The following is a 57,671-nucleotide window of genomic DNA, read 5'->3' on the forward strand; positions in this document are numbered from 1 at the left end:
AATCACTGAGAGGATCGGCCCGAAAATCTCTTCCTTGACGTGCCTGCCTTCGTGGCGCTGGAATTCGATGATTGTGGGCTCGATTGTCGTCCCGTTTAACGCTTTCCCGCCGATGATCACTTTGCCGTCGTGGTCGAGATAGCTGCTGACCTTCTCGAAATGGGTCGTCGAGACAAGCGGTCCGATGCGGGTGTCCGAGTCCAGCGGGTCTCCCACAATCCAGGTCTTGCTGACTTCGACCAACCTCTCGAGCAGACGATCCTTGACGTCCTCATGGACAAACAGGCGAGAGATCGCCGAGCAGTTCTGGCCCATGTTCCAGAACGCGCCGTTGGCGATATGGGCGGCCACAGCATCGAGATCGGTGGCGTCATCCATGACGATGCACGGGTTCTTGCCACCCAATTCAAGCACGACTTCCTTCAGGTTGCTCTCAGAGGAGTACTTCAGAAAACGTCGGCCAGTGTCGGTGGAGCCCGTAAAGGAAATCGCATCGATCCCCGGATGGCGGCCGATTGGTTCGCCGACGTCGGGCCCATCACCTGTCACAACGTTGAAAACACCGGGCGGGACCCCAGCATCGAGCGCAAGTTCGGCCACTCGCAACGTTGTGAGCGACGTCTCTTCGGCAGGCTTAACAACGATGGTACACCCCGCTGCGAGTGCTGGGCCGATCTTCCAAGCCAAGGTCAAAAGCGGGAAGTTCCAGGGGAGCACGATACCGACCACGCCGATCGGCTCGCGAACGATAAGGCCAAGAGATGCGTCGTTCGCTGGCGCCACCTCATCATAGATCTTGTCGATTGCCTCCGCGTGCCACCTGAGGCTGTTTACCGCCTCGGGCACGTCGATGCTGATGCAGTCGCCAATCGTCTTCCCGCTATCGAGGCTCTCCATAAGTGCCAGTTCGGACGTATTCTCCTCAATGAGGGACGCAAGTCTGAGGAGAACCTTTTTGCGATTTGCGGGTGCAAGCTTCGACCACCGACCATCGTCAAGCGCCTGCCGGGCAACGACAACGGCTTTGTCCACATCGGCCGCCGACCCTGCCGGAAGCTTAGCCAAGACCTGGCCCGTCGCAGGGTTTCGAGTTTCAAACGTTTTACCGGATAGAGCAGGCGTCTGCACCCCATCAACGATCATCTTGGTCGGCAATCCGAGTGATTTGGCCTGCGTCTTGTAGTCGACTTTATCCAGCACTTCTTTCTCCCTCGTGTCACAAAGACATCGACAACACTGATCTTTTGAGTTCGACCTGTATGCCGCCGGCTGCATGCCCATCCTATCTCCGGAAAGACGGGAGCAAACTTTGCTGACCCAGCTGTCGAAACTGGCTCTGATGCGCAGCTTTGAGGAACGCTAGAGGCGTACAAACACTAAAACAACCGGATAAAAAGTTATGCGCAGCAGGCCTAAATGTTATCGAACTTAACCGGCTTCGTGCCGAAGCAGTGACCCTATCTGAGTGTCGGCATGCAGGCGTGAAAGGGAAGCCGGCGCAAGTGATCTCAACTGACGAAAGTTGACTCTCGCCGGGGGCCTCCCAAACCATCCGCGTGCTTGGCCATTGACAAAAAAGGCGTGGATGGGTCGTGCAAAATATACAACGGATGTGTCGCGACCATTCTACGGTGGTCAGTCAAAGCGTCGTACGATCGGTCGGTAGCCCCGTTGAAGGCAGCCTCCAACGACGCCGTTTCATCGCGTTCACCGTGCACATCGGCAAATGTTTGGCCGGATGCCGACACCAGCAAGAGCGAAAAGCCATGAAATTCAGCCACAGATTATCAATTGTCGATTCACATACAGCTGGTGAGCCAAGCCGATTTGTAGTTTCGGGTTTCCCGAGGATACCGGGTTCGACGATGGCCGAACAAATGGGCAATCTGATTAACGACTTTGACTGGATCCGCCGGGTGACGATGAACGAGCCCCGGGGGCACCGCGACATGTTCGGCGGTGTGATCGTACCCCCCGTCAATCCGACTTCACATGTCGGTGTCGTCTACATGGACGGCGGCCAGTTTTACAACATGTGCGGACATGCATCGCTTGGTCTATGCGCGATGCTGGTGGAGACTGGGCAGGTTCCACGAACCGGCTTGAAGACGGAAGTCCGATTAGATACGCCTGCCGGGCTGGTGGTTGGAACGGTTTCGACCAACGACGCGGGGGATGTGGAAGCGGTTTCCCTCATCGACGTCGCATCTTTTGCTTTCGCGCTGAATCAGTACGTCGATATTCCGCAGTACGGCAGAGTCCGCGTCGACTTCGGCTATGGCGGCAATATTTTTGTGATCGCTGAGGCGGCAGATCTAGGCTTCCAGTCCATAGACCCGGAGCATACGACCGACTTGATCAAGGCAGGCGTGGCGTTGCGCCAGGCAGCAAGGCAGCAATACCGTTTCCAGCATCCCGAGCAGCCCCATATTAACGGGATAGACCTTGCTATGCTGACGGCTCCGGCATCGAGTAGCGCCACGGATTCCCGTAACATCGTGATACTGGGCCAAGCCCAAGCGGACAGATCACCCTGTGGCACTGGCACTTGCGCGCGCATGGCTGTGGAGCACGCAAAGGGCAGGCTTGGAGTTCAAGAGCGTTTTAGACACGAAAGCTCCATCCGGACCTTTTTCGATGCCCGCATTCTTGAGGAAACAACGGTAGGTCCGCTGCCTGCCGTGATACCCGAAATCAGTTGTCGACCTTTTCTAACCGGATTTAGCGAGTTCGTCGTGGATCCAGACGATCCATTGGGGAATGGGTTCACACTTGGATAACACTTGGCGCGGCAACCAGTTGATCCGCCGATGTAAGGAGTCAGCCCGTGCGAGTTCCTCACCTCCAGAATCGTAACATATTCATTGCAGGGGAGGACCATACGTTCGCTTGTGATTTAACGAAATCCTTCGCAACAGCCGGTGCCAAGATCATTCGACCGGTCGATACGATCGAAGACGCTCTCGACTTCATCACCTCCTCAAAGTTGATCGACGGGGCAGTGCTGAGCGTGAACGATCAAGGCAGGGCCACTTTCGTAGCGGCCGAACACCTACGACGGCGGCGAATACCATGCATATTTGTGCTGGGTTTCAAAAGCTCCCCAATTCCTGATGAACTCAAAGGTATCAGGTACTTTGAGAAGCCGGTTGATTCTCACCAACTGGTTGGACTCATGGCAGAGCTGATTGCGGCTCAGATAACCGCCGGGTACGTCACCGGACAATGGATCTCTGCAAAGAACGAGAAGTCTGGGAACGTTCATAACCCACGGTTATCGGGGGCCCAGCAATACTCATTTGAAGACTGGCTGCTGAGCGCGTTATCTCGTGGCTCGGACCTCTCTGGTTCTGGACAGGAGTTGGACACCGATGAGGCAAGTTCCGGCCCCTATCGCGGAATTTTGCAAGAGACGTGCAAAGGCGAGCCTCGCCAGCTGCCACTAACGTACCCTCGGAAGGAGCAAATCATGCCGGTTATTCACATTGAAACGTTCAAATCAGACGACGACAAAAAAGCATATTTGGCAACGGAGATCACCAAGCTGTTCTGTGACAAGATGAACTTGAAGCCGGAGCAGATCCACGTGGTCTTTGATGAGTACGAGCCGAACAACTGGGCAACCGGCGGCAAGCTTTGGTCAAGGAAGTGAAGGCGATTCTGCTGATGCTTCCCTCAGCTCGTGGTTCCAGCTGTGTCCCGACCTCCAAAAAATGCGTTCTGTCTACCCCGAGATCCCATCGATAACATCGCCGACCAGAGGGCGACGCCGGCGACATCCATCAGCTATCTCGAACTTAGACCTTCGGGACAACGGAGGGCGCACATTTGGCCTCAGAGGTTGCAAGAGTTCCCACATCCGCAGCATTTGAGCGCGCCTCGATTGCCGCTTTGATGTCCCGTCGCGCCGACCCCATTCTTGTCTATGCGCTGCTCCCGGTTCGCTATTGGTCAGTTCATCGCTTCGATGCACAGGGCGAACCCATGCCGCCGCCGATGCACAGCGTAGCGAGACCCTTCTTGGCGCCGCGCCGGCGCATTTCGAAGACCAGCGTGTTGAAGATGCGGGCACCCGAAGCACCGATCGGATGGCCGATGGCGATGTCGCCGCCATTGACGTTGACGATCGAGGTATCCCAGCCCATGTCCTTGTTGACGGCGCAGGCCTGGGCGGCAAAGGCCTCGTTGGCCTCGACAAGATCGAGATCGCCGATCGACCAGCCGGCCCTGGCCAGGGCCTTGCGCGAAGCGGGAATGGGTCCGGTGCCCATGATCTGGGGATCGACGCCGGCGGTGGCCCAGGACAACGATACGCGCCAACGGGGGTGATGCCGCGCCTGACGGCTTCCGCTTCGCTCATCAGCAATGCGCCGGCGGCGCCGTCGTTGATGCCGGAGGCGTTGGCGGCGGTCACCGTGCCGTCCTTGTCGAAAGCCGGCTTCAGCTTGGTCATGGCGTCGATCGTGGCGCCGTGGGGGATGTACTCGTCCTGGTCGACAATGGTGTCGCCCTTCTTGCCCTTGATGGTGACGGCGACGATCTCGTCCTTGAACTTGCCGGCCGCCTCGGCCTTGTTGTGCGAGGCGACCGCGAACTGGTCCTGATCGTCACGGGTGATCTGGAACTGGCGCGCTACGTTTTCCGCCGTGTTGCCTATGTGATAGCCATTGAAGGCATCCCACAGAAGTCGCCCATCTTGACGGCGGCGCGCAGGTGCTGGGCATGCGTCGAAAGCGACATCGATTCCTGCCCGCCGGCGACGATCACCTTGGCATCGCCGGTGGCGATCTGCTGCATGCCGAGCGCAATGGCGCGCAGGCCCGAGCCGCAAACCTGATTGAGGCCGCAGGCGGTGGTTTCCTTGGGCAAGCCGGCATTGATCAATGCCTGGCGGGCCGGGTTCTGACCCTGCGCCGCGGTCAGCACCTGACCAAGGATGACCTCGTCGACCTCGGCGGGTTCGACACCGCCACGCGACAGCAATTCCTTGATGACGACGGCACCGAGCTCATGCGCCGGCGTGGCGGCGAAGGTACCGTTGAAGGACCCGACGGCCGTGCGTACGGCACTGGCAACAACGATGGAATTGCTCATGATGGCTTCCTCTATTTTCGAACTGAGCCTTGGCTCCGGCTGGCGCCAAGCCTCAATTGACGATCGTTGCTTCGGTGGCATTGCGGAGTTCACTGTCGGTAACACCTTCTGCCAGTTCCACCACCTTGAGCCCGCCCTCAACGACGTCGAGCACGCCAAGGTTGGTGATGATCCGATCGACCACGCGCTTACCAGTCAGCGGCAGGGTGCAGCCTTCAGCACCTTGGACTCCCCGGGCTTGCCGGTGTGATCCATGACCACCACCACCCGCTTGAACCCAGCGACCAGGTCCATCGCCCCGCCCATGCCTTTGACCAGCTTGCCTGAGATCATCCAATTTGCCAGATCGCCGTTCTCGGCAACCTCCATCGCGCCGAGAATCGCCATGGCGGATCCTGCCGCCGCGGATCATTGCGAAGCTCTGCGCCGAGTCAAAGAAGGCCGAATGCGTAGTGCGGTCACCGTCTGCTTGCCGGCATTGATGAGATCTGCATCGACCTGATCCTCAGTCGGAAACGCCGATATGCCCAGCGGCATCTCGTCGAATGTTGCTTCTCCAAGCTCAAGCAGTTCCGCCGGGTCGCAACCCGCTTCGAGAAAACCGCCCGCAACTACCGCGCCGTTGTCACTCTCGCGGCTATCGTCCTGTGGTTGCGGTAGATGTCCACACGGCCTAGCGCACACAAAGCGGGATCACTGACCGGTCAAACTGGCGTTCGTTGAACATCGCAGCCCTCCGAAATTCGTCGAGAGGCTGCGTGCCACACAGCCCGGCCCCAAAATGTTGCAACAGGTCTTTCAACTAATTTTACAGTATCTTTGCGATCGCCAAGCGCTGACAGTGGTACTTCACCGCAAGGTCTGAGATCAGCGCGGACTACGCTCGAGCCGCCGCACAGCAAGCAATGTCGGAGTCAAAAGCCCATGGCAAGAAAAGCGCTCATCTTGGTTGAAGGTCATAGGGGTAATGGTCCGCTCCACGTCCAAGCGGCTCAGCGTCTTGGCCTTCATCCAATTACGCTAGCGGCTGATCCGGCTCAGTACGGATATCTTGCGGCGGACAGCATTGAGGCTATTCGTGTTGATACAAGCAATCTCGATGCGCTGATCCGCGAATGTTCCCGGCTGCGTGCTGCGTATGACATTACTGGCATTACTGGCTTTGCGGGCGACGACGAGTCAGTCCCTGCGACAGTCGGCAAGCTCTGCCAGCACTTCGATCTACCGGGACCCACCCCCGCATCGATTGAACGATGCTGCGACAAATTCGTTCAGCATCAGGTTCTCGCGGAGGCCGGCGTTCCGGTACCTGCTTATCGCGTGGCAGCAAATGCAACGGAGGTGGAAAGCTTTGCCACGGAGATCGGCCTGCCGGTAATTCTTAAGCCACCTGCAGGGAGCGGCAGCATCGGTGTCCGTTTGTGCCGCAATGTCGATGAGTTGGCCGATCATACGACCTATCTGTTAGGCGGGAAAATATGGCGTTCTTCCCCGAGAATACTGGTAGAAGAATTCGCACAAGGCCCGCATTATAGCATTGAAATAATGGGAACTGAGGTCATTGGGATTGGCGTCCTTGACTTCTGCAGCCCCCCCCATTTCGTCTATCGTGATCTCACCTATCCGGCCGTGATGACCGATGAAGATTATAATCGTATCACCGATGTTTCACTGAGCTGTTTGCGAGCTCTCGGCCTTGGCTGGGGGCCGACGAACATTGAACTCCGGTGGACGAAGCGTGGCCCAGTCGTCATTGAAGTCAATCCGCGTCTTGCGGGTTCGCCCGCTCCTGAACTGGTTCAGCTAGCTTATGGTGTCGATCTCGTCACCGAGCACATCAAGCTTGTGATCGGTGACGAATGGAATTTACGCAGAAGCAATTCGCAGACTGCGGTCGCGTGGTGGCTGGTTGCTGATCGTGATGGCACGCTCGAGTACTTCGGTGGCGAGAGTCTGGCGGCTACTGTACTAGGTGTCGCCGAGGTCAAATTCTACATTGAATCCAAGACGCCGATCATCAGGAAAGGCGATTACCGAGACTGCATCGGACACGTCATCGCCGCATCACCTTGCCCCGCTAAGACCGAGACCATACTTCAGCGTGCTTCAGATTTAATCGATTGGTCGATCACACCATTTCCGAACGTTTGCGAAAAGGGATAGTCCGCGGCTCTTCTCCGCACCTACGCAGGCGAGTAACGATGTTTCCGAACCGTCGTTCGGGAGGTGTGCCTCGTCCTCAGATTGAACGAAGCGGCTGCTGCATTTTGGTGTGTAGGTTTGCGGATGAGGCTACTGTTTTGAAGGATTGCGGCTGTTGAAGCGCAATCTTGAAGAACAGGAGATGAGATGGCCGAGTTAAACCTCTGCGCCGACCAGATCGACGCACCCGAACGAGACCGCGCCCCCAACGTGCTCCTACCTGCTGCAAATCGCCATGCTTGGCGGCTATCTCGCCCGCAAACATGATCCGCCTCCCGGTAACATGGTCGTCTGGCGCCGCATGACCGCATGACCCGCTTGCACGACATTGCCTGTGGGATCTCCGTAGATCGCCGACGATGTGAGTAACCGGAAGCTTCACCGGATGGATGCGTTGCGGATGCCGAGCGGGACGGAAAGGTCGCTTCTTCGGCGAGCTCGATTGCGGATTACCGACGCGACGCCGGCCGCGATCCAATCAACTGCGTGGACATTGCTCTTCATCCCTATTTGTTGATGATCTTGAAGGTGTGAAGGGCTTGGCCGCCTTCCAGTCACGTGGGCATCAAACCATGCAATGATGCTGTCACGGCCCTCTTTGACTTCGTGTGAATGACTGCGCGAAAGCACATGGCCGGAGTTGTCATCCGCAAGACGACTATTCGAGCGAGGCGGCCAGTCGCCCATCTCCGAATTGTTATGCTGAGCTCGTCCGCACGCGAATGATTCCAATGCCATCGTCAATCTCAACTCTCGTGCCAAGCGCCTCCGAGAGCTCCTGAACTCTCTCCAGAATGGCATACCCTTGCGCTGCCGGAGCCAAACGGGGAACTCCGCGGTTGGCAAATCTGGCACGGCGACGGAGTTCAATCGGATGGAGCCGTATCTCAGCCAACTGGTTTTCTTCAAATCGGCTTACGCTGATGACGCTCTCGTAGAATTCTGCGTCGCGAAGGGGTAGGAATCCTTCTGCCGACGGATATCCTATAGCCATTTCATGAGCACTTACCTCTGCATCGGTATGAAGCCGAGGATCTTTGCCGTGTGTTTCGAACATGTCGGCCCCGACGGGAGACCTCAGGTCCTGATTCAAGAAATTACCCAAGGCATAGAAGATGGGCCGGCCTTTGTAGATCTCAATGCCCCTGACATGGTGCGGTCCGTGATTAATATATACATCTGCTCCGGCGTCGATCAGTTTGCGCGCAAATGACTGTTCATAATCAGCCGGTTCGCGGCTAAACTCCCCCGGCTCGTGGCCATGGTTGGTGGCAATGCAGAAATCGCTGAACTGCTTTCCCTGACGCACGTTGCGCAAAATGTTGGCTAGATCTCGCGCATTTAGTTCGAAGCTGTAACCTGGCTTTTCCCCGGCTTTGAACACTATCTCCCCAAATGGCCATGGAATAACGACACGCGAAGCATCGTTGGGGGGGGAGAATACCAAGGAAGGGCCTCTCGCACCGCCTTTAAGTTTTTAAGCATTTCAGGCGAGACGACGATGCTTTTCGCCAAACGGAGGGGGTTAAGCCCAGGTCTGCCCGGGGCCTCGCCGGCAGGCTCGCACGCACGAGCCATCGGCTCGAAGGTGGCGGCAAAGGAAATCAACGCCACTCTGCCACGCGGAGTTTCCAGATACCGAGCGGCGCCGGCTTGAGCCAGATTTTCGCCGGCGCCGGCATGAACAATTTGGTTGTCATCTAGGGCGCGACTTGTCTCCCGCAGACCCTCAACCCCCCAGTCAATCGTATGATTATTCGCGCGGCTGACGATATTGAATCCCATCGCTTTCAGGTCAGGCCCCACTTCTGGAACACTGACCAAATAGGCTCCCCCATACTCTGCCTGAGGACATCCCTTGGATTGAACGTCCAAGATGTTGGTCTCCAGATTCCCGAAAACCACGTCGTTGCCGTCAAAGACCTTTAGGACTTCATCGAGGCCCGGATAATAGCCTTTCTTGACAGGTCGCCCGTAAAGAAGGTCGCCGACGGCCGCCATTGTAAATCCATCACCAACGTTCGTCGCAATGGATCCGACCTCGTCAAACCCATCGTCCTTAATAGGATCGTGGACACCATTTGCGCGCGGATCTTTTTCCATAAACTTCTCACTTTTACTATGCTCTAATATTGTTCCGTTTTGCGTCCAGCCTCTTTATTTCACGACAGAGGCATGTATCTAGATGACCGGAGCGCGTCGATCGCCGGCATTTACCTTCGAGTGCTTCCAGGCATCTGCAGCGGGGGCGCGCACATGACATGCCACGACGCGTCCGTCCGCCAGTGGAACCAAAGGCGGCACGTCGATGCGGCAACGCTCGACAGCGAGCGGGCAGCGCGGGTGGAACGCGCACCCAGTTGGCGGATTGATGGGGCTCGGCACTTCGCCCTCAACCGGAGCCCCAAGCCGAACGCGCGTGGGATCCGGCACCGGAGCTGCCGCAATCAGTGCCTCGGTATAGGGATGGACCGGTTTCCCGAAGAGCGCCTCGCTCGGGGCGAGCTCCACGATCCGGCCCAGGTACATCACGGCAACGCGATGCGCTATGTGCTCCACGACGCCAAGATCGTGCGAGATGAAGACGAAGGCGATGCCCATCTGCTGCTGGAGATCCAGAAGCAGATTCAGGATCTGCGCCTGTACGGAGACGTCAAGGGCGGACACCGCTTCGTCGGCGATGATGAGAGAGGGGTTGAGCGATAGGGCGCGTGCAATGCCTAGACGCTGGCGCTGACCGCCCGACAATTCGGACGGGAGCCTGTGCATCATCTCCGGCGACATTCCGACTTTTCGGAGAAGGTCCGCCGCGAGTGCCTGACGCTGCTTCCGGCTGAGACGCTCAAAGTTCTCGATAGGCTCTCTAATAATCTCTCCAGCGGTAAGGCGTGGATTGAGCGACGAGTAAGGATCCTGGAAGATCATCTGCATCTGACGGCGCCAAGCGTGAAGCGCGTCTTTCTTGAGACCGGCAATGTCGGTTCCGTCGATCAACACGCGGCCAGCTGTCGGTTGCATGAGCCGCATGAGGAGCCGCGCGACGGTGGACTTGCCACAACCGGATTCACCGACGATGCAGAGCGTCTCACCCGCCTCGACGGAAAAGGATACATCCTCCACCGCCCGGATCACCGGGACGTTTTTCTTCAAAATGCCTGAGCCGAGCGGATAATGCTTGGTCAGATGCTCGACTTTCAGCAAAGGATTGTTCATGCGCCCATCACCTCTTCAGCGCGCCAGCAAGCTGCCGCGTGATCCGGCCTGACATGACGCAGAGCTGGTGTCTTCTCGCGGCAGATCTCTATGGCGAACGGGCAGCGAGGCGCAAAGCTGCAGCCGACAATAGGCTCGCGCAGGTTTGGCACGATGCCGGGGATTTCCGGAAGGCGGCGCTGACGGCCTCGCCGCGGATCAGGCACCGATCGCATCAGGCCCTGGGTGTAGGGGTGCGCGGGACGCGCAAACAGATCTATCACGTTCGCTTGTTCAACGATCCGGCCGGCATACATGACAATGACGCGTTGGCATGTCTCGGCTACAACGCCAAGGTCATGCGTGATGAACATCACGGCCGTTCCCATGCGCTCTTTCAGATCGACGATGAGCCGCAGGATCTGCGCCTGGATTGTGACGTCAAGCGCGGTCGTCGGCTCGTCGGCGATCAATAATTCCGGCGAGCAGGCGAGAGCCATGGCGATTATGGCGCGCTGGCGCATGCCGCCCGACATTTCATGCGGATAGTTGTTGACGCGGCGCTCGGGGTCCGAGATGCGGACGAGACGCAGCATCTCCTCGGCTTTTGCCGTTGCAACGGACCGGGAGGCCTTGGTGTGGATCTGTACCGCCTCGGCGATTTGGTGGCCGACGGTATAGACCGGGTTCAGGCTCGTCATCGGCTCCTGGAAGATCATGGCGATCTGGTCGCCGCGGATCTTCCTCATCTCCCGATCGGACAGCTCAAGCAGGTCGCGTCCGTGGAAGCGGACCTCGCCACCGACAGTCCTGGCGGACAGCTTCGGCAGCAGGCGAAGGATCGAGAGAGCGGTGACGCTTTTCCCGCATCCGGACTCGCCGACGACCCCAAGCGTTTCGCCCTTCTTGACCTGGAAGCTGATGCCGCCCAGGGCGCGGGTGACGCTGTCTTCGTCGTAAAAGTGTGTCTCAAGGTCTCGAACGTCGAGAAGTACGTCGTCCTCTGCAGATCCTCGCATCAGCATGTCAGCGTCTCCGCTTCGCGCGGGGATCGAACATGTCGCGCAAACCGTCGCCGAGCAGGTTGACGGCAAGCACTGTGACGGCAAGGCAGATACCGGGGGCGAAGATCGTCAACGGTGCGATGGCGAGATACAGGCGCGAACTGGCAATGATGTTACCCCAGCTCGGAATGTCGGGCGGCACGCCCACGCCGAGGAAACTCAGCCCCGCCTCTGTCATGATCGCGCTAGCGCAGACAGTAGCGCCCTGGACCATCAGCGCCGGAATGGTACTCGGCAGGATATGTCGCCACAGCACCTTCGGCAGGCGCGCACCTCCGCAGAGCGCGGCCTCCACATAGGGACGCTCGCGAACGCCCAGAACCACCGAGCGAACCAGCCGCGCGACGCCTGGTGTCTCGGGGATCGCGATGGCGACGATGAGGATGGCGATGCCGGGGCCTGTCAGAGAAATGAGCGCAATTGCCAGTAGAATCGTCGGGATCGACATCAGGCCATCCATGACCCGCATGACGATATTGTCGAAGCTGCGGCTGTAACCTGCGATGACACCGATCAGGAGCCCGACCACGGCCGCGCTTGCAGCCGATAGCAGCCCGACTAGGAGGGAGATGCGGGCACCGAAAATGGTTCGCGCAAACACATTCCGGCCCAGATGGTCGCTCCCGAACCACATTTCGGCGGAAGGCGGCTGGAGGCGTTTGAATGGATCCATGTTCACCGGATCTCCGGCGTAAAGCGGGGCAGCGAGCGCCAGAATGATCAACACCGACAGCAGGCCGCCGCCTGCAAGAACGAGCGGATGCCGGCTCGCCAGACGGCGAAGGTCAGACAGTCGCAGCCGCCTCATCGGGGCGGCTTCAACTGGTGCGGAGAGGAGGGTCATATCAGTACCGGATTCGGGGATCGATCAGCGTATAGGCTAGATCGACCGCGAGATTGATAAGCACGTACAGACCCGAAGTCAGGATGAGTACGCTCTGGATTATGGGATAGTCGCGGTTGTTGATCGCATCGACGACCAGACGACCGATGCCGGGTATGTTGAACACCGTTTCCGTGAGGACAACCCCGCCGATGAGCCAGGCAAAGCTGAGGCCGATGACGGTTAGGATCGGGACGCCGGCATTCTTCAAGGCATGGTGGAAAAGCATGGCATAGGATGAAGCGCCCTTGGCGGCGGCGGTTCGCATATAGTCTTCCGAGAGGACCTCGAGCATGCTTGCACGAGTGATTCGAGCAATGAACGCAATGAAGCCGAGACCCAGAGCCACGGTGGGCAGGATCAGGTGCACAAACCAGGACTCGAGGCCCTGGTTAATCGGGACGTATCCTTGAACCGGCAGCCAGCGCGCCCTAATGGCGAAGAAGTAGATGAGGAAATAGCCGATGACGAAGATAGGGACTGAGTAACCAAATGCCGAAAACGCGGCGAGGAGGCGGTCGACGACCCCCCCAGTTCGCCACGCGGCAAGAATGCCGAAGGAGACCCCGACCCACACCGAAAGGATCATCGTCAGGATCGACAGGGAAAGGGTGGGCTCAAGCCGCTGCGAGATGAGCTCGAGAACCGGTCGCCCGGAAAAGATTGAGATGCCGAAATCGCCGCCGAGCATCTCCCGGACCCAACGAATGAACTGAATTGGCATAGGATCGTTCAGGCCCAGCTGTTCGCGGATACCGGCAATCATCTCCGCGGTGGCCGACTTGCCGGCGATGATCGCAGCCGGGTCGCCCGGCGCCAGCCTGAGAAGCAGGAAGACGAACATCCCAACCATCGCCATGACGGCGATGGCCGACACTATCCTGCGTAGGATGTAGGTCGTCATTACGATGCCTTCTGCATGTTCCACATCGGTCTGATATTCGGAATCCCAATGAGACCCGAGAGCGCCTTCCGGTGCAAAATTGGCGAGGCCTGCTGACCCAGCCTCACGTCGCCGACAAAGTCCCACCATACTCGTTGCATCCCACGTGCCAGCGCCTTGCGCTCGTCGAGCGTTTCGACATCTGCCCATTTGGCTCGAAGGGTCTCAAATTCGTCGTTCTTCGGCCAGCCGAACCATCCCTTATCGCCATTTGCGAGGAGGAAGGATGTGGTGAGCGGATTACCGAGGGAATAATCCGCCTCGTCCGTGACGAAGATGCTCCAGCCTCCGCCTTCAATAGGCCCCTTGTTCGCGCGGCGAGCGACAATACCCCCCAGTCACTCGGGGCAAGCTCCGCATTGACCCCAATCTTTCTCAATGTGTTTGCCAGGAGCTGAGAAATATTGTTGTATTCGGATACGTTCGTGGCTTGGAGAACGACGACCTTTTCGCCGGCGTATCCGGCTTCCTTCAGGAGTTCCTTGGCTTTTTCCGGGTCGCCACCCTTTTTGAACCACCCCGTATTTTCGTCATTTGACACCGGCGTCTCGTTGCCAAATATCGAGGTAACAGTGCGGCTGTATTTCGGGTCGGGGGAGACGACACGCAAAAACGCCTCTTGATCGATGAGGTGAAGCATCGCTTGGCGCGCCTTGACGTTGTTGAATGGCTTTTGTAGATGATTCATACGCAAGACGTAGTCACTGCCCGCCTTGTCTAGAATCGTGAGTTGTAGGTTCGGATCACTTTCAATTTCAGAAAGAAGATCCATCGGCGGCGATTGGAGGTAATCAATCTCACCCGCTTGCACGGCTGCAAACGCAGTCTGCTGATCGGCGATATTATTCCAAATGACGCGGTCAACATTGACGATCTTCCCACCCGCCAGTCCGTTAGACGGTTCCTTGCGAGGTAGGTATTTTTCGTTACGGTCGTAGGTGAAGCTCGCGCCCGGCTTAGCGAGAGCATGGTTAAACCTAAATGGCCCCGATCCGATATTCGCTGTTACCTGTTCAGTTGCGGGAAGGTTTGCGTCCTTTTCACGCATCATGAACATGCACGGCGTTGCGATGTCCGCGAGAATATTGATCAAAAGCCCTAACGGCTCCTTAAGCGAAATCGTGAACGTTTTGTCGTCCTTCTTCGAGATATCCGCGGTTCGCGCCATGATCAGCTGGCCGCCGGGAGTCACCTGGGCCCAGCGACGGATCGAGGCAACGCAGTCCGCTGCGGTAACGGGCGTGCCGTCGTGCCAGCCTAAGCCATCTCGCAGCTCGAAGGTATAGGTCATCTTGTCGTCGGAAACGCCCCATTTGCCGATCATTTGCGGCTGCGGCATAAACTTGGAGTCGAGAGCGAAGAGCGTGTCGTAAACCGCCGCCCCATGGTCGGCAGTTATGTTAGCCGTCGTAAGGGTTGGATCGAAGACGCTGAGATCACCGTTTTTCACCATCCGGACCGTCCGCGCATCGGTCGTCTGCGCCCGCAGGACCGACGGAATTGATAAAGCTGTTCCGGCGGCCACGCCGAACTTAATGAGGTCGCGTCGAGAGATTGTCATGTTCCAGTTCCCCTTTGAGGCATTGGCGTAGCAAATCCGCGCTTATTGGGTGTTGTCTCCACCACGGGCAAATGAAGACACCTGACCGGATGGCGACATTTGGAACCGTAGCCCGTTGAGCAAAGAAATTTCGCTCAAAACGGTTCGATTCTGAAATGCGAGCTGCAGAAGACGGCGTGGTTTGAAACGCATCGACCCGCTCCTCGTTAGCTTCGACCACATCGAGATCCAAAGGGCCTGGACGATCGGCACCTGGCAGGCTTCTCTGATTGGGGTTTGAGGTCAAGCTCCTCCTGCTTTCTTTCCCGGTCGTTGTCGCTCCGTGGGTCACTCGCTTCTCTTCGCGGTCGGCGCAGGGCCGCATGATGGGGTCAGTAGAGCGAGGCGTCTCAATCTGTTGAACGACCGTGGGAACCCGAAACCACTCCTTCTTCATTTGTCCGTTGTCCACTTCATCTGACACGGGACCGGCTCCTTGCCGTAGCGGAATTCTGTCGCATCAACCCACATGCGATCAGGATGACGGCGAGTTTGCAGCCAACCGCGACCCGGGCCCCCGCCATACCGCGCCGCTTGGCGACGTTCATGCCCCACGCGGCAGGCTCGACCACTTTTTACTGCGCACAAGCAGTGTGTGGGCCGCTTCGTAGAGGGAAGTACGGGCAAGCTCGTCGCCGCAGCAGCTGACTTTGCCCTGGATGTCGGTCTCACCGGTCTGGTAGCGCGCGGGGTCAGGCCCAGATGCGCGCCGACATTCCTCGAACGGCTGAAACCGCTCCGGCCGGTCGATCGTGGCCCGGAAGGCGACCGCGGTGATGGGTCCGACGCCGCGAACGCTCATCAGCCGCCGACCAAGTGGTGGCTACTCGATGGCTTCGCAACATAAACTATAGTGGCCGCTCTGCAATTTCAGTTGCGACTTTTTCATCTAAAGGAGTATCGTAGGTCATCAGAATATAGCCCAATATCGAATAGAAGCCGACGGTCGCGATGAGGTCGAATACGGCTTGTCTTCCCATAGTTGCGGAAAGTGCGGCTTCGAGATCTGACGGCAAATGTGCTCCATCGAAAAGTGCATCGACAGCTCTGGCGATGAGCCCATCCTCGCCATCGGGCGAGTCCCACATAGCTCGAATTCGGACATCCGAAATGCCAAGGGCACGAGCGCGGCTTACGTGGTGGATCCATTCATAGGCCGAGCCTATTCGTTTCGCAGCCCGAAGGATAACGAGTTCGGACCGCACAGGGCCAAGCGCACTGTCTTTAACGATATGTTGCCGTAGGGGAGCCCATGCTTTCAGCAATGCCGGGTGATGAGCCATCGTGCGATAGACGTTCAGTGCACCGGCAAAGCCACCTTTCATATTCTCGATTTCTGCCGGCCAGTGTTCGTCGGTTACAGGCGAACAAGGACATGTCGTCATCAGAGAGTCTTTCATTGCATGGGCCAAGCCCGCCCTAACTTGCTACGGCTGCATTTATAGCGGCCGCCAGGCGATCAACAATTAAATCAATTTGCTCGGGCTGAATTACGTAGGGGGGCGCAATCAGCACATGATCGCCATATATTCCGTCGATGGTGCCGCCCATCGGGTAGCACATTAGGCCCCGCTGCATCGCTTCCTTCTTAACCCTTGAATGAATTTTGCGCGCTGGATCGAAAGGCTGCCGGGTGTCCTTATCCGCCACAATTTCCACGCCACGGAATAGACCGCGGCCGCGAATGTCACCGACGTGGGGTGATTGACCGAGCGCCGCATCAAGTCCGGCCTGAAGGCGTTCGCCCATCGCGATAACGTTTACCATGATTTCCGGACGCTTCAAGATTTCAACCACCTTGCTGGCTGCCGCCGCAGCAATCGGATGACCAATATAGGTATGTCCATGTTGGAAAAGGCCAGAGCCTTCCGAAAACCCACGGTAGATTTTCTCAGACAGCATCACTGCGCCAATCGGCTGGAACCCCCCGCCCAAACCCTTCGCAATGGTCACTAGGTCGGGAACTACCTCTTCCTGTTCCAGAGCGAAAATTGTTCCGGTGCGACCCATTCCACACATTACTTCGTCGAGGATCAGCAAGATGCCGTACTTGTCGCAGAGCTGCCGGATCCGCTTGAAGTAGTCCGCCACAGGTCCCACGGCACCGAGCGTCGCACCTACCACCGGTTCGGCTACGAAAGCCATGACCTTGTCGATACCCAACTCAAAGATTTTCGCCTCAAGCTCGGCGGCGAGTCGATCGGCGTAGGCTTCCGGTGTTTCGTCCGCCTGCATGTCTCGATATCCATAGCAGGGGGAGACATGATGGGTTTCCGGTAGAATCGGCTCAAACAGCGCGCGGCGCCAGGCATTCCCACCAGTAGCCAGTGCACCAATTGTATTTCCGTGATAGCTCTGTCGGCGTGCAATGATATGTCGTCGCTGCGGTTGGCCAATTTCGACGAAGTACTGACGCGCCATTTTGAGAGCGGCCTCGACAGCTTCGGAACCGCCTGAAACGAGATAGACGTAGTCCAGCCCCTTCGGCGCTACCTCAACCAATTGTTCAGCAAGCTGTTCAGCCACATCAGTTGTGAAGAATGACGTATGAGCATAGCTGATGCGACCCATCTGCGCCTTCATCGCTTCAAGGACTTCTGGATGATTGTGACCAAGGCAACTTACTGCGGCGCCGCCCGACCCATCTATGTAGCTTCGCCCACTATTATCCGTAATGTAGATTCCCTCTCCTGCTACGGCTCGTGGAAGATTTGTACCGATCATTCGATGGAGGATTTTGGTCATTAAGATGTCTCAAAGTTTTGGGGTATGCGACGTCGGTTTTAGCTCGCTTCGGTCAGAGGGCGGGGTCCACAACTTCAGCTTGCGCTGGCACCACGACGCATGTGCCATCCCACGCATTATCGGCAGAACCGTAAGAATGACCGTCCGCATTATGCCCAACCGCTTGAACTACACCGAGGTGATCGCCTCCCACCGCACTCACCCCAAGACCGGGCCAGCGCATTCGGAGCGAGGCGATCGCCTCGGGCCCCACCTCGTCATGAGCGCATACACCGCTTTCCGACATATTCACCCTCGGCATACGGAGCGCTTCGCCCAAGCTGACTCCACGGTCGACTACATTTATGATCGCCTGAACGATTGCGCCGGGGATAAGCTCGCTGCCTGCGGCACCGACGGAGAGGATCACGCGGTCACCGCGGGTGACGATTGCCGGTGACATCTCTGTTACGTCACGAGCGCCAGGTGCCGGATCGCTGCTCATCCGATAGCTTTTTGCGGGAAGCAGGCCGAACGCCGCATCTGTCGCGCGGAGCCCAAAATGAGGACCTATTGACATGGTCAGCGCCACCGTCGCGCCCTGAGCATCGAGCGTCGAAAGATGTGTAGTATCTTTCTGCTCCGTCGCCCTGATAGTCGGCGCCACGGACTGCGCAACGGTGCGCGAATTGTCGAGCAGGCATGCCGTAATCTCCGCAGCGCGGGCGGCAATGAAGTCGGGGGCAATCAGTGTCTCGAACGCGTGCCCAGCCAGCTTGGGTTCGAGCGAGCCGAGGCGTTGGGGCCGGTCTGCAAAGCAGGTTTCGATGACAGCGATCAAACGGCAGGCTTCGGCGCCCGTCAGATTATCGGCAAAAGGAGGCAGGCGATCCAAGATGGACAGCATTTCAATAAGGGTGTGGCCCCAGCCCTGACGGCCAATTGTGGTGACCTGACAGTCACGGAAGCTGGCGTGGAGGATCTCGCCGTCCAGAGCTGCGTTAGCTGCAAGATCGTCAGCGCGCCAATATCCGCCACGGGCACGAACTCCTTCTGCCAAATTTCGAGCGGTCTCACCGCTGGTGATTGCTGCAGCACCGCATTCACCGAAAGCTCGCAGCAACGCTGAAAGATGGCCATGACGGAAACGGGCCGGTGGTCGAGCATCATCGAGATAAGGCCCGGCACCCCCCTTCGCCAGTGCGGCGGCATTCTGAGCCCAGGCAGCAGCAAGGTGATGTGGCGCGATAAAACCCTCTTCAGCCAGCCGCGCCGCCGGCGCAGCTACTACAGAAAGAGACAGCCGGCCATGCTCTGCGTGCAATTTTTCCAGCGCCTGTGGCAAGCACGGGATCGCGGCGAAAGCTAATGGTCCAGCGCCTAGCGTTTCGGGTAAGCAAGAAGGAATCGTGCTCGCCCCATCGATGGCGGCAAAACGTCCTTCACGTGTCCGCAGTACAATTTGGCACCTTCCTAATAAACTTGCATTCGCAGGGTCGGCAACACACATCGCCAATGCAGCCGCCACTGCCGCGTCCGCCGCCGTGCCACCCTGCCGCAGCATCTCGGCACCAGCTTCTGTCGCAGCGGGCGCGCCGGTCGCGACGACACCGCCCCGGGTAGTTTGATGAATGCTCAACATAAAAGTACCCCAACTTTTTCCTGAACTCCGCGGATCGAGGGCACGCTAGCCGTCGCCCGACGCAGAGTTGAATCTCAATACTCGGTTCCTAGACGGAATTCGGGAAGCATGACCTATGGCAACGCAACGTTTGCGTCAAAGTGCTGACAATGTTGAAATGGGTCCCACAAATGGCGGTCTCGGTTGACTTGTTGTTACTTTTGTAACGCTCCTAAGGACTGTGGTGGATAGGTCATAGCCTCTGTTCTCGCTGCACATAGCAAAGTCACTGCAATGCCTCTCCGCAGTGGACTGACAATAGGTAAGATAGAAGTCTGAGCCAGGCTCGTTGCCACTACGTGCAGACCACAATTTAATCAATAACACTTTATAGACAATTAGATGCGCCGTGAAAGTGTTGCTGTTGCAATAGGAGCGCGGTCACTTGTACGGGTCGTGCGATGAATGAAATGCAGGCGAGACTAAGAGCCACGGTGAGAAGGCTCAAGTGCCCCCAAGGTCGAGGCCCTCGCAATCGGTATATATCCTTGGGCCGGCAGCCAGCGGATGACGGCGATCATCACCGCCATGGCCGAGGCGGCGATGATCGCCGCGGGGTCGCCGGGCGCCGGCCTGAGAAGCAGGAAATCGAAGATCCCGACCATCTGCCCTGACAGCCACGGTCGACACCAATCTGCGAAGGATGTAACCGGCCATTTAGGCTCAGGCCTTCTGCATGTTCCACATCGGGATGATCGCCGGCATGCCGATGAGGCCGGTCAGAGTCTTCCGTCGCGCTATTGGCGCGATGTATTTTCCCAGCCTCACATCGCCGACGAAGTCCCACCAAATCCTTTGCATCCTGCGGGCTAGCGCCTTGCGCTCCTCCCGTGTTGCGACGTCAGCCCATTTGGCCCTTAGCGTCTCATATTCGTCGCTCTTCGGCCAGCCGTACCAAGCCTCGTCGCCATTGGCGGCTAGGAGCGGGTCTGTTAGAGGATTGCCGAGGGAGTAATCCATTTCCGTGGTAATGAACATGTTCCAGCCGCCGTCCTCAACGGGGCCTTTGTTTGCCCGGCGGGTGCTGACGCCGCCCCAATCGCTCGGCGCGAGCTCGGCGTTGACTCCGATCTTCTGCAGCGCGGCCGCCAATAGCTGCGAGGCATTGTCGCCCTCGTGCCAGTCCGTCGGGGCGAGAATGACGACCTTCTCGCCGGCGTATCCAGCCTCCTTGAAGAGCTGCTTGGCCTTTTTCGGATTGCCGCCCTTCCTATACCATCCCGTGTTTTCATCGTTGGAAGCTGGGCTGGTGTTTCCAAAGATCGAGGTGAGGTCACTGGAATATTTCGGATCAGGGGCCATGACGCGCATGAACGCCTCCTGGTCAATCAGGTGAAGCACAGCTTGACGCGCCTTGACGTTGTCAAACGGCGGCTGCAGGAAATTCATGCGCACGAGCGCGTCCTGACCCGCCTTGTCCAGAATCTGAAGTTCAAGGTTAGGATCGCTCCCGACCAATGAGTAAAAGTCTGCCGGGGGCGTCTCCAAGTAATCGATCTCACCCGCTTGTAAGGCCGCCATCGCCGTCTGCTGGTCGGCGATAACATCCCAGATGACGCGATCGACTTTGACGACCTTGCCGCCGGCCAATCCGTCAGACGGTTCCTTGCGCGGTGCATATTTTTCATTGCGATCATAGGTGTAGCTTGCGCCTGGCTTAGCAAGAGCTTCGTTGAACTTAAACGGCCCCGAACCGATAGTCGTAATCACCTGCTCGGTGGCAGGCCGGTTCGCGTCCTTCTCTCGCATGACGAACAGGCACGGCGGCGTCAGATCCGCAAGGAGATCGATCAGAACTCCCAAGGGCTCCTTGAGCGCAATCGAGAAAGTCCTGTCGTCCTTCTTCGAGATGTCGCTGGCGCACGCCATGATCAGCTGCCCGCCGGGGGCCACCTGGCCCCAGCGACGTAGCGAGGCGATACAGTCTGCTGCAGTGACGGGAGTGCCGTCGTGCCAGCCTAACCCGTCTCGCAGCTCGAACGTGTAAGTTTTCTCGTCGTCTGAGACGCCCCACTTTCCGACCATTTGCGGCTGAGGATTGAACTTCGAGTCGAACGAGAACAGCGTGTCGTAAATCGCCGCGGCGTGGTCGGCGGTGATGTTAGTCGCCGTATAGATCGGATCGAAGATGCGCAGATCCAGCCCCTTCACCATCCGCACCGGCCCTGCAGAGGCTGGCGCCGTTTGTGCCCGTAGGACCGAAGGGATCGATAGAGCCGTTCCGGCAGCCAAACCCGCCTTTAGGATTTCGCGTCGAGAGATTGTCATGTTTTAGTTCCCCTTTTAGTTGGCGCGATTAACCCGCGCTTGTTTTGGTCTTGTCGATACCGACTATCGAGGGTTCGCTTGCCGCCTTATGTGGCACTAGGGAATAATATCTCCGAGGAGAGAGAACTTGCGTCAAAATGCGGCGACTGTTGAAATGCGAGCCGCACAAAGCCGTGCGATTTGAAATGCGTCGCCCAGGTCCGCTGCAGCTGCGTGATCTCCCGCCTTCGCATGGCGGAATTTAAAGGAAGGACCGACATCGCAAGAGGTTCGGCCGTGTTTGACGAAGTGCTTGATCAAGCCGGAGTCCGACTGAACATATGCAGAGGGGCCGGCGGTCGCGTTGGACATCGCGCCCCTTGACGGGCGGGGTGGCGGGATGTGTCTGACCACAGGCCAATGCTCGGCATTAATGCGACAATGCGGTTTGTAGAGCCCGCAGACTTCAACCCGGCCAGTTCCGCCGACAAATAGACAATGAAAGCGTTCCTCACCGCAACTCCGCAGAAATGGCATGAAGCAAGTCCTACAAAGGTGCGTGAAACTGGACTCTCATCATCTAGTGGCAACCCGTCCAATGGCTAGCGCCGCGAAGTCATAAGTGGTGACTCAGCTGCGAACCCATGATACCCTAGAAGCCAGTTCTGACACCGACGTAAACTGGCACCATTTCGCAGAAAATAGACGGGGCGGTTGCCTCATCGAGGTAAGCGTACTGGCGCGAACTCGGCGGCGCAGAAAGTCGCCGCATCCTCGCGGATAGTGCACCTCTTTCGACTGCAGGTCTCCCAGCAGCCGGGAGACATCGGTGTGCATTGGGCATCACCAAATCAGGGCGACGTCCGCTGAAGCACGGCTGTTCGGATTGCGGGCGTTTGCGTAACGACAGCTCATCGTCGCGAAGCCGCTTGCCCACTTGCCGTGCACCGCCCATTCCGCTTAGGGATAGATGACGGCAGTCGACCATGCCGGCTCATCGTGTTTATGCCAGTAGAGATCCATGAGCCGGCGGGTAACGGAACCGACGTGTCCATTGGCGATTGCGGTATCGTCGATCCGGCTCACGGGCATAATGCCGCCGGCGGTTGAGGTGATAAACACCTCGTCAGCCGCTTTGATCTCAGCACGACTGATATCAGCAGCCGTGGCGTACAGCCCAATCTCAGCGCAAAGATCGAACACAGTCCGGCGAGTGATGCCCGGCAACACCCCAAAAGCGGGCGTCCTCAAGGATCCGTCCTTGACAACGAACACATTGAAGCCAGGCCCCTCCGCAATGTGGCCGTTCGTGTCAACGATCAGCGCGGTCTCCGCTCCTGCGTCATAGGCGTCGAATAGGCCCTTCACTAGGTCGAGCCAATGATAGTTCTTGATCGCGGGATCGATTGATTTTGGCGGGATGCGGACGGTGTCGCTGATTGCGACGTGCAAGCCTCTCTCCAGCTGTTCCTTGTTAGCAACCGACCCAAAGGGGACGGCAAACGCGATGAAGCGGTTCTCCGCCTGGCGGGGGTCGCGGCTGAAGGTAGGCGATGAACCGCGCGTGCAGATCATCTCCACGTAGGCCGATCTATGGCCTGACAAAGCGACGCAATTGTTGAGGATGGATGCTATTTTCTTGCGATCATAGGGCAGCTTCATTCGCAGCCGTTCGACGCCCCCGAAGAAACGATCAATATGCAAATCCAGCCGGAAGAACCTGCCATTCCAGACGTGCACAGTATCGTAGGTTGCATCGGAGTGCAGGAAACCCCAGTCGAGCACTGAGATTTTGGCCTCGGACATCGGCAGATATTGTCCATCCACGAACGCAACCCCGTGCGGGTAGCGCCGTCGGTCAACGTAATGTTCATCGATAGTTGGAAGGACAGGCAAGATCTGGGTCATTGAGGTCGCCATTCTTTTTTCCTTCACCGAGACAGTTACTTTGCCACGATCGGGCAACTACACCCGTCCTCAAGCAGGATCGACTACGCCCTCTACATCGCACAATTGATTAGACGAAAAAGCACAATCTCATGCGGGACGCGAAATGACGGTTTCAAAAAGCGGCCCGAGTGATGACTTCTGCGCAGCCCGCCCAAGTCTAGCGCACGTCCTGTGATCGATGAATCGATTGTGATGTGGGCTGCGTTTTTTGCTGATTTAGCATCCACCTCGATGGAGGTTGACGGTAGGGAGAGCATTTAGCGTGGATCTTCGGTCGCGGGTCTTGAAGGCTTCGGACGAGGGCATGTCGGCGCGGCAAGCGGCGGCGCGGTTCGGCGTGGGAGTGTCCAGCGCGATCCGCTGGATTGCGCGGGCGAAGATCGGCGAACTGGCGCCACGCCCGCAGGGCCGCCGCCGCGCCTCCAGCCTCCGATACGCATGAAGCCTTCATCGTCGGGCTGGTCGAGGAGCGCAAGGGCATCACGCTGAACGAGATGGTGGAGCGGCTCGTCGCCGAGCAGTCGGGTGCGGATCAGCCGCAGTTGAGCGCCTGGCTTCGCAGCCACGGGTTGACATTCAAAACAAATCCGCGCACGCACGGGAGCAGGATCGCCCCGACATTCTGAAGCGGCGCCGGGACTGTTTCGACGGCCAGCTCGACTCGATCCGGCGAAGCTCGTGTTCATCGATGAGACCGGCCTCTCCACAAAGATGGCCCGCACGCCTGGAGAGCTCCGCGCGGCGAGCGCTGCCGGGCCGGCGTGCCGCATGGCCACTGGAAGACCACTATCTTCACCGGAGCGCTACGGTTGACGGGCATGACTGCGCCCTTCGTCTACGACGGCGCCATGAACGGCAACCTGTTCCTGGCCTATGTCGAGCAGGTGCTGGTCCCGACATTGTCGGAGGGCGACGTGGTTGTTATGGAAAACCTGCCCGCCCATACCGCCGGCGTGCGCGACGCGATTGAGGCCGCAGGCGCGAGCCTGCTCTACCTGCCGCCTTACAGTCCCGACTTCAATCCCGATTGAGAACGCCTTCGCCAAACTCAAGGCGCTGCTGCGAGCAAAGGCCGAGAGAACCATCAAGGCTTTGTGAGACGCGGTCAGCGCGGTCGTCGACTCATCCCCCCGCCGAATGTGCCAACTACTTTAAGGCCGCAGGATATGAACCGGGTTAAACAGGACGGGTTCTAGCCCGTCTTATGCACGACGATGGGGCTTTGAGGCTGGCGGATGTAGCTTAAGCGATTGATTGGCGTAGGATTCGGTTGCTTAGGCCAACCCTTCCACCGCATTTCGCGAGCCACACCCGCCATGACCGAGGATACGTTGCTGCCGCTGTCTTTTCCAGCCGTCGGACGCAAGAAGGTCACAGCTGCGTTTGACGGCGGACGCATCACCTCGGATGGCGGCGTCATGCTTTTGGCCGCGGCCGAGCGACGCCTGCAACTGGCCGACAGGCTGGCGCTGCGATCCACGATCCGCGCGATCCAGCGCGCGTGACGCACGCTATGGCCGACATCCTGCGTGCCCGCATCTTTGCCATCGCCTGCGGCTACGAGGATGCCAACGATCTCGACCGGCTGCGCACCGATCCGGCCTTCAAGCTCGCCTGCGGGCGGCTGCCCGACAGCGGGATTGATCTGTGCTCGCGGCCGACCTGTTCGCGGCTGGAGAACCTGCCCGACCTCAGGACCGTCATCCGGCTCGGCTGGGTGATGGTCGATCTGTGGCTGTCGAGCTATGCCGCGCCGCCGAAAAGCGTCATGCTCGACATCGATGATACGCTGGATGTCGTTCACGGCCATCAGCAGCTCTCGCTCTTCAACGCCCACTACGACGAGCGTTGCTTCCTGCCGATCCACATCTACGACGCCGCGACAGGACGCCCGGTCGCGATGATCCTGCGTCCTGGCAAGACCCCGACGGGCAAGGAGATCCGCGGCCATCTGCGCCGTCTCGTGCGCCGCATCCGCGCGTGCTGGCCGACCACCCGCATCCTGATCCGTGGCGACAGCCATTACGGCCGGGCGCAAGTCATGGCCTGGTGCGAGAACAATGCGATCGACTACCTCTTCGGCCTACCCGGCAACAAGGTTCTGCAGCGGCTCGTCGACGAGAGCGCCGAAGACATCCGCACCCGCCGCGCGCTCGAGCGCAAGTCTGTGCTGCGCGGCTATGCCGAGACCCGCTACAAGGCGAAGTCCTGGAAGGCCGAACGCCGCACCTGCGCTCGCATCGAGGCAACCACCCTCGGCCTCGACATCCGCTTCGTCGTCACCAATCTCGACAAAGGCTCCGCCGAGCACATCTACGACGTGATCTACTGCGCCCGCGGCCAGGCCGAAAACCTGATCAAGATGCACAAGAGCCAACTCGCCTCCGACCGCACCTCCTGCCGCTCACCGATTGCCAATCAGGCCCGTCTTGTCCTGCACACCGCCGCATACTGGTTGATGCTCACCCTGCGCGAGGCGGTGCCCACGACCCATCATCTGCGCAACGCCGAGTTCGCTACGCTGCGGCTCAGGCTGCTCAAGCTCGGCGCCCGCGTCATCGAAACCGTCTCGCGCATCCGCCTGGCCTTCGCCGCCTGTCCCGAGGCAAGTCTGTTCCGGGCGATCGCCAGCAATCTGCTACCGGCAGGACCATGACCGCCGGGGCAGCGGGCCCCGCCGAACCACACAGCTTCCACCCTCCAGCGCGTTCACAAGTCCAGACACAGCCGCGGTGAAAAAGACGCCGAGCCGCCACCTGTCCGCCGCTCAGCGGCAAACAAACCCAGATCCGTCATGAATAAGACGGGCTAGAGCGGAATGAATTGAGGCTGAATCGGCGGGGATTCCCTTAGGCTTGCAAATCTGATTGAACTAAACCGCTGTCGCGGTAGCTGATGCGCGGGTCTGGCCTGAGGAGACCCCCGTCTGAGAAGATTTGGTGTTGAGCCAACCTTCCAGACAGGAGAACCCCAGATGGCCCAGATAAGCCCTCTGCGTCAGCGGATGATTGAAGATCTGACGATCAGCAATTTGTCACCGGAGACCCAGCGATCCTACGTGCATCACGTGGCGAAGTTCAGTCGATTTTTTGGACGATCACCCGATCAACTGGGATACGAAGAGGTGCGCGCCTATCAGGCCCACTTGGTGGGCCGAAGGGTCTCGTGGGGCGCGTTGAACCAGACCGTTTGCGCCTTGCGTTTCTTCTACGGCGTGACGCTGGGTCGATCTGATCTGCCTGAGCGGATCGCTTACGCCCGGACGCCGCGCAAGTTGCCGATCGTGCTGAGCGCCGATGAGGTGGTCGGCTTTCTGCAGGCCGTGAAGGGGACGAGGAACCGGGTCGCTCTGATGACCACCTATGCGGTGGGCTTACGCGCCGCGGAGGCGGCGCGTCTGCAGGTGACGGACATCGATAGCAGCGCGTCTATTGGCGGTTGACCAAGCCGGGGCGATGGCTATTTCCTCGGCGCGATGGCCGCGGCCCGATCCACCCACAGACCTTAGGGATCGCCTGTCGAGCAGCCTGCGAGTTCCTGGGCGTTGAGAAGCGGGTGACGGTGCACACCCTTCGCCACAGCTTCGCCACCCACCTTTTGGAAGCCGGCACGGACATAAGGATCATTCAGGTGCTGCTGGGCCATCGCAGCCTGGCGACGACGACACTATACGCCCAGGTCTCAACGGCTGTGATCGGCCGGACTGCCAGTCCTTTTGACCAACTCCGCATGGAGATCCCGCCGCCCGGCTGAGCCGCGCGCCATGCGCCCGGATCTGGAAGTGGCGGATGTATTCCACCGTAACGGGGCTGATTATCGCCACGACCATGCCGGCCATCTCGGGCGTGTCGAGCGCCGGGTCATGGCCGCGGTGGAGGCGTGCCGGACCGCGGCCCTGGGCGGTCACGCCGAACACTGCGCCGACTGCGGTCTCGTGCGGCAAGCCTATAACTCCTGCCGCAACCGTCACTGCCCCAAGTGCCAGGGTCTTGCCCGCGCCCAGTGGCTGGCCGAGCGGCAGGCTGAGCTGCTGCCGGTCCCATACTTCCACGTGGTCTTCACCGTCCCGGCCCAGATCGCTGAGATCGCCTTCCAGAACAAGGCGGCGGTCTATGCGATCCTGTTCAAGACCGCATCGCCACGACAAGTTCAAGCACAAGCTCATGACCTTAAGCGCCGACGAGTTCATCCGGCGCGTCCTGCTGCACGCTCTTCCAGACGGTTTCCATCGCATCCGCCATTACGGCCTCCTCGCCAACGGCCACCGCGTCGCCAAGCTCGCCCAGTGCCGTCTTCTTCTGGCGGCGCCCACGCCGCTGACGCCGGACCCGACCGCCGACTATCGCCAGCGTTACCGCTGTCTCACAGGGCGCTCCCTGAACATCTGTCCGGGCTGCGGCGGCGCCATGGCCTCGCTCGGCCCGATCCCGCGCAAGGCCCCGACCTGGCCAGACACCTCATGACAACGCTGCGCACCGACACGCTCGCACCGTCCATCCCGGCGTCTGCTACAGTCGCCGAAGGGCCTTTGCGCGCCGCTAGTCAAAGTCGCAGCCTGGCTGTCGCCAGCAACGCTGCACCTCAGCGTCAACGACCCAATGGCGCCATCTCTCGCGTCGCAGATGGTCCTGCATCGCGACGACGGGCGACCGCCCAAGAGCGATCGGCGAGCCCGCTCCGGCGCCTGGACACACTGTCGAGCAATCCCCATAGCCCCGCCCGCCATCCCGCGGTTCAGTTCAATCAGGCTTCAATGCAGTCGCGACCCGTGCGAGCCCGTACCATCGCGCCCGCGACCACACAGAACCTTCAACCTGCTGGCTGGGTCAGGAGGCCAGCATGGATGGGCAAGCCTTATTCGATGGATCTTCGCGAACGGGTTGTTGCGTCAGTTGAGCAGGGTGGACTGTCGCGGCGGCAGGCGGCAGTACGCTTTGAGGTTGGGATCAGCACCGTCATCAGATGGGTAAGCCGGTTGCGCGAGACGAGCAGTCTTGCGCCCGGCAAGATGGGTGGGCACAGACCGAAGAAGATTGCCGGAGAGCATCGGGAGTGGCTGCTGCTGCGCTGCCGGGCTGCGGATTTCACGCTACGCGGTCTTGTGGCCGAACTTGGCGATCGCGGCCCGAAGGTCGATTACCGTTCGGTGTGGGAGTTCGTCCACGCCGAGAAGCTCGGCCACAAAAAAAGATGCTGATCGCGGCCGAGCAGGATCGCCCGGATGTAGCACGCCGGCGGGCACAGTGGGCAAAGTATCAGGATCGCATCGATGCTTCTCGTCTGGTGTTCATCGACGAGACCTGGACCAAAACCAACATGGCCCCGCTCAGGGGATGGGCGCCGCGCGGCGAGAGGATCAAAGCCAAGGTGCCGCATGGTCATTGGGAAGACCATGACCTTCCTGGCAGCGCTGCGCCACGACCGTGTCGAAGCACCATGGCTGATCGACGGACCGATCAACGGCGAGCGCTTCCAGCTCTATGTCGATGAGGTTCTTGTCCCAATCCCCAAGCCCGGCGACATCGTCATCATGGACATGTGTGGACGCCCCCGTCAGCGCAAGAAGAATCTTATATGAAGAATGAGGAGCGTGGTCGGGTGCTGACATGTGTCCGGCCTCTGATGCGGCGTTCCACATGCCGCGGGCCCGTATGGGAGTTCGCGGAGCGGGTCCAATTCAATCTCGCGTGCTCAAGGCACGTATCCATGATCTGGTTTTCCCGATCCCGTCTCGTTGACCGTTGCGCCATACTCTCCGTTTGACCTTCTCACACTTTCGAGGCCTTCCCGGCCGAGCGGAACTAACCCGCCACGGCCGGAGCCCGATAGGCTCCGCCTTTCGCCATCAATGCCCAGACGATGCGTGCCGTCTTGTTGGCAAGCGCGACGATCACCAACATGGGCGGCTTACGGTCCAGCATGCGCATGAGCCATGGGTCCGCAGATTTCCCCTTCCGCATCGCCCAGCGCACGGCAGCGCTGGCCCCTATAATGAGCAGGCGGCGCAGAGTTCGTTCGCCCATGCGGGACGTCTCGCCAAGCTTCTGCTTCCCGCCCGTGGAACGCTGCAACGGAGTGAGCCCCAGCCAGGCCGCAAAATCACGCCCCCTTTTGAAGGTCTGAGCCGACGGAGCCAGAGCGGCGAGAGCAGTCGCGGTGATCGATCCTATCCCCGGGATAGTCATCAGTCGTTTCGATTCCGCGTCCTCCCTGGCGCGCCGGGCGATCTCGCGGTCGAGCACAGCCACCCTCTCATCTAGCGAGCGCAACTATTCCACGAACAGACATAGGATCGGACGGGCGGCCTCTGGGATGGCGGAGCCATGATCCTCGATCGCCGTTACAAGCTTGGCCACATGGAAAAGGCCCTGCGCGGCCACCAGCCCGAATTCGGCAAGATGGCCACGTATCGCATTGATGGTCTGGGTCCGCTGGCGCACCAGAAGATCGCGAGCGCGAAACACCATCGCCGCAGCCTGTTGTTCCTACTCTTGGCTGCCACAAAACGCATCGTCGGCCGTTGCGCAGCTTCGCAGATCGCCTCCGCATCGGCGGCATCGTTCTTCTGCCTCTTCACGAAAGGCTTGACGTAGCCCGGAGCGATCAGCCGGACGTTATGTCCCAGCTTCGTGATCTCCCGCGCCCAGTAATGGCTGCTGCCGCAGGCCTCCATGGCAACCGTTGCAAGCCGGCTGCGCATCAAAGAATTTAAGCATCTGATCGCGGCGAAGCTTCTTTCTAGACAGGATAGCTCCCGATGCATCTGCACCGTGCACCTGGAACACGTTCTTCGCTAGATCCAACCCGATCATGCTAACTTCCGACATGGACGCCTCCGTTCAAGTGATGATCAACGACACCACTTTGGCACAGCGATGCCGTCAGGGGGCGTCCACCCCATCAATCTCGGCTCGCACAAGGGCAAGGCCGTGCGCCGCGCCATCCGCTCGGCCGGCGCCAGGCTGTTCTTGCTGCCCAAATACTCGCCCGACCTGAACCCCATCGAGAAGCTCTTCGCCAAGCTCAAGCATTGGCTGCGCAAGGCTGCAAGCCGAACGGTTGAGACCGTCTGTGACGCCATCGGCCAAATTCTTGGCACCGTCACTTCAACCGAATGCAGAAATTACTTCACTGAGGCCGGCTATGCCCCAACCTAAATTCATCCCGCTCTAGACCGTTACCCGGGGCTCGAACTTGACGCGATCAAGCGAAATCATGCTCTTGAATTTTCGGACATTGGGGTTCGTATAGAGCTTTGTCTTGACGAAGACGTCAAAGGCCTCGACGTCCTCAACGGCCACGATCAGGACAAAGTCGGCGTCGCCCGTAACCATGTAGCACTGGGTAATCTCTTTGGCCGCGCGCATCGCGCGCTTGAAATCGTCGACGAGGTCAAGACGCTCCCTGTCCAGCTCAACCGTGACAACAACGGTGAGCGATTTGCCGACAGCTTTCGGATCCACCAGCGAGATGTCCGCAACGATCACGCCATCCGAACGCAGCTTGTTCACTCGACGCATGCATGATGCCGCCGAAGAACCAACTAATTCCGCCAATTCGGCAAAAGAGAGCCGGTTGTTCTTTTGTAGAGCCGTAAGGATCCTTCGATCTAGGTCATCCATGGAATAATGTCTGCTTTGATTGCAACTTCAATAATCGCGGGTGGTTGCGCTAAGATCATTGCAGTTTGCCATGAAAATTGAAATAATCAAATCAATCTCGACCCGCCGACCGAGAGAATTCGCAGCCGCCCCAGTTCAGGGCGCCCGTCTTATGGCGCCGCAAAGCCCTGGCATTTCAAACGACGCCGCTGGGAGGTGGAACTTCTCCGGGGTCGGCCACGAATTGTTAGCACACGCGTGAGGATATATGGCCGTCATAATCGACTTCTCCCGATTGGTAGCGGCGGTTGTCAGGCCGATCCAAGCGGCAACAGAGCGGACTTCTTGAAGTTGCCCGGATCTTGCGGTAATGGCGCCGGGATCCACATGCGTATGCTGCATTGCTTGGCTTTGACGTGCATCTGCGACAAGCTGGCGCCCAAGCTCGACGGCACGGATGCGAATGCTGCGCCAAGCTTCCAACACCGGTAGCACGACAGGAGCAAGTTCGCTCTGATCGATAAGGAGGCTCCGGCATGCGGCAACGAAAAGGCTGCTTATTCCTCGCATGCGATTTGATACAGATACTCGATAAAGCCAATTGTAGCTTCGTCGAATCCAGCTACCTTCGGATCTGTGCTTTCAACGATTATAAACTCATCCGGCGCGTGAAGATTCCCACCTCGACCTAGGCCGAAACCACAAGCTGGCACGTTCAGCGGCCGAGCGGTGAAAATCACCCCGGGCCAGGAGCCGGGAGCCCTCGGCACAAGCGTATGTTCGACGCCTACGCGTGTGAGTACCGCGCGCTGTGCCCTGATAATCGCAGTATCCTCATCTATTTCGGTGGGATCGTAGCCACCCGTAACGTTCACTTCGATATCACCGAAGCCGTGCGTTCGGAGGTGCGTGTTCAGCTTAGACAGTAGTTCACCCGTCGTTTGATCAGGAACAAGACGGAGATCAAACTTCGCTTCGGCTCGCGCGGGCAAGATCGACATCCCGCCGGGTCCAGTATATCCGGCGATCAGGCCTTGTAGATTGATCGTCGGCTGCGATGCGAGGCGTTCGAGACCGGCGCGATAGTCTTCATCATTGAACCAGTGCTTAATCCCGCGGCTCGTCATCGCGTCTTCTTCGCTCGTAATACGGGCGGTTTGCGAGATGAGGTCGCGCTGCCGATCGGTCAGTGGCTTCACATTTTCGAACCAACCGTCGATCGCGGGCGTGTGTCCATCGGCCTCCACAAGAGTCGTCAGCGCCTTGATCAAATGCCATGCTGGACTGTCAACTCGGGGAGCTTCCATTGAATGAATGTCAACGGTGGGCCCACGTCCCCAACGCTCGCCGCTTGCGATAAGCTGAAATTCTACTGTGCCTTTCGAGCCCAGTACCACTGAAACGCTTCCGCTGCTCGTCTGGGTAAGTTCGGGGACCACTACGCCGATGCATTTGCGTAGCGCGGCCAGCACTTCTGGCTCCTCCGTCACCTGACGAAAATTAGGTGATCCGATCTCCTCCTCTCCCTCAGCGACGAGGGCGATGTTGACGGGCAACTTGCGGCCCGATGTCAGAACAGCACGAATTGCGGCCAGGAAGGCGGCTTGGGGACCTTTTTGGTTTTCTGCGCCGCGCCCTATCAACACTTTGCCAATGCTCGGCTTGTGGACAATGCGGCCCTCGAGAGGTGGCGAGGACCATTTGGAAGTGTCGAAAGGCATCACATCGTACATGAAGTAGATGCCGAGCCATTTTGAAGCACCGGCGTCAAGAGTACCGAAGACACCCGGCAAGCCGTTGGTCGGCACTATCTTGACGCGTTGAAAGCCCGATTCTTTGAGAAGGGTCGCCATATGCTCGGCTCCCTCCGACACATTTAAGCGTTCTTGAGCTAGGGTTGGAAGGGCAATCCACTCCCGTAACATCTCAACCGACGCATCGTGCTGGACCGCGACGATTTCTCGGAAGACAGCCTGGACGTCTGTCGGCGCGAGCGTCGCCTTATCGGCGGTAACTTCGCGTTCGTTATGCATCGGGCTGGGTACGGGTAAATTTATTTCTTTCATCGTCGCATCTCACTCGCTGTCTCGGCGTAACCTATTAGCGCCGACCGCGCGAAGCGCTCAGCGCGTATTCGGCTCACGGGTTAATTCTAGAGGAGTTGTTGACGCAAAATTATTCAAAACCCTCGGGTACACGCAGATCGCGTTTCAAAAGGGTCAGTTCCTTGACAGAAACTCACACATTTACCTTCTGATGCCGGTAGAGCACTCGGCTTACGTTACTGCGCTCACATCGTGCACTCCAAGCAGAGAAGGCCTTATCATTTTCTATTCCTCACACCCGCCCGTCAGCCGGGCGCAGCGTCTCGAGCTGCTCACGCCAGTCCCGTCTGGCTGTCTTGAAGTCGCGGATGCCCTGGGTTATCAAGAGCCCCTTGACGCGGCTCGAATGCTGGCCGCGTTCGTTGACGAGCCAAGCCCGTTCCCGGCTGCGACGGCGATCGTTCTCCTGCTCGAGGCTCGGCACTCGCACAACTCGGCAGACCCTCGGGCTCGCCACGTTCCAGCTCCATGAGCGTGCGCAGCAGCCCCGCCGCGGCGGTTCGGCGGTCGACCAGGATGCTGGCGGCGTCCAGAACCTGATTGTCGAGGCCGCCGTCGCACAGGAAACGATGCAGCCAGAAACCGTCGTAGCCGCCCTCGTAGCACGACATTACCCGAACCGGACGCGTCAAGGCGGCCTGCGCCTGTTCGCGCCGGTGTTAAAGAGCCATAAGCGCTTCGGTGTCACCTCCTTGCAGGCGATGGAGGCTGATCTTGTCAACCGCCGGCGAGTGCAGGGCCACAAGCCTGGTCGACTTGCTCAGACCGTACGTTCTCGGAGTGAAGGTGGCTCACCCCCGCGATAAGCTGAGATCGGGGTTGCTTCGGATTGGCCGAAGCCGAGCCCCAAGCCTAGAGAGGGTGAACCATGGATCAGAATAACAGGCTTTTTGTCGGTTTGGACGTCTCGAAGTTGAAGATTTCTGTGGCCATCGCAGACGGTGAGCGGGGCTGTGAAGTAAGGTTTTATGGGGATATAGCCTCGGATCCGACCTCAGTGGCGAACATCATGGAAAAATTGGGGAAGCGAGGAGCTGTCCTCCACTTCTGCTATGAAGCCGGCCCGACAGGTTACGAGCTGCGAGTGGCGGAGCGCGACATAATCCACATGTCTCTTCCCTTCGGACCGAGGTCTCCTCGCCGCGCAGCAGTGGTTCCGGACCTCGCTGACCCGCTCTTCGTGTCAATCGGCATGCCAGGCCCTCCGACTTTCGACCCTCGTCCCTCGCGGCTTTGTCGTTGATGATGTTGCCCTTGAGGCCAAGGCGACTTTCATCATAGTTCGTTCTCTGGCGAGTGCCTGTCCGGGCTGCGGAACGAGATCGGAGCGGATCCACAGCCGGTATCAGCAGCGCTTGGCAGATCTGCCGTTGGCTGAAAAGCCTGTACGGCTGGTCGTTCTGGTGCGCCGGTTCACTGCGAAGCGGTTCTGTGCGGCCGGCGAATCTTCGCCGAGCGTTTTGACGAGGGGCGTCTTGGGGCCATGGGCGCGGCGAACCGCTTGCCTCGACGAGATATTGTCCATCATCATCTGCTTGTTCTGGGCGGGCGCCCGGCAGCGGGCTTCGCCCAGAGGCTGACGCTGCCAGTGAGCAACGACACCCTGCTGCGCGTTGTGCGGCGGCGCGGTAGCCCTTCGTTCCACCAGCCGTGATCGGGATCGACGACTGGGCGTGGCGACGCAACCAGCGCTATGGAACCCTCATCTGCGATCTGGAGCGGCGAAAGACCATCGCATTGCTGCCTGACGGGGAACCAGCGACGGCTCGGGCTTGGCTCTCAGACCAGCTTCAGATCGGCATCTTTATGCCGCGCTGACCCGATGTTTGAGGGGCTGCTGCGGCTGGGTTGCCTTCAAAAGGTGGGACGCAATCTCACCAAGCTGATCTACGGAAGCGATCCTGTTCATTGAAAGGTCCTGTTCCTCTGTGTTCAGGTGTGGCTAGCTCAACACATCTATGTTCGGAACCCTACACACTGAGGCGCCACTATTCCGTCGGCACGGCGGGAGACCTGCTTCTACAGTCCTGGCATGCGTATTGCCTCTGACAAGGCGAGGGTTCCGTTAGAACCCTACCCATTAGCAGTCTCGGCCGAGGAATCTAAATGAAACTGGTTCGAATGATCCAAAACCACGCGAGAGAAGCTATCTCGCTGAGCTCAGTGCCGCCAAGCTATCATGGAATTAAGCATGCGGGCGACATCGGCGCATCGGGCCTCCTTGCTGCGACTATAGTCCGCCAACTCGCACCCGCAGCTCCGAGGCTAGGGCGATGAATCTCATCGAAGGGAGGCGTGTCGTCGCAGAGAATGAGCTACAAGCCAACAGTATCACGCGTTATCATGTCACGAAATTCTATCGTGAGCAGATCATCAAGAGCGGTTATTATGACCAGCTAAAATACATTGTGGAACCGTCATCACAAGAGCTCGAAAATCGCGGCAGTCTGGATACGAGCGGCGAGCATGACAACACAGTAATGCCTGGGCTTCAGCATAAATACCCTCCGACTGGGTTGTTACTGGTAACAGACCGCTGCGTTTCATATTGCCGCTTTTGCTTCCGGAAACGGTTGGTCGGCAAGGACTCGGATGAGATTGTACATGATTTCGCTCAAGTTGCCGGATATATAGGCGATCACCCTGAGATGACTAACGTGCTGTTGTCGGGGGGCGACCCATTCGTGCTGAGCACAGCTAAGCTCGACAAAATTCTGGACTATTTGCTGCCGATCTCACACCTGGAAACGATCCGATTCGGCACAAAAACATTGGCTTATGAGCCCAAGCGGTTCGAGGATCCCGCTCTACCGGCTTTGTTCCAACGGATCCACAAAGCGGGGAAGACCGCCGTCATCGTCACACACTTCGACCACATCGGAGAAATCTCGGTTGATGCAGAGTGCAACATTCGATTGTTGCGTGCACAGGAAGTACAGTTCCTCAACCAGTCCGTTCTCCTTGCGAAGGTCAATGATGATCCCAAGATCTTGGCTGCGACCTTTGCCAAGTGTCATCAAATGGGCGTCCGCCCTTATTACCTCTTTCAGAGCAGGCCGGTGAGAGGGGCATCGCATTTCCAGCTTCCGCTGCGCCGCGGAATAGAGGTTGCGCGTGGCATCAACCAACGTCTCAGCGGCAATGAAAAAACATTCAAATACATCATGTCTCATTATACAGGAAAGATCGAGATCCTCGACCTTGGAGCCGACGACCGGCTGTATATGCGCTACCATCAAAACAAGACTTCCGAAAAGATCGGAAGGATCTTTTCCCGGCCGCACCTTGAGGGTGCATGCTGGTTGGACGATTTGCCCGAAGCATGAGACCGAAAGGCGTGGAATGCTGACCACCGTACACCAGGGGCTAGGCGTGTCTGTGGGGCAGCGCCATCAGGCGGTGGTGACGGCTTTCCCGATCCGCACCGAAGCCGGGCGGAAACATCCTTCATGCCTGCGCAAATGCAATCGCCGCGGCTACCGCGGCCTCGAAACTTTGCGTCTCAGAGTCCAGTGCATCGGGGCTGAACGGGCAGAAAGTATCGCTGGTCCGCTCCGCGGACAGTTGAACGCAGGCATATTCCCGTGCGCCCGCGGTCACTTCGATCAAAGCCGGCGAGCAGCGGGTGGGGCATCGCGCCTGCACGGTTCCATCCACTCCAGCGGCGTTCGACCACGTGTGGAGGAATTATGGCTTGCTCCGCCATACAAGAGTAATGAGATCGGCTACCGGCGCCGTGGGAGGCGGCCGCCCGGTCGCGCGATTGCATCACCAACAAACCCAGAGAGTGATGAATTATCTGCGCTCACCGGCAACCAAGGACTTGTTCTTGCACAAGGATCAGTCGCCGAACATCTGCGGGATGTTTCGCGATCCGGAGTTCGCCGCTACGCTTCGCCGGCAGGCCCTTATCGGCATCGCGGGCTTCTAACCCGGGAGAATTGCCAAGCCGATCTCAGCCGATATGTGTTGGGGGCGGTTCCATCACCGGCGAAGATCTGGCAAGCCGCGGTTCATTCATGCAGGTGGGGGCGATTTCGAGGGCTTAGCGCGGCAATTCATTTTCGGCTCTGGCGTAGCGTGACGAAGCTCGCAACCGATAGCACCGGACAGCCGGATGATATGCCTAGAACAAAACCCACTCGCTGCTTGGCCGGCCTTAATGCTGGGCGAGCACTCTCGACGAGCTGTTGTCTTCGGCCAACGGGGCGATGAACGTGACAGAGGGAAAAATGCAAGGGAGTAACTCATGCGGGTAGCCGTCGTTTGGGACCATGATCGTACGGGCGTGATCAACCGGTTCGGTCAGCCTTGTTGGGAGGAATATGGCCGCGAGGCGGTTGAAAGCGTCGCGGAGGCGCTGCGAGAGGGCGGCCACGAGACGCTGCTGTGCGAAGGTGATAAGGGACTGCTCGCTACACTCGAGCGGTTCATGCCACCCGATCCACAAGCCCAGCCCTCGGGAATGGTCTTCAACATGGCACTCGGAATTCAAGGCGAATGCCGTTACGCTCACGTTCCGGCCATGCTTGAGATGGCGGGCATCCCATATACCGGATCGAGCCCTCTCGGGCATGGGCTGGCGCTCGACAAGGCCATCACCAAGAGGCTCATGCGCGATGCCGGCGTGCCTACCCCGAATTTTCGCGTGATGCGTCGCGGCACCGCAGGCACTGACGACCTGAGATTCCCGGTGGTAGTGAAACCCCGTCATGAAACCACCAGCTTCGGGTTGCAGCTCGTCCATGAGCCTGCTCAGTTGGAGCAAGCCATAGATGCGGTCGTCACGCAGTATGCGCAGGATGCGCTCGTAGAAGAATACATCGAGGGGCGGGAAATCACCGTCGCGCTGCTCGGTAACGGAGAGCTTGAGGTCTTGCCTCTGGTGGAGTATGACTTCGGCGACCGTGAAATGCGCCTGGTGACTTGGGAAGTGAAGCATATCGCGGCCGAATCGCTGCGGAGGATTTGCCCGGCGCAGGTCGAGAGCACACTTGCGGCGGTACTGCGAGATATTTCTGTTGCGAGCTTCCGTGCCTGCCACTGCCGGGATTACGCTCGCGTCGATCTCCGGATCGATCGCTCCGGCCAACCGTTTGTTCTGGAGATTAACTCGATGGCCGGCGTCAGCATGTCCTGCGTTTATGTCCTGGCCGCGACGACCGCTGGATACAGTTTCTCGAACTTGATCAATCGAATTCTCAATGTAGCCCACACGCGGTATTTCGGAACCGGCATCCGCTAGGCCGAAGACGCATCGATCGCAACCGGACGTTGCGCTTTTCGTGGGCTGTACTGCACAAGAGCGACGGCTCACCAGTTCCGGCTGTTCACATGCCGGCGCTGCCTACTGGCTATGTGTGCTGCACGCCGCAATAACGAATTGCTCGAGCTCCGCAGCAGCCCAATTCGACCCGCTGCGACCGCGCCTCATCAAGATCGCCGCGTGTGGTCGCGATGAAAACCCAAATCTGCCTTTCCACCTGCCGACATACCGGCGGACCTGCGCATTGTCCTCAGTCGCATCCCGCAACTCGCGATATTGACAGACGGTGCGCAGACGCCCCAAAGCAACCCCACTGACCTCGACCGCAAACCCTCCCATTCCCTCACGACGATCTCAACATTCCCGAAACACGTTCATTGCAGAGAATTCAAGAAACTTTTATCCAAGGAACGCGCATTCTAGGGGATCATAGCCATCGTTGTTGTATGTGCCGCCCGATTGAAAGTGCAGGCTCAGAAGAGGAAACTTCTCATGCACATGCTTGAAACGCCACGCCTAATCCTAAGGCCACCGTCGGATAGCGACGAGCTTCTTGTACATGGACTTCATAGCGATCCGTTCGTGGTAAACGCCGTGATTGGATTCTATCCGACGATAGAGCAGTCGAAAGCTGAACTGCTTCAGTTCATCAATCATTGGCAGCGCAATGGTTTCGGCTTATGGATGGTGTTCGTCAAAGATGGAGGCCAAGCCAGAAATTCGCTGGCTATTGTGGATTGAGGTGCACCGGCCCGCGTCTACCCGAAGATCCAAATAACATAGAACTCGTCACCCGCCTCCACCTTGCGGCCTCTGAACAGGGGATCGCAGTCGAGGCCGGACGGGCCGTGATAAACTTTGCTTTCGGGCATTTAAAACTTGAGAGAGTCACAGCCTTTATTCTTCCAACGAACACGCGTTCGCGATTGAAAAACTTGAAGATCGGGTTTCGTTATGTCGGTAGAAGGGTTTACAACAACATAAATATGATGTATTTTCTTGTCACGCCAGACACATTTGTGGAAACTGACGATTTACTTGTTTAATATTATGTGCGCCTGAAAGTGTGTCAGGCGCTCAATTTTTGTTCCATTGATCTCGCAAAGAGGTGTCTTCAGTCGGCCGAGGCGGCGCGGTTCGCGTGGGAGTGTCCAGCGCAACCCGCCGGCGACTGACGCCCAGCCGGCGCATGACGTGATCATTGATACGATCGAGTGCCTGGCGAATGGCGGCATTGGCCTCGGCCAGCGAGAAGAAGATCAGGTGCGCAGCCAGCCCCAGAATGCATGACTGGGCGAAACGCACGCCGTTCTCGACTTTCGACTCGTCCTTCGGCCGTGCGGCCGTGCCGGAAGAACGCCGACGCCATAATGGGATGCCATCATGCCGTGGCTGCCGGCGGTCTTCCGGAGCGCGCTTCGGGAGACCGGCGGCGCGTAATCGTTGATGCTTCTCCTTGATGATCGGGAGAGTGATTTCCGTGATCAAGATCGGGGAGATGATGATGATGATACTGGATCTACATCGGCAGGGCCTGTCGGTGTCGGCGATCGCCAGGGAGAGCGGGATCGACCGCAAGATGATACGCGGCAATGGCCAGATGGCTCTTGCCTGTGCCCGCCGCCCAGCGCCTCGAAAGCCCCAGCATGGCAGCGCAAGACAGTCGGCAGAACCTAGCGACGAAGCTTGCACAGATATGGCGACTGACGCCAAGCAGCATGGAGAATACGCCTGGCGTCGGTGAAGGGGACGTGAGAAGGCGACGACCCGAATGGGCGCACCGGTCGAACAGATCTGGATCAGGAAAACCAGCTTGAGCCAAAGAGCCAACGTGCTCGCAGATGAGATTTGGACCTGATCCGCGGATTACCATACCGGCCAGTGGCTTCTGGAAACGCCGCAAGCAAAGGCCTGACAGAAGAATGCAATCGATCACACGTCGAGGGTTGGAAACGTCCTGCAGGTGAAGTTCCGTCAGACCAGGTCGACAGCCATCGCGGCGGCGAAGGCGTCGAACTGCTTGTCTTATGACTTTGCGTCGTTTCGAGGCCAAAGTGGGTTGCCGCCGGCGGGCCTTCACCACCCGCAGGCGGCGGGAGGGGTGGGATCGATGAACTGCCGGTCGTGATGGACCGAGTTAGAGTTTGATCGCCCCTCTCTTTTCCATGAGGCCTGAACGGATAGCCGGGCATAGCGGCCCGGATCACAAGCACGGGACACGGAAAAGATGACCGCAATCATACCACGCACACTCGGAATCGACATCTCGAAAGATCGTCTCGACGTCCATCTCCTACCGGAAGGGACGGAGCGGCAATATGCCAACGACGCCAGCGGTCTACGCGAACTGATCCGCTGGCTGGCGCCTCTTGCGCCCGCCCGCATCGTCTACGAGGCGACGGGTGCCTACCATCGGTTGCTCGAACGCATGCTCGGTGCAAAAGGGCTGCCGTTGGTAAAAATGAACCCGCAGCACACGCGTGCCTTCGCAAAGGCCGCCGGCCGCTTCTCCAAGACCGATCGCATCGACGCCGTCATGCTCGCCCGCTTCGGCGCGCTGATGACGCCACAGATCCGACCGATCCGCAGCGATATCATACGCTTTGCGAACTGGTCGCCACCCGACGAGCGCTGATCAAAGACTGCACCGCCACATTGAACCGCAAAAGTCTTTGACCATCCCGCTCTTGAAGCGCCAGGCCAAGCAACGGTTGAAACAGATCGCCGGCCAGATTGTGGCGATCGACGCCGAATGCCGTATCCGGATCGCCAGCGAAGCTGGCCTCAGCCGCCGCTTCGACATTCTCATCAGTATTCCAGGGCCCGGCGAGGCGACCGCCTTCGCCCTCGTTGCTGACATGCCGGAGTTAGGTGCACTCGAAAACAACCAAGCCGCAAGCTTGGTCGGTCTTGCCCCCGTCGACCGCCAGTCCGGCCTGTGGAAGGGCAAGAGCTTCATCCAGGGCGGCCGGCAAACGCTCAGGCAGGCACTCTATATGCCCGCACTTTTCGCCACTCGTTTCAATCAGCCTCTCAAGGCAAAATACGAAAATCTCCGAGCAGGCGGCAAACCTCCAAAAGTTGCCATAACTGCCATCATGAGAAAGCTCATCGTTCTCGCAAACGCTCTCATCAGAGACGACCGGAAATGGTCTCCATCTCTTCCTTGACCAAGACGGTACTCTAGCCATAACGGTCGAGCGCTTGGGGACCGCTTTTCGCAGGTCGGCAATATCGACGAGGTCGAGTTAGTTGTTGGCGCAGAAGTTCAGCACTTTCTGTCCTCCGACCTCAATCTGCGCTGACTGCGTCGAGGCGATCACCCTTCCGGATTTATACAGGCCCCCCGACTAAGTGTGGCGAGTTCGTTCGAGAGATGAAAAATGCAAGCGCCGTCAGCAGACTGTAGCACAGCCCTCCCCGCGCTGGGAACCGGGGTCGACCATGCCGGATCGGCATGCTTCTCCCAATACAGGTATGTCAGCTGGCGAGTCAAAGTGCCAACCTTGCCCTCGCTTACAACGGTCTCGTCAATCTTGGTCACCGGCATGATCCCGCCCGCTGTAGACGAGATGAAAACCTCATCGGCATTCTTCAGCTCATCGCGATCAATGTCGCAGACGCTAACTGATAGGCGTTGGTGTCGCGCGGCGCCAACCCAGGTCGAGTCGCTGGTAATTTCCATACGAAACTCGGCGCCTCGATTCCTGCAATGCGATTGCCGACGAAGTCCAACTGGCAGGTACAGTCGTCGCGTTGGCCCCTGCCTTGCCCGACTTCGTCGAGACGACCGCCCGGAAAATCGCGCAAGCATTCGGGCGACTTTGCCTACCTATTATTCGGAGACGTACGCCGATGGCGGCGCTTGGTCCGAGACGAAGAACGCTGTAACGGACCCGATGCCTCGGCGGTTGCCCAAGCGGCTTCCACCAGCATCGCGCGGGCGTGCCTGCGTCTGACCTTGCTGATCCGGCCATGTGTGCGGCATGGCATCGTTCAATACCGATTCGGGTCGCACTCTGGTCGCAACCCCTGTCCCAGCCCTCAGAAAGCCCGTCAGACTTTGTCCATATACTCCACTCCTTCAATTGGATGGAACTTATCAATGTGTTCTTTCACCTTCTGTTTGCGATGCATCTCAGCGCGCGCCCAGCGCTCACGTATGTCCTCGCATTTGAGCTGCATGTCCCGAAACAGCGCTTTTGCCACAGAGAACTGGCTATCGGTTGATCTTTTTCCAGGCCCTCCTCCAAACTGCAGAGCGTCCCTGCACTCTTCAAGACTCGCCGGCAACACATCGGCCAAGTGGCTGGCCAGCTCGCTTCGGCGCTCCGCGACGCAGCCATCCTGTGACAGTCGTTCCGCGATCTCGCCAATTAGAGTGTGGGCCTTCCTGAAAGGAACGCCTAGCGACGCCATTCGTTCGGCGGCGACGGCCGTCATTGATGACCCGTCTGCCAGATGTTCGCCCATGGACTTCGCGCTGAACGACATGTATTTCACGATAAGCGATGCGAGGACGATGGCCCTCTTCAGGGCCTCCTCTGAAAGCTTAAGGGGAGAGCAGCCGTAGTTGCTTGCTTCAATCGAGTTGCTGAAAGGCGCTTTGCCGGTAGCTGTTGCCGCAGAAACGTACGCGCCAATTACGGTGCTTGCCGATCCCTTGATGTGTTCAAGCAAAAACGGGTTCTTCTTTTGGGGGAGCATGGAAGAGCCGCCAGCAAGATTGTGAGGAATGTCGATGAGCGCGAACTCCCGCGTCGTCCAAACTTGCAGATCCTGGGCCACACGACTGAGCAAGATTGAAACGCTAGCGAAAACTGAAAGCCCTTGCAGGTGATGATCGCGGCTCGCGACCGCATCAAGTGAGTTGAAAGACGGCAGTTCGAAACCCAGAAGACTTGCGGTTTTCAAGGGATCTATCTGCAAACTTGTGCCCCCCCCCGCCCCCGCCCCATGGGGCAATTTCTGATGTCTTCCAGCAGGCAATGGAGGCGCTGGCGCTCGCGCCCCAGAGCAAAGAAGACGCCAAGCAGGTAGTGTCCTGGCGACCCAGGGAGCGCGATCTGGTACTGACTGTACAACGGAGCCACAAGTCTCGATGCCTCTTCGACTCGCTGAAGGAGGGCATCTTGTGCGGTTCCTAGTTCTTGCGAGATGGAACACGCAGCTTCCCGAAGGACTAGGAGAGAAATAGTCGCGTTCAAGTCGTTGCGGGATCTCGCAAGGTGCAGCCAGCCGGCCTTTTCAGGACCAGCTCTCGCGGCAAGTTCTGCCTCATAGGCAAGGTAGAGGCCACGCGGAGCATCACGGCCCTCCAAAGACTGAAAGCCCTCGTTCTGGAGGTCCAAGATGTGCTTGAGGAGATCGGCAGCCGCTGCATCGCTGACCAAGCCCTGATCCGCGAGCATGACCAAATGTGCTTCGTCTATGGCCGTCTGGTGCTGCAGAAGGCGGCCGTCGCGCGAGAGTTGAATAGGCGGAGCGAGCAGCTGCATCGCTTCGGGATGCAGGGTCCACCTGCTCTCGCTCGCGTCATGCTTGTCCGCTTCGCAGGCAGCCGCCTCAATATCGATGACAATGGAATCGATCATCCGTTCAGCTGCTGCGGCGGCGACATTGAGTTCATCAGCGAAGCCTATGGCGTAGGCTACCCGGTCTCTAAAGTCGCCATTTATCTGAATTTCCTCCCCCTCAGATTTGAGAAGACGCGCTTCGACCACTGCTGGCTCTGAAACTCGAGAGAAGCCCAGGCGTTTAAGCTTCCCGGGTATGTGAGCAAGTCGGAAACGGATGGCTCCTGCTCTTGCGCTCGCGCGTGGAGGCGTGAACCCTTCTCCCGCGTAAAGTCTAATCACCATGTCAAGGATTGACGTGCCTAAGGCGTGCGAGAGCATGACTGGAATCATTCCTCCAGCCAGCCTGGGATTGACCTCGATGATGACGGGGCCCCGCTCGGATATCACAAACTCTACATGAGCCGGTCCTAACTCCAAGCCCAGAGCCGATACCGCGCCCGCGGCAAAAGAAGCCAGTTCCTTGAGGGACCATTCCGGGAGCGGGGCCGGGAAGTCGTGCCCCACCTCAACGAAGCAGGGGGCGGGCCTTTGTGCTTGGCGAGAATTCCAAGGCAGTGCAGCGTCCCATCATACGTAATTATCTCTGCCGAGTATTCCTTACCCTCCACATATTGCTGGATCAAGATGTCGGGACTGGCCAGATCCACTTGACCCACCAATACGTCCTTTGCACTCTTAAACGCCTCGATCGCGGCTGCTGCACTATCGCACAACCGCACGCCGCTGCTACCACTGCCGGACACCGGCTTCACGACAACTGGCAGAGTGACTTGGGTAAGAATGTCCTCAACGTCTGTGATGGATGTGGCCAGCCGAGTTGCAGGAATTGCGATTGATTGTCGCTGCAACTGGAGTGCTTGCTTCCATTTATTTCGGCACGTGACCATGGCCTCTGGATTCGCTGCTGGTAATCCCATTGCAGTCGCGGCACGTGACGCAGTTTCCACAAAATAATCGGACGATGAGTATATTCCCTTCAGCCTTCCTATTTTGCTGGCCACCCCGATAACGTCATCCGGATTGCGCGTTTCAGCTTCGATCACTTGAGGCGCCGCGGAGTCTTTTAAAAACGGATAGCGCGCTCGATTGCGTACAACGAGATACGGTTCGAAGCCCAGGGCTCGGGCCCGCTTCAATAATAGTTCGCCAGTGCCCGTCGTGTTGCTCTCCACGAAAAGGAAGCTACCTCGGCTCATCAAACTTGCTCCAAACGCTTAAGACAGCTTCCCGGGCTTTCCGCTTCCAAAGATATCGGTTCCATGGCGGGAGAGCCGTCGACGGATGGTTTTCGGTCGCCGGCGCTTCCAGCACACCGGCTTCATTTAGAGATCCGTTCTGCTTGAGCCACTCGCGGTCGTAGACAGCTTCGACGTAGCGATGGCCTTCATCCGGGCAAATGACGACCACGGTTTCTTCTGGATAATGCCGAGCGCGCCACCGCCCCACGATGTAGCTCGCTCCGGACGTCGGACCTGCGAAGACGGCATGCCGCTCGTGGAGGAGTCGCGTTGCAGTCAATGCGAGCGAAGCCGAGATGAGATGCACCTCGTCATACAGTTCGTGCTTCACGTTCTCGGGGACAAGACTGTTCCCCAGCCCCCGCAGTTTGCGTTCGCCATCCGGCTGGCCAAAAATCACGCTATTGAAGGTGTCCACTCCGATCAGGCGTGCGCTAGGCGCCTTTTGGCGGAGTCGCTCTATCGTTCCGCAAGTAGAACCGCCCGACCCTACAGACCCGACCAACGTTACGTCCGGCCCCAACATCTCCGCTATTTGGTCGGCGAAGAGCCCATAGGCTGCTGGGTTGTCGGGTGTTCTGTACTGCCGGGGCCAAAAACAAGAGTGGCCCAACTGTCTCATCCTAGCGTCTAACGCATCGAGACGGCTTCTTTGATAACCACCCTGCTTCGCCTTTTCAGTTATTATGCAGACCTCGGCTCCCAAGGAGTTCAACCGGTTTTCCAGGCCTTTGTCCATCACTGGGTCTGTGAAGATTTCAAGTTGGAATCCATATTCCCGGCAAATTACTGCTAAACCCAGCGCGAAGGTTCCGCTTGAAGTCTCGAGAACTTTCATGCCGTGCGTCAGAGTCCCCCTGGCCATCGCTTGTTCAATGATGTACTTCGCGGGAAGAAGCTTCATGAACGCAAACTGCGCAACATAAAGATTTGTCTCACACCGTATGATGCTTGGAAGAACATAGGCATCAGAGTATCTGGAGAAGGGCAAGCGTTTGCTGAGAGCGTTCATCCTGCTACCTCACTGACAACCAGTCACATAGTCAGAAATATTTTTGGCGAGTCGTTAAACCCCGATACATGGGCGAGCACGGACCGAAGCTTCCATGGAAAGTCCGCCGTCATTCGATCAAGCAGGATTCCACTCATTGTGCCGCTGTGCGCGACTATGACCCCGAGAGCGTCAGTAGCCTCGGATGCTTTCAGCATCGAGTTCAGGTGCTCCTTTGGAGCCCGCTCCTGATGCAGGAGCGCGCTGGCCGTACCTATTTTGCCTATTATGACCGTGTCACCCTGCGGGATCGCTGTCCGTGCGCGGTCGAGTAATTCCTGATATTCTGCCCGTTGGCTAGCGGAGACCTCACCTCGCCGTTGATCATAGTCAACGGTTTCCACCGTCCCTCCTTCATCGATGCCCACGATTGCAAGCGGCGGCATTTGTCCGAGGAAGGAGAGAAGGCGACATGCTCGCTGCTGATATGCGACCACCCCTGGGTACATCACTCCGTCGGATGGCTCGATCTCCGCCATTAGTTTCTCGATCAATGACGTGCGGATTCTGCGCTTGAAGCAGCGCGCGATTGACCGTGCAGCCGCAACAAGATCCGCAGACGAACTTGCCAGTCCTTTGCCTTCGGGGAGTTCCGATTGCAAAAGCAGAATTCCTCCTGAGGCGCCGAGCGCACTCACGAGATTCTCAGCTAGCTGTTTTGCTTTGAGTTTGTGAGATGGATAGACAGTCACGGATCGTGTGCCCGCGATCGGCGTGAAATGAGCCCTCGCAAAGAGCGCGATCGGCATCGTGACGAGGAAGTGAGAATCCCGGAGAAAGGAGCCCGCCGGCAACTGGCCTTGCAGCAACTCGCCGAATGTACCGCAGCAAAGAGCGCCGCTGGAGTGAGTCCTTGGCTCCTGCCTATCCTCGGCAATGTTCTGGGTCGCGTCTGCGCCATCGAACATCTGGTGGTACATGTACGGTTTCCAAACTCCATGGGCGGCCGCTTGGAGAAGTTCTCTCGTTGACGCGCTCGGGTCGCTTCCAGAAAGTGCGGGATACGTGGACTTTTGGGCTGCCATATTACTTTCTCTCAGATGCATTGATTGCTTTTAGCAAGGCACGGCCGCTACTCGTCAGAACTGACTTGCCTGTCGGACGGGATTACTTTCGAGTAGCCTGGGATGCCTGAGATCCGCTCGGTGAAAGTAGCATTGGCAGCGAGTTTTGTTCGCAAAGCTTCTGTAAAAAGAATTGTAAGATCTGTTGCGCTATTGATTGCGTCGAGTGGCATTTAGCCGTGCGAGGGAGGCGCCGCTTTAAAACAATCAGTGATCCCGGTTTTGCCCTTAATCTGGTCGGCATCGAACGAGCTCTCAACCTCTGCCGCCGCCGAACCTCGCTGCTGTTCTGCCGCTCCACTTGGCAGTCCTGCCTCCCCTCGCCCAAGGAGCAGGTATCGGGGGCGGCCGGTGAAAAGGCTCCAGAAGCTGCCCCGGATTACGTCACCGCACGCTCGGTCGCGTCGGCAAGGTGAAGCGGTCACTTTGCTCATCCCAGGCGATTGGCCGGGTTGGCGATGCGTGCGTTCTTACGTCAGCGCAATCCGGCGAAAGTTATAGTGTTGGATTGATTTTGACACGGTCAAGAGCGATCATGCTCTTAAATTTCCGCACGTTCGAATCGGTATTTAGCTTCGTCTTAACAAACGCCTTGAAGGCTTCGAGATCATCCACAGCCAGAACTAGAACGAAATCGGCGCTGCCCGTGGTCAGGTAGCACTCAGTTACTTCCGTGGCAGCCTGCACCATGCACTCGAACCTTTCGACGAGCTCGAGACCTATTCGATCAAGCTCAACTAGCACTATCACCGTGATCACTTGCAACCAACCCTTTCGATCTAGGAGCAGAACTTGCCGATGTCAGGGCGACATTGAGTAACAGCAAGTTCGAACGATCAACGCCGCCGCAACGCCTCAATTGACGCAAGCTGTGTCGGGCACGGCAGACCTTGATCCATTCGACACATCAAATCGGAGGCGTGCTCACTTGATGCTTCTATCAGTTAGAGGCGCACCGCTGCTGGCTAGCACGCGTAAATGGCGAATGGGCCGGTGTCCGACCCCCTGCGGCACTGCGAGAGCATACGCAAGCGCCGTGCCGAGCCGAACACTTCGTGTATTTCTCCTTGGGTGGAACTCTAAGCAACAGTCTTGGTGCGTTCTCTGACATTGCTGTCGAACTCCGGACAATGCTGATTGGCTGCAGCGCAAAGACCCAGGCCTTTCGCCGAGATCCGTCGACCTGCGGCAACACCTAACGGGCTTCTGCGCGGGCGTCCGACACGCGCTTTCATGGGCTATGTCATCCAAACCGATCCGCGACGACGGCATGAGGCGGGGCACAAAGAGGCGGCGAGCCCGGCGTCGCCGATCGCCAGGCCCGCCGCCAACCTCGCTGAGCAACTCATTCGTTCACACGACTATTGGCCTAGGGCGAGGCGGATCTGGTTGGCAATGGGCGAACGGCAGCTGGTGCGGTCGGAGGCAAGTTGGCTCTTGTGATCTTGTTCAGGATCTCGGCCTGGCCGCGGGCGCATTAGATCACGTCGTAGAGGTGCTCGGCCGAGCCACTGTCGAGAATGGTGACGACGACGCGGTCGTCGAGGCCATCGCAATTGCCTCGATGCGGGCGCAGACGCGACTCTCAAGCCTCCAGGAGTTCGCCTTGTAGTGGGTCTCGGCATAGCCGCAGCACAGATTTGCGCTCGAGCGCGCGGCGCGTGCGGACGTGGCGCTCTCGTCGACAAGCCGCCGGAGACCAGTCTCGCCGGACAGTCCGAAGATGTAGTCGATACCGTTGTCCTCACACCTGGCCATTACTTGCGCCCGGCCGTAATGGCCTGCCGCACCCTGCTCCCAAGGGCCAAGAACATTTCAGACCACGTAGCTTTATGCAGCCGGTATTTCAACGGTGGAGACATTTTGACGCGGTCTCTCCAAACGCGGGTGCTAAGTATCCTGTGATAATTCCACCCGCTCAGAGGACGCAAATACTGCAACGGTGCAGGCGGTACGAGATGAAAAAGATACTCACGAAGCTAACGACGTCGGTGGGCTGACATGTTCGACGGACACGGCAAGGAGTTCACAGCTCATGAATGGCAATAGGCTATCCCCGCTTTGTTATGAGAGCGTCATCATCGTGGGCCAGTTCGAGCAGAGCCGCCAAAATTGGCCGCCTTTCCCTACCGTACCGGCCTGAAGGACTTAATGACAGTGCAACGCAGGCGCCTCCACCGTTGTGCGGATCGATCCGCCTCACCCGTGAATTCCCGCCAGTGCAGTCCTGCGCGCCGCCGAGACAACCTGCCGCAAGTTAAGTCGAGAGCCGTCCGATGAAAGACATCCGTGTGGTCACCGATTTTCCGCGCAAGGTCCGAGAGATCGAGAATGTTTGGATCTCGATGCCAGATGGCGTGAAGCTAGCTGCCCGCATCTGGGTCCCTGAAGACGCTGAGGCGGATCCGGTCCCGGCCGTCCTCGAATACCTGCCTTACCGCAAACGCGATGGAACGGTGGAACGGGACGCGCTCACCCATCCCTACTTCGCTGGGCATGGCTATGCAGGCGTACGGGTGGATATACGCGGCACCGGCGACAGCGAAGGTGTTTGCAAGGGTGAATATTTGAAGCAGGAACAGGACGACTGCATGGCGGTAATAGAGTGGCTGGCGAGGCAGCCCTGGTGTTCCGGCGTGGTTGGCATGATCGGCATCAGCTGGGGCGGTTTCAACGGACTTCAGGTCGCCGCCAGGCGTCCGCCGGCGCTCAAGGCTGTCATCTCATTGTGCTCTACCGACGACCGCTATAATGACGACATCCATTATCTCGGCGGCGCCCAGATGGGCGACAATCTGGGCTGGGGCACCACCGCCTGGGCGATCGCCATATCGCCCCCCGACCCGCTCATCGTCGGCGACCGTTGGCGTGAGATTTGGGAAGGCCGCCTCAACGGTAACGGAATGTGGATGAAGGATTGGTTCGAGCATCAGCGTCGTGATGAGTTCTACAAGCACGGCTCGATCTGCGAAGATTATTCCAATGTGGAGATCCCGGTCTATGCGGTCGGCGGCTGGGCTGACAGCTACCCCAACCCGATCTTCCGCATGCTCGAAAGACTGCCTGGCGTCCGAAAGGGCCTGATCGGTCCGTGGGGTCACAAATATCCGCATTTCGCCATGCCCGGACCGCGCATTGGTTTTCTCAAGGAATGCCTGCGCTGGTGGGATCAGTATCTCAAGGGGATCGATACTGGCATTGGCCAAGAACCGATGCTACGGGCATGGATGCAAGACCCGTGTCCGCCGGCTGCCATTTATGATGAGCGCCCAGGCCGATGGGTTGCCGAGTTGTCATGGCCAGGAGCCGGTGTAAGCGAACGCTCCCTAGCCCTTTCGCCGGGCCTCCTTGCCGAGGGCGCCAGCAGCGACGACGTGCTGACGATCTGTTCACCTTCGACGGGGGACTCTCGTCGGGGGCCTGGTGCGGCTATGGCGTGGATCCGACCTTGCCGATAGATCAGCGCATGGAAGCTGGCAATGCGCTTATCTTCGAAACGAAACCTCTGGAAAAAGCCGTGGAAATTCTCGGCTTCCCGGAACTCGAAGTAAAGGTCGCCTCAGACAAGCCGGTTGCGCTTATCTCGGCGACGCTGTCGCTGGTGATGAAAGACGGCGCCGCATCGCGCGTTAGCTACGGCATTCTGAACCTCACGCATAGGCATGACGATCTCGAGCTCCAGCCAATGCAGCCTGGCAATCCCGAGACGGTGCGCTTCAAGTTGCGTTCCTGTGGCCAGCGCTTCGAGAAGGGTCAGCGCATACGCCTTGCCATCGCCACCGCGCATTGGCCGATCGTCTTTCCAGGACCGGAGAAGGCGACGCTGTCGATTCATTGCGCCGGCAGCAGACTAATCCTGCCGTTGCGCAAGCCACAGCAGCTGGACGCGAGGCTCGCAGCGTTTGAAGGACCGGAAAGCGCAACGCCGATGGCGCAGGAAGTGATCAAGGCGGGCGAGCCTTTCCGGCGCGAGGTTACGACCAACCAGATCACCGGGGAAGCCACCTACACTGTCGTCAGCGATGGCGGGACCGTGCGTCATCCGCACACCGGCATCACTGTCTCGGCTAGGCAGACAGACGTCTTCGTGGTCCTTCCAGACGATCCGAATTCGGCACGGGGGACCGTGACTTGGGAGAATTCCTATGGCCGAGGCGACTGGGACGTCAGAGTTATGGTTTCGGCGACGGTACGAGCGCTACGTGATGTCTGGCGCATGGAGACCCACCTCGTTGCGCGTGCTGGCGACGAGGTCGTCGTTGATCGCGAAGACGTCAAGGAGTTTCCACGCGATCTGAACTGAGGAGATCAACGGCGGCGCCGGTCGCCGCCTTGAGGCAAGGGTCAGCATTGAGCAGCGGGACCTACTTAGCTCCATATCGGGTCACAGTTTTCATGCCGCCATGGCAAACAAGCGACAGCACCGTCAGAGCGCTTCGCCTGGCGGCGCGGAAATGTAGCAGGACGCATAGATATAGCCCGTCGTGCGCTCTAGGCGATCCTCTATGCCGAGTTTGGCCATAGTCTTCAGGATCGCCTGCCGTTCCGTCGGCGAGAAGCGGTACTGGCGCCGTCTGAACCGTTCTACGAGCCTTGTTTCCAATGAGAAAGCCCGAAGGGCCGCTGCGATGTCGTCATAACTGAAGCGGTGCATTACGAAGGCTACTACCCATGGGCGTGACGTCGCCGACGCCTCATACACGCGTGCAAAGGTTGCCGCAGTGGCGTAACCCACACAGCCCGTGCTGATAAGAATGTCGGCATCCGCGAGTGCGCTCCGTTCCTTGATGGTTAAATCCCGAGTTTCGAGATCAGCCGTGACGCCAGCCTCCAACAGGCCCAGATCGAGCGCATAGCGAACAGCCCGGAACGATGGATCCACGCCGACGAACTGGATGTCGTCACGGAGGCCCTGATTGCGAAAAAAGGCACGATGCTCGATCGCCTCCTGGCGCGACAGCGATCCACTGGGTTCCAGGTAGGCAGCATACAGATCGTCCAGGTCGAGATTGGTTCGCAGCAAGGCAGCGTTGACACCATACGAGCAACCGACATCGACTATCTTCAACTTCGTCTTGTTTCGGACACGCCGATAATCGGCGAAGATGCTTTCGAAAACCGGCTTGGCCCGATCTGGAATCATATAGTCCACGGCCAAACAAGCCCGAAAATAAACGTGCGGCCACCTGCGATTGTAGGTTGCCGTGAAATCGTGCTTCGCCCCCTGAATTCTGCCGCGTTCCGCATTTGCTGATTGACTTGACATCCTGCTCCCTTCTTCGCTCCAGTGATCGCAATGTCGCCCCAAGAACTAAATATCGCTCGCGGGCGCCTGCCGCCTCACGAGAGGCGGTTCAAAAATCATGCCAGGCTGAGCAGAGGCCGCAAAAAGATCGTATCCCAGGGAGTGGTGTAGCTGACGACTTGGTCGCCGCGCTCTCCGGCATGGGGCCGGGCTGATCAGCGTGCCACGGCTGGCAGGCTGATAAGAGGATCATCGCTCATTTGGCTGATGGTTTCCAGCGTCATGTATCTGGCGCGCTGCACGGCCCATTCGTCGTTCTGTTCGAGCAGGATCGCGCCACCAGGCGGAATGGCGTCATCATTTGGGAAGATGCCGACGACCTCGGTGCGCCGCGTGATCTCCCCGTTAAGGCGCTCGATCGGGTTGGTCGAGTGGAGCTTGGCGCGATGTTCCTTCGGGAAGGTCATGTAGGCAAGCACGTCGGGCTCGGCGTCGTCCATGATTGTCGCCAGTTTCGGCACCTTCGGCCGGATCTGGTCGGCGACGGCGCGCCATTGCGTGCTTGCGGCCCCGGGCGTTTCCTGGGCGAAGGCGGTGGCGATGAAAGCGGAGACGACGCGGCGCCCGCTCTTGCCGGCATGGGCCAGCACGTTCCTCATGAAGTGGACGCGGCACCTCTGCCATGTCGCGCACAGCACCTTGGTGACGGCCGCCTTGATGCCTTCATGGGCATCGGAGACGACGAGCTTGACGCCGCGCGGTCACGGCGGGTCAGCTTGCGCAGGAACTCCGTCCAGATCGGCTCGGCCTCAGACGTGCCCACCTCCATGCCCAGCACCTCGCGCCGGCCGTCCGCATTGACGCCGACAGCGATGATGACGGCGACCGAGACGATGCGGCCGCCGCGGCGCTTCAGGTAGGTGGCGTCGATCCACAGATATGGCCAATCGCCCTCGATGGGTCTTTCAAGGAACGCTTTGACCTTGCCGTCGATCTCTTCGCAGAGCCGCGAGACCTGGCTTTTGGAGATGCCGCTCATGCCCATGGCCTTGACCAGGTCGTCGACCGAGCGGGTCGAGATACCCTGGACGTAGGCCTCCTGGATGACGGCGGTCAGCGCCTTCTCGGCCTGCGGAGCGGTTCAAGAAACCGGGTAAGTAGGAGCCCTTCCTGAGCTTGGGGATGCGCAGCTCGACGGTGCCGGCCCGCGTCTCCCAGTCGCGCTAGCGATAGCCGTTGCGCTGGGCCGTGCGCAACGGGTTCTTCTCGCCATAGGCGGCGCCGGTGGCGGCCCCAACCTCCAGCTCCATCAGCCGCTCGGCGGCAAAGCCGATCATCTCGCGCAAGAGATCGGAATCCGGAGTCTTCTCCACGAGCGCGCGCAGGTTCATCATGTCGTCGGTCATCGATGGTTCCTTCGAATCAGGTTGGTATCAGCAACCCGACCTTACCGGCGAACTGTCGATGACCACCGCAAAGCCGCTCGCTCGCTTGTATGGGGTGATCTTTGTCAACGTGATCTTTCAGTCGTTCCGTCTCCTTGTTCAGCGGTGGCGACCATTTGTTCCTGCTTTGGCTCCGAGGGGTCCATTGGGGCGCCGCGCGCAGTGACGGTCAAGGGTGGTCCTTTGGCCATCGCGAAGCGACTTGCCCTTGATGGTCACGAGCACGGCGGCAGCGTTACATTGAGCCGGCAGGTGCCCTGTTTGTAGAGGTCTATAACTTGCAAACCGAGGGGAGCTCGCCATCAGGCGCCGTAAACGCGCCGCAAGCTTGTATGCGGTTGATCCGCGCGGATCAAAAACCATGATGCAGCCATACGCATCGGCGGCGAAGCTCCGGGCGGTGGGCCCATTCTACAGCGCGGCGTCGTAAGGCCATGTGAGCGACCGGGATCACCACCACCTCGGATCCGTTATCGGCAGACGCTATTGCAGCTGCCAAACTTCAATGCTCGTCCTGTCGAACGCTCCTCCATGCTTTATACCGGACGCAGGGCTACTCCCGTCGGGATCTCGCCGGTCGTGACAAGTCGCCAGAATGCAATCAGTAGCTTGCGCGCCAAAGCCACGATCATTGTCTTGCGCGTACCGCCACGGCCATCGGCCGTTCTCGCGCAAAACCAGTGCGCCAGCGCGCTGTCCTTTTGGAATTGGAGGAACCGCCAAGCCAATAGGATCATGCCGTAGCGGACGCGAGCGTTGCCGGCCCGCGCGAGACCTTTCTCGCGCCTGCGTTGGCCGCTCTCATCCGGCGCCCCGGTAAGTCCGGCATAGCGAGCGACGGCTCTCCGATCACGCAGGCCGCGTGAGAGAATCTCATTCACCAGCATGTCCGCAGTCTCGATACCGACACCGATGATCCGCGAAAGAAGGCGAACCATTGCAAGCGGACCCTTCTCCGTGTCTGGAACCACCGAGAGCTGCCGCAACCGCTCCTGTTCGATCTCGTGGATTTGTTCACGCAACAGGTGAAGCCGTCCGAGATTACGGCGCAACTCTGCTCGGCTTCGTTCCGGTAGGGGCATACCTTCCGCCGTATGCAGAGCCTCCAGTTTCTCGGCAGCTTTGCGCAGATTGGGTTTGAAGGCGCGAATGCCGAAGCGAGCGAGGATTGCCTTGATGCGATTGACGATCCGTGTACGTTCGCGGACGAGATTGTCTCGTTCACGGTTCGGACGGCGAGCCTCCTCCTCATTGATGGTTGGGATGGCTGCCATGCTGCAGTGGCGCTTCTCGCCCCGCAGCCAGCCAAGAAAGGCGCGCATCAGCAGTTCGGTATCGAGGCGATCGGTCTTGGCGCGCCGATGTTCGCGGGAAACCGCGACGCTCGATGGATGTATGACATAAGCCTCGACAGCGCGCGCCTGGAGCCAGCGCGCCAACCAAAAGCCGTCGCGTCCAGCCTCATAGGCGACAACGATGCGCCGGACTTCGCGCCCGGCTTGGATGGCTTCGCTGCGCCAGCGGCGCAACAGCCTGAGCACCGAATCCGGGTCGGCATCGAGCTTCTTGAGAGGACTACGTTCAAAGCCAGGGACTGTCGCAGCAATGAGCCACTTTGTCTGGCTCATCTCAATCACTGCGACCAACGTGCTGTCCTGATCAAGGGCGGTAAGGGATCTGCTTGCATCAAAGAATGGTGACATGGGGGCGCTCCTTAGGTAGCTGCTCAACAGCGCCGAGGGTGCCACACGCTCGCCGCCGCCCATAGCATCTACAGCGCTATCGAGAGCGCGCTCGCGAGCGGCTTCGCTACCGCCGAGCTACACCACCTGTGGGGACGCGACCCGCAAAAGCGATATCTGCGCATCAACTCATCGCTTAGAGAGTGCACGGGCGGGTACGTCGAGCATACCAGGTCAAGTACTCGACACCCCGGCAGGTGCTGTCACGTTGTTTGCTAAGGGTTAGCATCAGTAATGGACCTATTAGGCCCCTTTGAGGCGGCGAGTATGGATGCCCAGCGCTGACTTTTGGAGCTTGGTGAGACGAAGTTTCGCAGTGAGAGTACTTGATGAAAGGCTGCGGACCTCCAGGCGATCGGAAGCTGCATCGTTCGCTCGGTTTCGCAAGTAACTGCGAGTTTCTCCGCTCGATTGTTTAATGCATTGTAGGATTGGTACTCATAGCTGCATGACGTTACGTCGCGCCTGGCGTCGCAAGCTGTGCGAGCACGTCCCGGATCCGTGCCTTACAGAGGCGGTGGTTGTCGATGAAGACGTCGGCCACTGGAGCACCGGCCGGCTAGGCGGCCTCGACCAGCATGGCGCGGGCATGGGAACGCGCATGTTTGCTGATCCGGCCATATTGCGCCAAGCCAAGACCGACGAGGATTGAGGCCGAAGTAGCTCACCAGCTTCTGCGGTTCGCGGAACCGCCGGATGTCGCGGACCGCGGCGATGATACCGCTCGCGACGATGACATTGACGCCGGTGATCGTCTGAAGGCGCCGGACTTGCGCATCATCAACCGCTGCCCGGGCGATGTCGCGATCGAGGTCAGCCAGATCCTCGGCCAAGCGATCGATGTCCCGGATGTGGCGGGCGATAGCGGCCCGCTCGTCGTCGGGAAGCACCTGCCGCTCGAGCCAGGCGCACCGCGATTGCTGAACAGATCGGCATGCGGGCCCTTCGGCACAAGGTGCGCCTGCAGGATGCCATGCACCTCGTTCTTCACGCGCGTGCGATGCCGAACTACCTGGTTGCGCCGCGCGACGAGGCGGCGAAGCCGCTCGGTCCGCTCGTCAGGTACCCAGACCTCCGGCAGAAAGCCGCTGGCATGGAGCTGCGCCAGAACGCCGGCATCGATCTTGTCGGTCTTAATCATGGCATGGGCGATCGCCTTCATCTGCATCGGGTTGGCGACAATCACCCGGCCGACATAGGGCGACAGAAGCCGCACCACCGCCATGGCGTTGCCCGTGGCCTCGACGTCAACCTCAACCGTCCGTCGCAAACTTCGGCCGAACCCTTCCAGTCCCGAGCGGGTCATGCCGACCCGTCCGTGATGGCGCAGCCGGCCGCCTTCCCAAACCACCACCTCCGCAAAGGTGCGGTGGATGTCCATTCCAATCACACGTCTCATCGGCTCGCTCTCCTCAAACAGTCGGGAGCCGGCGGGCGACGCGACACCTACGGATCCGCGCTCTCGGCGCAACCGGGCAGGTCGCAGGGGCGGTCAGCTACTAACGCGAGTTCGCAGCTCATCGAATAAATCGGCCTGCCCGCACTTGGCGTGCTCCCGGTGCCCCAGTCCCGGATGGTCGCACCATACGCCGAAAATCGCTCATCTCCAGCGGGGATCGGATGGCACCGTCATGATTATACGGTTACGAACGCCATAGAGGCGCTGAACTCCAAGCTGCGCCGCGCCGATGCGGCCATGAAGCTGCAATATCTGGTGCTGAACCACGCGGCCGAGGAATGGAAACGACCGCCGCG

General features: G+C 58.8%; 35 protein-coding genes and 20 pseudogenes (2 of these 55 running past the window's edge). 21 read left to right on the forward strand and 34 right to left on the reverse strand.

Annotated features, from left to right (window positions below; translation table 11 throughout):
• Positions 1-1,143, reverse strand: partial view of an aldehyde dehydrogenase gene (locus NL532_RS30245; RefSeq protein ID WP_245265580.1) — the 5' portion only. 288 nt of this gene lie to the left of the window's left edge; only the first 1,143 of its 1,431 coding nucleotides appear in the window; its start codon is at positions 1,141-1,143; its stop codon lies beyond the left edge, outside the window.
• 623 nt (positions 1,144-1,766) lie between these two features.
• Between NL532_RS30245 and NL532_RS30250 the strand changes: the two genes are divergently transcribed.
• Positions 1,767-2,780 carry a proline racemase family protein gene (locus NL532_RS30250; RefSeq protein ID WP_023697251.1) on the forward strand — a complete coding sequence of 338 codons (1,014 nt, stop codon included), beginning with the start codon at positions 1,767-1,769 and terminating at the stop codon, positions 2,778-2,780.
• 47 nt (positions 2,781-2,827) lie between these two features.
• Positions 2,828-3,652 (forward strand): tautomerase family protein, encoded by an 825-nt coding sequence (locus NL532_RS30255; protein ID WP_286487849.1) that lies wholly within the window; start codon positions 2,828-2,830, stop codon positions 3,650-3,652.
• A 299-nt stretch (positions 3,653-3,951) separates the two neighbouring features.
• Here NL532_RS30255 and NL532_RS30260 read toward each other — a convergent pair.
• Positions 3,952-5,094, reverse strand: a pseudogene (locus tag NL532_RS30260) (acetyl-CoA C-acetyltransferase).
• A 52-nt stretch (positions 5,095-5,146) separates the two neighbouring features.
• Positions 5,147-5,625 (reverse strand): annotated as a pseudogene (locus NL532_RS30265) (CoA-transferase); the annotation flags it as partial.
• On the opposite strand from NL532_RS30265, the pseudogene NL532_RS30270 reads away from it, so the two are divergent.
• A pseudogene (locus tag NL532_RS30270) lies at positions 5,608-5,754 on the forward strand (IS5/IS1182 family transposase); the annotation flags it as partial. The pseudogenes NL532_RS30265 and NL532_RS30270 overlap by 18 nt on opposite strands.
• Before the next feature lie 264 nt (positions 5,755-6,018).
• Positions 6,019-7,257 (forward strand): ATP-grasp domain-containing protein, encoded by a 1,239-nt coding sequence (locus tag NL532_RS30275; protein ID WP_023829699.1) that lies wholly within the window; start codon positions 6,019-6,021, stop codon positions 7,255-7,257.
• A 736-nt stretch (positions 7,258-7,993) separates the two neighbouring features.
• On the opposite strand, the pseudogene NL532_RS32470 reads toward NL532_RS30275, so the two are convergent.
• The 13 genes and pseudogenes from NL532_RS32470 to NL532_RS30340 all read right to left on the reverse strand — a co-directional run bounded on the left by NL532_RS32470 (position 7,994) and on the right by NL532_RS30340 (position 23,538).
• Positions 7,994-9,399: pseudogene (locus tag NL532_RS32470) on the reverse strand (CapA family protein).
• 78 nt (positions 9,400-9,477) lie between these two features.
• On the reverse strand, positions 9,478-10,509 hold the full coding sequence (locus NL532_RS30285; protein WP_023829701.1) for an ABC transporter ATP-binding protein: 1,032 nt from the start codon (positions 10,507-10,509) through the stop codon (positions 9,478-9,480).
• On the reverse strand, positions 10,506-11,513 hold the full coding sequence (locus NL532_RS30290; RefSeq protein ID WP_023829702.1) for an ABC transporter ATP-binding protein: 1,008 nt from the start codon (positions 11,511-11,513) through the stop codon (positions 10,506-10,508). The genes NL532_RS30285 and NL532_RS30290 overlap by 4 nt, the downstream gene beginning before the upstream one ends.
• 1 nt (position 11,514) lies before the next feature.
• Positions 11,515-12,396 (reverse strand): ABC transporter permease, encoded by an 882-nt coding sequence (locus NL532_RS30295; RefSeq protein WP_023829703.1) that lies wholly within the window; start codon positions 12,394-12,396, stop codon positions 11,515-11,517.
• 1 nt (position 12,397) lies between these two features.
• Positions 12,398-13,339, reverse strand: a complete 942-nt coding sequence (locus tag NL532_RS30300) for an ABC transporter permease (protein ID WP_023829704.1) — start codon at positions 13,337-13,339, stop codon at positions 12,398-12,400.
• Positions 13,339-14,939 (reverse strand): annotated as a pseudogene (locus tag NL532_RS30305) (ABC transporter substrate-binding protein). Before NL532_RS30305 ends, NL532_RS30300 begins: the two are co-directional and overlap by 1 nt.
• On the reverse strand, positions 14,911-15,402 hold the full coding sequence (locus tag NL532_RS30310) for a hypothetical protein (RefSeq protein WP_286488176.1): 492 nt from the start codon (positions 15,400-15,402) through the stop codon (positions 14,911-14,913). Before NL532_RS30310 ends, NL532_RS30305 begins: the two are co-directional and overlap by 29 nt.
• A 120-nt stretch (positions 15,403-15,522) precedes the next feature.
• Positions 15,523-15,780, reverse strand: coding sequence for a transposase (locus tag NL532_RS32475; RefSeq protein WP_023829706.1), 258 nt, complete (start codon positions 15,778-15,780; stop codon positions 15,523-15,525).
• Between the two features lie 46 nt (positions 15,781-15,826).
• Complete coding sequence (locus NL532_RS30320; RefSeq protein ID WP_245270358.1) at positions 15,827-16,378, reverse strand: carboxymuconolactone decarboxylase family protein; 552 nt, start codon at positions 16,376-16,378, stop codon at positions 15,827-15,829.
• A 19-nt stretch (positions 16,379-16,397) separates the two neighbouring features.
• The gene (locus NL532_RS30325) at positions 16,398-17,723 is read right to left on the reverse strand and encodes an aspartate aminotransferase family protein (protein ID WP_023829708.1); all 1,326 of its coding nucleotides are present in this window, start codon (positions 17,721-17,723) and stop codon (positions 16,398-16,400) included.
• 52 nt (positions 17,724-17,775) lie between these two features.
• A complete protein-coding gene (locus NL532_RS30330; protein WP_081731056.1) occupies positions 17,776-19,344 on the reverse strand; it encodes a gamma-glutamyltransferase in 1,569 nt (522 codons plus the stop codon).
• A gap of 702 nt (positions 19,345-20,046) precedes the next feature.
• Positions 20,047-21,651: an ABC transporter substrate-binding protein gene (locus NL532_RS30335; RefSeq protein WP_023829712.1), complete on the reverse strand. Its 1,605-nt coding sequence runs from the start codon at positions 21,649-21,651 to the stop codon at positions 20,047-20,049.
• 939 nt (positions 21,652-22,590) lie between these two features.
• Positions 22,591-23,538, reverse strand: coding sequence for an aminotransferase class IV (locus tag NL532_RS30340; protein ID WP_023829713.1), 948 nt, complete (start codon positions 23,536-23,538; stop codon positions 22,591-22,593).
• Positions 23,539-23,884: 346 nt separating this feature from the next.
• Between NL532_RS30340 and NL532_RS30345 the strand changes: the two are divergent.
• From NL532_RS30345 to NL532_RS30365, 5 pseudogenes are all read left to right on the forward strand, one after another.
• Positions 23,885-24,760, forward strand: a pseudogene (locus NL532_RS30345) (IS630 family transposase).
• Between the two features lie 136 nt (positions 24,761-24,896).
• Positions 24,897-26,236, forward strand: a pseudogene (locus tag NL532_RS30350) (IS1380 family transposase).
• Positions 26,237-26,554: 318 nt separating this feature from the next.
• Positions 26,555-27,333 (forward strand): annotated as a pseudogene (locus NL532_RS30355) (tyrosine-type recombinase/integrase).
• 10 nt (positions 27,334-27,343) lie between these two features.
• Positions 27,344-28,043, forward strand: a pseudogene (locus NL532_RS30360) (IS91 family transposase).
• A gap of 380 nt (positions 28,044-28,423) precedes the next feature.
• Positions 28,424-29,125 (forward strand): annotated as a pseudogene (locus NL532_RS30365) (IS630 family transposase); the annotation flags it as partial.
• A gap of 256 nt (positions 29,126-29,381) precedes the next feature.
• Here the strand turns inward: NL532_RS30365 and NL532_RS30370 are convergent.
• Positions 29,382-30,407: pseudogene (locus NL532_RS30370) on the reverse strand (IS110 family RNA-guided transposase).
• Positions 30,408-30,482: 75 nt separating this feature from the next.
• Here NL532_RS30370 and NL532_RS30375 point away from each other — a divergent pair.
• Positions 30,483-30,737: pseudogene (locus tag NL532_RS30375) on the forward strand (transposase); the annotation flags it as partial.
• A gap of 12 nt (positions 30,738-30,749) precedes the next feature.
• On the opposite strand, the gene NL532_RS30380 reads toward NL532_RS30375, so the two are convergent.
• From NL532_RS30380 to NL532_RS30395, 4 genes and pseudogenes are all read right to left on the reverse strand, one after another.
• A complete protein-coding gene (locus NL532_RS30380) occupies positions 30,750-31,202 on the reverse strand; it encodes an Lrp/AsnC family transcriptional regulator (protein ID WP_023829718.1) in 453 nt (150 codons plus the stop codon).
• Positions 31,203-31,437: 235 nt separating this feature from the next.
• Positions 31,438-31,763 (reverse strand): annotated as a pseudogene (locus NL532_RS32480) (IS110 family transposase); the annotation flags it as partial.
• Positions 31,739-33,247: a M20/M25/M40 family metallo-hydrolase gene (locus NL532_RS30390; RefSeq protein WP_155923861.1), complete on the reverse strand. Its 1,509-nt coding sequence runs from the start codon at positions 33,245-33,247 to the stop codon at positions 31,739-31,741. The pseudogene NL532_RS32480 and the gene NL532_RS30390, both read right to left, overlap by 25 nt.
• A gap of 271 nt (positions 33,248-33,518) precedes the next feature.
• Positions 33,519-33,710: a hypothetical protein gene (locus NL532_RS30395; RefSeq protein ID WP_023829720.1), complete on the reverse strand. Its 192-nt coding sequence runs from the start codon at positions 33,708-33,710 to the stop codon at positions 33,519-33,521.
• A gap of 444 nt (positions 33,711-34,154) precedes the next feature.
• On the opposite strand from NL532_RS30395, the pseudogene NL532_RS30400 reads away from it, so the two are divergent.
• The 7 genes and pseudogenes from NL532_RS30400 to NL532_RS32335 form a co-directional block, all read left to right on the forward strand.
• Positions 34,155-34,367, forward strand: a pseudogene (locus tag NL532_RS30400) (IS110 family transposase); the annotation flags it as partial.
• 250 nt (positions 34,368-34,617) lie between these two features.
• Entirely contained in the window at positions 34,618-34,866 is a 249-nt protein-coding gene (locus NL532_RS30405) for a hypothetical protein (RefSeq protein ID WP_245270370.1), read from the forward strand.
• Positions 34,867-35,559: 693 nt separating this feature from the next.
• The gene (locus tag NL532_RS30410; RefSeq protein ID WP_023829722.1) at positions 35,560-36,612 is read left to right on the forward strand and encodes a KamA family radical SAM protein; all 1,053 of its coding nucleotides are present in this window, start codon (positions 35,560-35,562) and stop codon (positions 36,610-36,612) included.
• 299 nt (positions 36,613-36,911) lie between these two features.
• Complete coding sequence (locus tag NL532_RS30415) at positions 36,912-37,217, forward strand: gamma-glutamyltransferase (RefSeq protein WP_196813880.1); 306 nt, start codon at positions 36,912-36,914, stop codon at positions 37,215-37,217.
• Positions 37,218-37,535: 318 nt separating this feature from the next.
• A complete protein-coding gene (locus tag NL532_RS30420) occupies positions 37,536-38,531 on the forward strand; it encodes a D-alanine--D-alanine ligase family protein (RefSeq protein ID WP_023829724.1) in 996 nt (331 codons plus the stop codon).
• Between the two features lie 513 nt (positions 38,532-39,044).
• The gene (locus NL532_RS30425; protein ID WP_286487850.1) at positions 39,045-39,293 is read left to right on the forward strand and encodes a GNAT family N-acetyltransferase; all 249 of its coding nucleotides are present in this window, start codon (positions 39,045-39,047) and stop codon (positions 39,291-39,293) included.
• On the forward strand, positions 39,233-39,598 hold the full coding sequence (locus tag NL532_RS32335; RefSeq protein WP_353654646.1) for a GNAT family N-acetyltransferase: 366 nt from the start codon (positions 39,233-39,235) through the stop codon (positions 39,596-39,598). Before NL532_RS30425 ends, NL532_RS32335 begins: the two co-directional genes overlap by 61 nt.
• 31 nt (positions 39,599-39,629) lie before the next feature.
• Here NL532_RS32335 and NL532_RS30430 read toward each other — a convergent pair whose 3' ends face one another.
• Positions 39,630-40,145 (reverse strand): hypothetical protein, encoded by a 516-nt coding sequence (locus tag NL532_RS30430; RefSeq protein ID WP_196813881.1) that lies wholly within the window; start codon positions 40,143-40,145, stop codon positions 39,630-39,632.
• Positions 40,146-40,779: 634 nt separating this feature from the next.
• On the opposite strand from NL532_RS30430, the pseudogene NL532_RS30435 reads away from it, so the two are divergent.
• Positions 40,780-41,722, forward strand: a pseudogene (locus NL532_RS30435) (IS110 family RNA-guided transposase).
• Positions 41,723-41,738: 16 nt separating this feature from the next.
• Here NL532_RS30435 and NL532_RS30440 read toward each other — a convergent pair.
• The 7 genes and pseudogenes from NL532_RS30440 to NL532_RS30480 form a co-directional block, all read right to left on the reverse strand.
• Positions 41,739-41,937: pseudogene (locus NL532_RS30440) on the reverse strand (glycine C-acetyltransferase); the annotation flags it as partial.
• 671 nt (positions 41,938-42,608) lie between these two features.
• Positions 42,609-44,635, reverse strand: a pseudogene (locus NL532_RS32340) (lyase family protein).
• A complete protein-coding gene (locus NL532_RS30460) occupies positions 44,539-45,327 on the reverse strand; it encodes an ATP-grasp domain-containing protein (RefSeq protein WP_286487853.1) in 789 nt (262 codons plus the stop codon). Before NL532_RS30460 ends, NL532_RS32340 begins: the two are co-directional and overlap by 97 nt.
• The gene (locus NL532_RS30465; RefSeq protein WP_023829730.1) at positions 45,314-46,381 is read right to left on the reverse strand and encodes a cysteine synthase family protein; all 1,068 of its coding nucleotides are present in this window, start codon (positions 46,379-46,381) and stop codon (positions 45,314-45,316) included. Before NL532_RS30465 ends, NL532_RS30460 begins: the two co-directional genes overlap by 14 nt.
• 23 nt (positions 46,382-46,404) lie before the next feature.
• Positions 46,405-47,340 carry a GHMP family kinase ATP-binding protein gene (locus NL532_RS30470; RefSeq protein ID WP_245270360.1) on the reverse strand — a complete coding sequence of 312 codons (936 nt, stop codon included), beginning with the start codon at positions 47,338-47,340 and terminating at the stop codon, positions 46,405-46,407.
• Positions 47,341-47,979: 639 nt separating this feature from the next.
• Positions 47,980-48,243 carry an Lrp/AsnC ligand binding domain-containing protein gene (locus NL532_RS30475; protein WP_196813882.1) on the reverse strand — a complete coding sequence of 88 codons (264 nt, stop codon included), beginning with the start codon at positions 48,241-48,243 and terminating at the stop codon, positions 47,980-47,982.
• A 611-nt stretch (positions 48,244-48,854) separates the two neighbouring features.
• Positions 48,855-49,266 (reverse strand): annotated as a pseudogene (locus NL532_RS30480) (transposase); the annotation flags it as partial.
• Between the two features lie 494 nt (positions 49,267-49,760).
• Between NL532_RS30480 and NL532_RS30485 the strand changes: the two are divergent.
• Together NL532_RS30485 and NL532_RS30490 are read left to right on the forward strand one after the other, a co-directional pair.
• Complete coding sequence (locus NL532_RS30485; RefSeq protein ID WP_286487854.1) at positions 49,761-50,942, forward strand: CocE/NonD family hydrolase; 1,182 nt, start codon at positions 49,761-49,763, stop codon at positions 50,940-50,942.
• 8 nt (positions 50,943-50,950) lie between these two features.
• Entirely contained in the window at positions 50,951-51,787 is an 837-nt protein-coding gene (locus NL532_RS30490; protein ID WP_502882011.1) for a CocE/NonD family hydrolase C-terminal non-catalytic domain-containing protein, read from the forward strand.
• A 123-nt stretch (positions 51,788-51,910) separates the two neighbouring features.
• Here the strand turns inward: NL532_RS30490 and NL532_RS30495 are convergent, their stop codons facing one another.
• The 5 genes and pseudogenes from NL532_RS30495 to NL532_RS30515 all read right to left on the reverse strand — a co-directional run bounded on the left by NL532_RS30495 (position 51,911) and on the right by NL532_RS30515 (position 57,315).
• Complete coding sequence (locus NL532_RS30495) at positions 51,911-52,627, reverse strand: hypothetical protein (RefSeq protein ID WP_286488170.1); 717 nt, start codon at positions 52,625-52,627, stop codon at positions 51,911-51,913.
• A gap of 317 nt (positions 52,628-52,944) precedes the next feature.
• A pseudogene (locus NL532_RS30500) lies at positions 52,945-54,135 on the reverse strand (IS256 family transposase).
• 575 nt (positions 54,136-54,710) lie between these two features.
• A complete protein-coding gene (locus tag NL532_RS30505) occupies positions 54,711-55,877 on the reverse strand; it encodes an IS110 family RNA-guided transposase (RefSeq protein WP_031203657.1) in 1,167 nt (388 codons plus the stop codon).
• A gap of 545 nt (positions 55,878-56,422) precedes the next feature.
• Positions 56,423-56,668 carry a transposase gene (locus NL532_RS30510; protein WP_286488171.1) on the reverse strand — a complete coding sequence of 82 codons (246 nt, stop codon included), beginning with the start codon at positions 56,666-56,668 and terminating at the stop codon, positions 56,423-56,425.
• Positions 56,581-57,315 (reverse strand): IS110 family transposase, encoded by a 735-nt coding sequence (locus NL532_RS30515; protein ID WP_245270448.1) that lies wholly within the window; start codon positions 57,313-57,315, stop codon positions 56,581-56,583. The genes NL532_RS30510 and NL532_RS30515 overlap by 88 nt, the downstream gene beginning before the upstream one ends.
• Positions 57,316-57,534: 219 nt before the next feature.
• On the opposite strand from NL532_RS30515, the pseudogene NL532_RS30520 reads away from it, so the two are divergent.
• Positions 57,535-57,671 (forward strand): annotated as a pseudogene (locus NL532_RS30520) (IS256 family transposase); its annotated part runs 64 nt beyond the window's last position; the annotation flags it as partial.

Source organism: Mesorhizobium sp. C120A (assembly GCF_030323105.1).
In the GTDB taxonomy this organism is placed as follows: Bacteria; Pseudomonadota; Alphaproteobacteria; order Rhizobiales; family Rhizobiaceae; genus Mesorhizobium.

Coding starts and splice junctions, on each gene's coding strand:
- NL532_RS30250 (WP_023697251.1), top strand. CDS start 1,767: ATGAAATTCAGCCACAGATTATCAATTGTCGATTCACATACAGCTGGT.
- NL532_RS30275 (WP_023829699.1), top strand. CDS start 6,019: ATGGCAAGAAAAGCGCTCATCTTGGTTGAAGGTCATAGGGGTAATGGT.
- NL532_RS30285 (WP_023829701.1), bottom strand. CDS start 10,509: ATGAACAATCCTTTGCTGAAAGTCGAGCATCTGACCAAGCATTATCCG.
- NL532_RS30290 (WP_023829702.1), bottom strand. CDS start 11,513: ATGCTGATGCGAGGATCTGCAGAGGACGACGTACTTCTCGACGTTCGA.
- NL532_RS30295 (WP_023829703.1), bottom strand. CDS start 12,396: ATGACCCTCCTCTCCGCACCAGTTGAAGCCGCCCCGATGAGGCGGCTG.
- NL532_RS30300 (WP_023829704.1), bottom strand. CDS start 13,339: ATGACGACCTACATCCTACGCAGGATAGTGTCGGCCATCGCCGTCATG.
- NL532_RS32475 (WP_023829706.1), bottom strand. CDS start 15,780: ATGAGCGTTCGCGGCGTCGGACCCATCACCGCGGTCGCCTTCCGGGCC.
- NL532_RS30320 (WP_245270358.1), bottom strand. CDS start 16,378: ATGAAAGACTCTCTGATGACGACATGTCCTTGTTCGCCTGTAACCGAC.
- NL532_RS30325 (WP_023829708.1), bottom strand. CDS start 17,723: ATGACCAAAATCCTCCATCGAATGATCGGTACAAATCTTCCACGAGCC.
- NL532_RS30330 (WP_081731056.1), bottom strand. CDS start 19,344: ATGTTGAGCATTCATCAAACTACCCGGGGCGGTGTCGTCGCGACCGGC.
- NL532_RS30335 (WP_023829712.1), bottom strand. CDS start 21,651: ATGACAATCTCTCGACGCGAAATCCTAAAGGCGGGTTTGGCTGCCGGA.
- NL532_RS30340 (WP_023829713.1), bottom strand. CDS start 23,538: ATGACCCAGATCTTGCCTGTCCTTCCAACTATCGATGAACATTACGTT.
- NL532_RS30380 (WP_023829718.1), bottom strand. CDS start 31,202: ATGGATGACCTAGATCGAAGGATCCTTACGGCTCTACAAAAGAACAAC.
- NL532_RS30390 (WP_155923861.1), bottom strand. CDS start 33,247: ATGAAAGAAATAAATTTACCCGTACCCAGCCCGATGCATAACGAACGC.
- NL532_RS30410 (WP_023829722.1), top strand. CDS start 35,560: ATGAATCTCATCGAAGGGAGGCGTGTCGTCGCAGAGAATGAGCTACAA.
- NL532_RS30420 (WP_023829724.1), top strand. CDS start 37,536: ATGCGGGTAGCCGTCGTTTGGGACCATGATCGTACGGGCGTGATCAAC.
- NL532_RS30425 (WP_286487850.1), top strand. CDS start 39,045: ATGCACATGCTTGAAACGCCACGCCTAATCCTAAGGCCACCGTCGGAT.
- NL532_RS32335 (WP_353654646.1), top strand. CDS start 39,233: ATGGATGGTGTTCGTCAAAGATGGAGGCCAAGCCAGAAATTCGCTGGC.
- NL532_RS30460 (WP_286487853.1), bottom strand. CDS start 45,327: ATGAGCCGAGGTAGCTTCCTTTTCGTGGAGAGCAACACGACGGGCACT.
- NL532_RS30465 (WP_023829730.1), bottom strand. CDS start 46,381: ATGAACGCTCTCAGCAAACGCTTGCCCTTCTCCAGATACTCTGATGCC.
- NL532_RS30470 (WP_245270360.1), bottom strand. CDS start 47,340: ATGTACCACCAGATGTTCGATGGCGCAGACGCGACCCAGAACATTGCC.
- NL532_RS30485 (WP_286487854.1), top strand. CDS start 49,761: ATGAAAGACATCCGTGTGGTCACCGATTTTCCGCGCAAGGTCCGAGAG.
- NL532_RS30490 (WP_502882011.1), top strand. CDS start 50,951: ATGGAAGCTGGCAATGCGCTTATCTTCGAAACGAAACCTCTGGAAAAA.
- NL532_RS30495 (WP_286488170.1), bottom strand. CDS start 52,627: ATGATTCCAGATCGGGCCAAGCCGGTTTTCGAAAGCATCTTCGCCGAT.
- NL532_RS30505 (WP_031203657.1), bottom strand. CDS start 55,877: ATGTCACCATTCTTTGATGCAAGCAGATCCCTTACCGCCCTTGATCAG.
- NL532_RS30515 (WP_245270448.1), bottom strand. CDS start 57,315: ATGAGACGTGTGATTGGAATGGACATCCACCGCACCTTTGCGGAGGTG.